This window comes from Pseudomonas sp. TYF_14, assembly GCF_043105275.1.
GTDB lineage: Bacteria > Pseudomonadota > Gammaproteobacteria > Pseudomonadales > Pseudomonadaceae > Aquipseudomonas > Aquipseudomonas alloputida.
On the sequence record NZ_JBICLK010000084.1, the window covers coordinates 1 to 57,671 of the forward strand.

General features: G+C 61.7%; 45 protein-coding genes (1 of these 45 running past the window's edge). 14 read left to right on the forward strand and 31 right to left on the reverse strand.

Annotation, left to right across the window (positions count from 1 at the left end; all coding sequences use genetic code 11):
• On the forward strand, positions 1-776 hold a 776-nt coding region (locus tag ACF8O8_RS22350; protein ID WP_392510499.1), incomplete at its 5' end, for an acyltransferase family protein.
• 97 nt (positions 777-873) lie between these two features.
• Here the strand turns inward: ACF8O8_RS22350 and ACF8O8_RS22355 are convergent.
• The 15 genes from ACF8O8_RS22355 to mtnA all read right to left on the reverse strand — a co-directional run bounded on the left by ACF8O8_RS22355 (position 874) and on the right by mtnA (position 24,984).
• Positions 874-5,685 carry a glycosyltransferase gene (locus ACF8O8_RS22355; protein WP_392510500.1) on the reverse strand — a complete coding sequence of 1,604 codons (4,812 nt, stop codon included), beginning with the start codon at positions 5,683-5,685 and terminating at the stop codon, positions 874-876.
• On the reverse strand, positions 5,682-6,899 hold the full coding sequence (locus ACF8O8_RS22360) for an ABC transporter ATP-binding protein (RefSeq protein WP_010952816.1): 1,218 nt from the start codon (positions 6,897-6,899) through the stop codon (positions 5,682-5,684). The genes ACF8O8_RS22355 and ACF8O8_RS22360 overlap by 4 nt, the downstream gene beginning before the upstream one ends.
• Positions 6,896-7,690: an ABC transporter permease gene (locus tag ACF8O8_RS22365; RefSeq protein ID WP_010952815.1), complete on the reverse strand. Its 795-nt coding sequence runs from the start codon at positions 7,688-7,690 to the stop codon at positions 6,896-6,898. Before ACF8O8_RS22365 ends, ACF8O8_RS22360 begins: the two co-directional genes overlap by 4 nt.
• A gap of 2 nt (positions 7,691-7,692) precedes the next feature.
• The gene (locus ACF8O8_RS22370; RefSeq protein ID WP_392510523.1) at positions 7,693-9,054 is read right to left on the reverse strand and encodes a phosphomannomutase; all 1,362 of its coding nucleotides are present in this window, start codon (positions 9,052-9,054) and stop codon (positions 7,693-7,695) included.
• A 130-nt stretch (positions 9,055-9,184) separates the two neighbouring features.
• Complete coding sequence (locus ACF8O8_RS22375; protein WP_020192382.1) at positions 9,185-10,627, reverse strand: mannose-1-phosphate guanylyltransferase/mannose-6-phosphate isomerase; 1,443 nt, start codon at positions 10,625-10,627, stop codon at positions 9,185-9,187.
• A gap of 327 nt (positions 10,628-10,954) precedes the next feature.
• A complete protein-coding gene (locus ACF8O8_RS22380) occupies positions 10,955-12,388 on the reverse strand; it encodes an MBL fold metallo-hydrolase RNA specificity domain-containing protein (RefSeq protein WP_392510524.1) in 1,434 nt (477 codons plus the stop codon).
• 102 nt (positions 12,389-12,490) lie between these two features.
• Positions 12,491-12,754, reverse strand: coding sequence for a lipopolysaccharide assembly protein LapA domain-containing protein (locus tag ACF8O8_RS22385; RefSeq protein ID WP_392510501.1), 264 nt, complete (start codon positions 12,752-12,754; stop codon positions 12,491-12,493).
• 19 nt (positions 12,755-12,773) lie between these two features.
• Positions 12,774-13,076 (reverse strand): integration host factor subunit beta, encoded by a 303-nt coding sequence (gene ihfB / locus ACF8O8_RS22390; RefSeq protein WP_010952810.1) that lies wholly within the window; start codon positions 13,074-13,076, stop codon positions 12,774-12,776.
• Positions 13,077-13,552: 476 nt separating this feature from the next.
• Positions 13,553-15,229 carry a 30S ribosomal protein S1 gene (rpsA, locus tag ACF8O8_RS22395; RefSeq protein WP_003252673.1) on the reverse strand — a complete coding sequence of 559 codons (1,677 nt, stop codon included), beginning with the start codon at positions 15,227-15,229 and terminating at the stop codon, positions 13,553-13,555.
• A gap of 124 nt (positions 15,230-15,353) precedes the next feature.
• A complete protein-coding gene (gene cmk, locus ACF8O8_RS22400) occupies positions 15,354-16,031 on the reverse strand; it encodes a (d)CMP kinase (protein ID WP_003252672.1) in 678 nt (225 codons plus the stop codon).
• Positions 16,032-16,036: 5 nt separating this feature from the next.
• Positions 16,037-18,244 carry a bifunctional prephenate dehydrogenase/3-phosphoshikimate 1-carboxyvinyltransferase gene (locus ACF8O8_RS22405; RefSeq protein WP_392510525.1) on the reverse strand — a complete coding sequence of 736 codons (2,208 nt, stop codon included), beginning with the start codon at positions 18,242-18,244 and terminating at the stop codon, positions 16,037-16,039.
• 197 nt (positions 18,245-18,441) lie between these two features.
• On the reverse strand, positions 18,442-19,536 hold the full coding sequence (gene pheA / locus ACF8O8_RS22410; protein ID WP_003252669.1) for a prephenate dehydratase: 1,095 nt from the start codon (positions 19,534-19,536) through the stop codon (positions 18,442-18,444).
• A gap of 1 nt (position 19,537) precedes the next feature.
• Complete coding sequence (gene serC / locus ACF8O8_RS22415) at positions 19,538-20,623, reverse strand: 3-phosphoserine/phosphohydroxythreonine transaminase (protein WP_010952806.1); 1,086 nt, start codon at positions 20,621-20,623, stop codon at positions 19,538-19,540.
• A gap of 147 nt (positions 20,624-20,770) precedes the next feature.
• Positions 20,771-23,542, reverse strand: a complete 2,772-nt coding sequence (gene gyrA / locus ACF8O8_RS22420; RefSeq protein WP_070094765.1) for a DNA gyrase subunit A — start codon at positions 23,540-23,542, stop codon at positions 20,771-20,773.
• A 365-nt stretch (positions 23,543-23,907) separates the two neighbouring features.
• On the reverse strand, positions 23,908-24,984 hold the full coding sequence (gene mtnA / locus ACF8O8_RS22425) for an S-methyl-5-thioribose-1-phosphate isomerase (RefSeq protein ID WP_392510502.1): 1,077 nt from the start codon (positions 24,982-24,984) through the stop codon (positions 23,908-23,910).
• A 110-nt stretch (positions 24,985-25,094) separates the two neighbouring features.
• Between mtnA and ubiG the strand changes: the two genes are divergently transcribed.
• The 3 genes from ubiG (at position 25,095) to ACF8O8_RS22440 (ending at position 27,365) form a co-directional block, all read left to right on the forward strand.
• Entirely contained in the window at positions 25,095-25,793 is a 699-nt protein-coding gene (gene ubiG, locus ACF8O8_RS22430) for a bifunctional 2-polyprenyl-6-hydroxyphenol methylase/3-demethylubiquinol 3-O-methyltransferase UbiG (protein ID WP_003252662.1), read from the forward strand.
• 2 nt (positions 25,794-25,795) lie between these two features.
• Positions 25,796-26,467: an N-acetylmuramic acid 6-phosphate phosphatase MupP gene (mupP, locus tag ACF8O8_RS22435; RefSeq protein ID WP_003252659.1), complete on the forward strand. Its 672-nt coding sequence runs from the start codon at positions 25,796-25,798 to the stop codon at positions 26,465-26,467.
• A 157-nt stretch (positions 26,468-26,624) separates the two neighbouring features.
• Positions 26,625-27,365, forward strand: coding sequence for a YciK family oxidoreductase (locus ACF8O8_RS22440; RefSeq protein WP_003252656.1), 741 nt, complete (start codon positions 26,625-26,627; stop codon positions 27,363-27,365).
• Between the two features lie 117 nt (positions 27,366-27,482).
• Here ACF8O8_RS22440 and ACF8O8_RS22445 read toward each other — a convergent pair whose 3' ends face one another.
• The 7 genes from ACF8O8_RS22445 to ACF8O8_RS22475 form a co-directional block, all read right to left on the reverse strand.
• Complete coding sequence (locus ACF8O8_RS22445) at positions 27,483-28,268, reverse strand: TenA family transcriptional regulator (protein WP_003252654.1); 786 nt, start codon at positions 28,266-28,268, stop codon at positions 27,483-27,485.
• Between the two features lie 30 nt (positions 28,269-28,298).
• Positions 28,299-30,755: an EAL domain-containing protein gene (locus ACF8O8_RS22450; RefSeq protein ID WP_392510503.1), complete on the reverse strand. Its 2,457-nt coding sequence runs from the start codon at positions 30,753-30,755 to the stop codon at positions 28,299-28,301.
• A 288-nt stretch (positions 30,756-31,043) separates the two neighbouring features.
• Positions 31,044-32,876 (reverse strand): ABC transporter ATP-binding protein, encoded by a 1,833-nt coding sequence (locus tag ACF8O8_RS22455; RefSeq protein WP_010952800.1) that lies wholly within the window; start codon positions 32,874-32,876, stop codon positions 31,044-31,046.
• Positions 32,869-33,501 carry a DsbA family protein gene (locus ACF8O8_RS22460; protein WP_049587258.1) on the reverse strand — a complete coding sequence of 211 codons (633 nt, stop codon included), beginning with the start codon at positions 33,499-33,501 and terminating at the stop codon, positions 32,869-32,871. Before ACF8O8_RS22460 ends, ACF8O8_RS22455 begins: the two co-directional genes overlap by 8 nt.
• A 3-nt stretch (positions 33,502-33,504) precedes the next feature.
• On the reverse strand, positions 33,505-34,437 hold the full coding sequence (locus tag ACF8O8_RS22465; RefSeq protein WP_392510504.1) for a rhodanese-related sulfurtransferase: 933 nt from the start codon (positions 34,435-34,437) through the stop codon (positions 33,505-33,507).
• Between the two features lie 127 nt (positions 34,438-34,564).
• A complete protein-coding gene (locus ACF8O8_RS22470) occupies positions 34,565-34,861 on the reverse strand; it encodes a BolA family transcriptional regulator (protein WP_010952797.1) in 297 nt (98 codons plus the stop codon).
• 10 nt (positions 34,862-34,871) lie between these two features.
• Positions 34,872-35,396 (reverse strand): DUF2059 domain-containing protein, encoded by a 525-nt coding sequence (locus tag ACF8O8_RS22475; protein WP_010952796.1) that lies wholly within the window; start codon positions 35,394-35,396, stop codon positions 34,872-34,874.
• A 154-nt stretch (positions 35,397-35,550) separates the two neighbouring features.
• On the opposite strand from ACF8O8_RS22475, the gene ACF8O8_RS22480 reads away from it, so the two are divergent.
• Complete coding sequence (locus ACF8O8_RS22480; RefSeq protein ID WP_392510505.1) at positions 35,551-36,945, forward strand: class II fumarate hydratase; 1,395 nt, start codon at positions 35,551-35,553, stop codon at positions 36,943-36,945.
• A 115-nt stretch (positions 36,946-37,060) separates the two neighbouring features.
• On the opposite strand, the gene ACF8O8_RS22485 is transcribed toward ACF8O8_RS22480, so the two are convergent.
• Together ACF8O8_RS22485 and pap are read right to left on the reverse strand one after the other, a co-directional pair.
• Positions 37,061-38,014 carry a DMT family transporter gene (locus ACF8O8_RS22485; protein WP_350298699.1) on the reverse strand — a complete coding sequence of 318 codons (954 nt, stop codon included), beginning with the start codon at positions 38,012-38,014 and terminating at the stop codon, positions 37,061-37,063.
• 192 nt (positions 38,015-38,206) lie between these two features.
• A complete protein-coding gene (pap, locus tag ACF8O8_RS22490; RefSeq protein WP_392510506.1) occupies positions 38,207-39,700 on the reverse strand; it encodes a polyphosphate:AMP phosphotransferase in 1,494 nt (497 codons plus the stop codon).
• Between the two features lie 136 nt (positions 39,701-39,836).
• Between pap and mnmC the strand changes: the two genes are divergently transcribed.
• The 5 genes from mnmC (at position 39,837) to ACF8O8_RS22515 (ending at position 47,375) form a co-directional block, all read left to right on the forward strand.
• The gene (gene mnmC / locus ACF8O8_RS22495) at positions 39,837-41,801 is read left to right on the forward strand and encodes a bifunctional tRNA (5-methylaminomethyl-2-thiouridine)(34)-methyltransferase MnmD/FAD-dependent 5-carboxymethylaminomethyl-2-thiouridine(34) oxidoreductase MnmC (protein ID WP_350298698.1); all 1,965 of its coding nucleotides are present in this window, start codon (positions 39,837-39,839) and stop codon (positions 41,799-41,801) included.
• A 411-nt stretch (positions 41,802-42,212) separates the two neighbouring features.
• Positions 42,213-44,000, forward strand: coding sequence for an N-acetylglutaminylglutamine amidotransferase (locus ACF8O8_RS22500; RefSeq protein ID WP_010952790.1), 1,788 nt, complete (start codon positions 42,213-42,215; stop codon positions 43,998-44,000).
• A gap of 3 nt (positions 44,001-44,003) precedes the next feature.
• On the forward strand, positions 44,004-45,749 hold the full coding sequence (gene ngg, locus ACF8O8_RS22505; RefSeq protein WP_003252632.1) for an N-acetylglutaminylglutamine synthetase: 1,746 nt from the start codon (positions 44,004-44,006) through the stop codon (positions 45,747-45,749).
• A gap of 130 nt (positions 45,750-45,879) precedes the next feature.
• Positions 45,880-47,064 (forward strand): osmoprotectant NAGGN system M42 family peptidase, encoded by a 1,185-nt coding sequence (locus tag ACF8O8_RS22510; RefSeq protein WP_020193055.1) that lies wholly within the window; start codon positions 45,880-45,882, stop codon positions 47,062-47,064.
• A gap of 83 nt (positions 47,065-47,147) precedes the next feature.
• Positions 47,148-47,375, forward strand: coding sequence for a YheU family protein (locus tag ACF8O8_RS22515; protein WP_004575803.1), 228 nt, complete (start codon positions 47,148-47,150; stop codon positions 47,373-47,375).
• 14 nt (positions 47,376-47,389) lie between these two features.
• On the opposite strand, the gene csrA is transcribed toward ACF8O8_RS22515, so the two are convergent.
• Positions 47,390-47,569: a carbon storage regulator CsrA gene (csrA, locus tag ACF8O8_RS22520; RefSeq protein ID WP_004575804.1), complete on the reverse strand. Its 180-nt coding sequence runs from the start codon at positions 47,567-47,569 to the stop codon at positions 47,390-47,392.
• Between the two features lie 120 nt (positions 47,570-47,689).
• On the reverse strand, positions 47,690-48,499 hold the full coding sequence (locus tag ACF8O8_RS22525; RefSeq protein WP_392510507.1) for an SDR family oxidoreductase: 810 nt from the start codon (positions 48,497-48,499) through the stop codon (positions 47,690-47,692).
• Between the two features lie 206 nt (positions 48,500-48,705).
• On the opposite strand from ACF8O8_RS22525, the gene ACF8O8_RS22530 reads away from it, so the two are divergent.
• Complete coding sequence (locus ACF8O8_RS22530) at positions 48,706-48,858, forward strand: DUF3309 family protein (RefSeq protein WP_003252624.1); 153 nt, start codon at positions 48,706-48,708, stop codon at positions 48,856-48,858.
• Between the two features lie 262 nt (positions 48,859-49,120).
• Here the strand turns inward: ACF8O8_RS22530 and ACF8O8_RS22535 are convergent, their stop codons facing one another.
• The 3 genes from ACF8O8_RS22535 to ACF8O8_RS22545 all read right to left on the reverse strand — a co-directional run bounded on the left by ACF8O8_RS22535 (position 49,121) and on the right by ACF8O8_RS22545 (position 52,158).
• Positions 49,121-50,785: a cation acetate symporter gene (locus ACF8O8_RS22535; RefSeq protein WP_392510508.1), complete on the reverse strand. Its 1,665-nt coding sequence runs from the start codon at positions 50,783-50,785 to the stop codon at positions 49,121-49,123.
• On the reverse strand, positions 50,782-51,093 hold the full coding sequence (locus ACF8O8_RS22540; protein WP_010952786.1) for a DUF485 domain-containing protein: 312 nt from the start codon (positions 51,091-51,093) through the stop codon (positions 50,782-50,784). Before ACF8O8_RS22540 ends, ACF8O8_RS22535 begins: the two co-directional genes overlap by 4 nt.
• A 204-nt stretch (positions 51,094-51,297) precedes the next feature.
• On the reverse strand, positions 51,298-52,158 hold the full coding sequence (locus ACF8O8_RS22545; RefSeq protein ID WP_014592048.1) for a glycine betaine ABC transporter substrate-binding protein: 861 nt from the start codon (positions 52,156-52,158) through the stop codon (positions 51,298-51,300).
• Between the two features lie 197 nt (positions 52,159-52,355).
• On the opposite strand from ACF8O8_RS22545, the gene ACF8O8_RS22550 reads away from it, so the two are divergent.
• Positions 52,356-53,921, forward strand: a complete 1,566-nt coding sequence (locus ACF8O8_RS22550) for a beta (1-6) glucans synthase (RefSeq protein ID WP_392510509.1) — start codon at positions 52,356-52,358, stop codon at positions 53,919-53,921.
• 87 nt (positions 53,922-54,008) lie between these two features.
• On the opposite strand, the gene ACF8O8_RS22555 is transcribed toward ACF8O8_RS22550, so the two are convergent.
• The gene (locus tag ACF8O8_RS22555; RefSeq protein ID WP_014592050.1) at positions 54,009-54,374 is read right to left on the reverse strand and encodes a hypothetical protein; all 366 of its coding nucleotides are present in this window, start codon (positions 54,372-54,374) and stop codon (positions 54,009-54,011) included.
• A 190-nt stretch (positions 54,375-54,564) separates the two neighbouring features.
• On the opposite strand from ACF8O8_RS22555, the gene ACF8O8_RS22560 reads away from it, so the two are divergent.
• Both ACF8O8_RS22560 and ACF8O8_RS22565 read left to right on the forward strand, forming a co-directional pair.
• Positions 54,565-55,863: a serine/threonine protein kinase gene (locus tag ACF8O8_RS22560; RefSeq protein ID WP_121783926.1), complete on the forward strand. Its 1,299-nt coding sequence runs from the start codon at positions 54,565-54,567 to the stop codon at positions 55,861-55,863.
• 73 nt (positions 55,864-55,936) lie between these two features.
• On the forward strand, positions 55,937-56,683 hold the full coding sequence (locus ACF8O8_RS22565) for a VacJ family lipoprotein (RefSeq protein WP_010952781.1): 747 nt from the start codon (positions 55,937-55,939) through the stop codon (positions 56,681-56,683).
• An 89-nt stretch (positions 56,684-56,772) separates the two neighbouring features.
• Here the strand turns inward: ACF8O8_RS22565 and ACF8O8_RS22570 are convergent, their stop codons facing one another.
• A protein-coding gene (locus tag ACF8O8_RS22570) for a patatin-like phospholipase family protein (protein ID WP_010952780.1) crosses the window boundary here: on the reverse strand, positions 56,773-57,671 show its 3' portion. Its footprint extends 250 nt past the window's final position; only the last 899 of its 1,149 coding nucleotides appear in the window; the start codon falls outside the window, past its right edge; its stop codon occupies positions 56,773-56,775.

Below are 57,671 nucleotides of genomic sequence, written 5' to 3' on the forward strand. Positions count from 1 at the left end.
TCGTTACCTTTATGGCCGTTGCCGGGCTGCAATGGGCGTATTCGGGTGGCCGCGACGGCTACTTCGTCTACCCATTCAACGACGCGTATCACGCACTCCTGAACCTGTTGATGGTACCTGCCTGGGGGCTGGAAAAAGGCTGGTCGTTCAATGCCCCGTTCTGGTCTGTGTCGGTGGAAGTATTGCTGTATGCGGCATTTTTCCTGATCTGTCTTTGCCGCCGCTGGAAATGGCCCTTGACCGTTATGGCCCTGGCGCTGGGCAGCTACCTGTACCCTGAGGTGTACAAGCTGGGCAGTGGCGTGCTGTGCTTCTTCATTGGCGGCGTCACCTATAGCGTGCTCAATCAGCTAAGGCGGTGGGCAGGTGATACCGGCACTGTCGTGGCCACTGTGCCGCTGTGTATTGCAAGCTGGGTTTGGTTGGTTCACAGGGCTGACGCGCTGAACGGTACCGTGCTGCTGTACGTGTGCTACCCGCTACTAGTGGCGGCGCTGGCTGCCCTGGGCTTCCGCTGGCATGGGCTGGCACGGCACTGGGGTTGGCTCGGGGACATCAGCTACGCATCCTACCTCACCCACTTCCCGCTGCAGATCCTCTTCGCCATAGGCTTCGACGCGCTGGCCTTGCCACGTACGGTGTTCTACCAGGGATGGGTCATGCTGCTGTTCTTTTCCATCCTTATCCCGCTAAGCCTGTTGACCCACAGCTGGCTGGAACGCCCGGCTCAACGCTATCTGCGCCAGCGTCGCCAGGCTGTGCCCGTAGCCGGATAAGCGCGTTTACTGCGTGCCTCATACAAGTCATATGGCAAAAGCCCTGCAGTGCGGCTGCGCCGCACTGCAGGGCTCATGGATGGCCAAGCGTACGCAATCAGTGCGCTTGAGCAGGCGCCTTATGCTTCAGCTGAGTATTTTCCGTAACATCCAACACCAGGCGTTTTAGTTCAGCTGCACTTTCACTCCAATGTAGCCAAGGCATCTCATCCGACAGCGGCTGGGCACCTTGCTCGAACAGCTCCAGCCACTGCTTCATGGCGTGAGCCAGCTCATCCGCGGACACGCCCTGAAAGTAATAGGCAAACTCCCCCGCTACTTCGCGGAACACAGGGATATCCCGCGCAATGATGGGCAGTTTGTGCTGCGCAGCTTCAATCAACGGTAAGCCAAAGCCTTCGGCCTCCGAGGCGGCGATCAACGCACAGCTGGCGCTATAGAGTTCGGTCAGGTCGGCATCGCTCAACCCTTGCAGCCAGAACAAGCGCTTGCCCAATTGTGGGTGCGCACGCAGGTGCTGGACCAACTGCTCGACGGCCCAGCCTTCCTTGCCAACCAGCACCAGGTTCACCTCTACACCCTGGGCCCACAGCACATCAAACGCAGCCAAAGTCTGTGCATGGCCTTTGCGTGGCTCAAGCGTACCCACCATAAGGAATGTGGGCACCGCTTTCAATTGGTCAATGAACGTATCTTCCAGCGTAGAGCTGCCTTGGCCTTGAACCTCTTCGATATCAGCCCCCAGGTGGAAATGACTGATGGACGGCATCACACGCCCGCCACCGTGCTGCTGCAACCAGACTTTAACGTCAGCAGCCACCGCAGACGAGATCGCCACAACCCCATCGGCATATTGGCTGATAGAACGCATCCAGTTGTTGAAGGCGCCATCAATACCGGGGTAGGCAAACCTTGAGTGCAACAACGGGATCAGGTCATAAACCACAAAGTGGATACCCACGCCTGCACGGCGCATGCGCTCGAGCTCGCCATCAAACTCGGGGAACAAATGCGCGCTCAGGTCCAACCCCAGGAACACATCCCCCGCCGAGTACTCAATCGGGCATTCGCTCAAGCTGGCCACATAGGCACTGGAGCCTGGATATCCACTTGCAACCCTATACCCTTTGCCGGTAACGCCAAATACCGGGATTACCTGGTAATCAACACCCTCACCGCGCTGAAATTCATTGATTACCCGCTTCACGACGCGCTGAATACCAGTCTTAGCATCGCGGAAGTACAGCTCGGACACATCCACCAGCAACTTCTTCGGTGCTGCCGGGCTGATTCCCGGGCTGAGTCGGCGGTGCTTTTCCACAATCGGGGCTAGGTGGTTGTTTTCGAACAACAGTGCCTGCACGGTAGCGCTCAGGCGGGCAGAAACCCGCTCCCAACTGCGGTCGTCAATCCATCGCTCCTGTCGCGCCACCAACGCCTGAGCCTTGTCCGGGTTGCGTTCAAGCTCTGCGATCGACGCCACGATGTCCGCAGCGTGGCTACCGGTCATCTGCAAGGTGGCTTCAGCCATGTCCGAGAAGATATGGATCGGGCTCACCAGCACCGGCTTGAGGGTGGTAATGCCGATCGTTACCGCACCGCTGGCGCTTTCTTGTGTTTCCTTGTAGGGGAAGATCACGTAATCCGCTGCGCTCATCAGGCGCAGGCACTCCTTGATGGGGCGGAAATCGGTAACCCAGGTGATCTTGTCATCCACACCAAGCTCAACCGCCCTGGCCCGGTAAGCATCCAGTGTCTGTTCGCTGCGCGCATCAAGGATGGAGTGCAAACCGAGCATGTGAACATTGCGGCCTGTTTCTTGCGCCAACGGCAGAATGGTCTCGATCAGCGTGTCGATACCCTTGTGGGCAAGAATGAAGCCGAAACACGAAATGACCAGGTCATCCTGAGCGATACCCAACTCATCGCGGACATCCGCCGGCTGCACGTCAGTGAGCGGAGAGATAACACCGTGCGCCATCATCATGACGTTGGCGGCCAGGCCCAGCACCAATAGGTTATTCAGGTCTTCAGGCTTGTGGACGATGATGCGGTCAAGCTTGTGCAGCGAACGTACGGCCCTCTCGGAAAGGCGGTGGTCGGTAATCAACGGCTGCGTAGAGTGCAGTTCAAGCACCACAACCTTGCCCTGATCGTGCAAGTGCGCCAGACGCTCGCAAACTTCATCATTGAGGGCGAAAAGGCTCGGCTGATGCTGCACCAAAACAACATCAGCATCGGCACAGCCCTCGTTGGCCAACACCTTGCACATCGATTTGGCGTCGGAAAGCCTCCAGGCAGGCTGATAGACATCGGAGGTTGTGTCTGTGGTGCGCTCATCGCAGTAGATGCGAACGTCGTAATCGTCCTGCTTGAACTCACTGAGCAATGCCTGAGTGTATTCAGCAATGCCGCATTTGGTTGCCCAAGGAGAAACCACCACCAGTTTGGTCTTGCTGGCGGCGGCCGCCGGCATTTCGTGTTTGAGCCAGTTGGCACTGGCTAAAACCGCCTGCGCACTCTGCTCCCAAGTGTAGATGCTGCGAACAAGTTCAATGCCTTGGCGCCGGCGCTGCTCGAGTGCATCGTCGCCTTCGACGATTTTGCCGCGCAGTTCGCCCATCTTGAGGGCCAAGGTATGCTTGTCCGGTTCGACCCAGCATGAATTGGCCGCACCCAAGTGGCTGCCCGACTTGGCAAACAAGAACGGCAGCAGCTCGGCAGTGCCAAGCGTGCAGAAATCAACATGCGCACCAAAGCCGGTGACGATTACCGGCAACCCCATTGCCAGCGCTTCAGCCGCTGGTAAGTTGAAGCCTTCACCACGCGTTGGCAGCACCAGCGTGTGGGCGGAACGATACAACGCGATAATGCCTTGGTCGTCCATAGGGCTTTCGTCAACCACGATCGATGGCATGTCTTGCCGATCAGCCGAGAGGTTGGCGATCAATTCATGTACGCGGTTATGTGGGTTGGGGAACGTCTTGATGTACAGCTCGACGTTATCGGCGCTGGAGAAAGCCTCGGCAAAGGCCTCAAGCAGCACGTCAGGGCCTTTGCGCTCAAACATCGACGATACATGCAAAAATCGGAACCGTTGCCCGGCAGCGGGACGAATATCGGTAATCGGTGCCACTTCATTGGTAATGATGTGATCTACCCCGACAGGGCAGATGACCACCGGTACTTCACAGCCAGAATCGTGCAACACTTTCTTTACGAAAGAAGCGGCCACGATAACAGCATCGAAGTTTTCGTTAATGAAGCTGATGGTCTCGTACGGGATTGCGGTTTCTTCCCAGAAGAAGATGACCAGGCGCATGCCAGCGCCTTTCAGGTCCTTGATCATGGGGTAGTGATGAACAATCGACAGCACTTCCCCTTCCAACGCTTCATCCAACGGTTGGCCTATTGCATTTGTCAGCCGCTGCTGGAAGGCTGGTATCTCGATGACATTGTCGTACGCCTTACCATGGTAGGGCTGGAACGCGAGCTTGCCCTCCAGCATGTCGAACAACGCCACACCCAGGCCGCGGTTGACGATGGCGAGGCTGTAATGGCCTTCGATATGCCCCGTGATCCGCACGGCATTAAACGCCGGTGCGACAGCCTCGTCCTTCAGGTAATAGCCTTCAGGCAGCAGCGGCGCTTTGGGATATACGGCAAAACTTACCCTCGAGTAATCTACTGCCTGGAACCCGACGTGGCCCATGGCCGCCGATGCGAACGCACCGCCACCAATAAGCCCGCGGTTCTGAGCGAACAGTTTCAACTGATGGTGCAGCTTGGGGAATTTGCGCAGCAACTGGTTGGCATTGTGTCGCAGCACCTGGTTGCCGAGTACCGACCGAATCATCCTGATGGCAAGCGGCCTGGCTGTGCGTTTGACGATAGCTACCAGCGATTTGGCCTGTTGCTTATCGATCCAGGCTTGCGTCGCCGCCATACGCTCATCAGCAAGAGCCAGCCGTTGCTGGGTATCGGACAGATGGTGGTTCAGGCCGTTCACCACTTGCTTGAGGCTCTCCAGTTCGGCGCGGTGACGCTCGACTTCCTGGCTCAAATCCACAAGGGCTGCCTGGTGCTGACCCAGCTCCAGGTTAACTTGCGACAATGCCGAATGGCAGCTTTCGACGCTTTCGCCCACTTGCTGGAAGTTGCTAGCCAGCCTTTCTTCATAGCGCTCAGCCAGGTCCTCAAGGGTCACCCCATACTCAGCATCGAAGGCGCTGGCGAAGGCCGAAAGTGTCGGCTCCGGGGCATCTTTCTGAGCAATTACCGCGTAGTCTGGGCTTACACCGCTGAGCACATTCAGCAGGCGCATGTCCTCGTGTGCGGGTAGTGGTGAGAGCTCTTGCAACCGCACGAGTTTGCTACGACCAAAGCCTTCGTATTCCGCCAAAAAGCTCAGTAGCAGGTTGGGGATAGGCTTTTCATGGCTGGGGTCGAGGTAAAAGCTGTTGGTCCCCACCATGAGGTTTTCGGCGTTGGGGGTTTCCAGTATCAGCAGCCCGCCGGGCTTGAGTACTCTAAGCGCCTGCCCTACCAGCTGTTGCAAAACCGGGAACGGGACATGTTCGGCAATGTGGAACCCGGACACCAGCACCTGGCTGGCGTCGGCCAACGATTTAAGCTTGGCAACGGCGTCGGCATTTTCAACGGCATAACCCTCGATCCGGCATTGCTCCAGCATGCCGTCATCCAGGTCTACGCCAACTGCATTGAAGCCCTCCCCGGCCAGTACACCCAACCACTCGCCACGGCCACAGCCCAAGTCAATCGCACGATGCTCGTCATCCAGTGCCAACAGCGGATGAAGGAACGGCATATACACCTGCAGCCGCTCGGTGATCAGTTTCGTGGAGCCACGGTAGCGATCCTCGAAAGCGCGATAGAAAGGTTTTTTCACCGGATGCACTCCACAGCTGTTGGAACCCAAGCCATGCCGACAAATTGGGGCTTTGAGGTATTGACCACGTTGAACACCAACGCCAGGTCTCGCCATTCGTAATTGCTGCCGATGTGCACCTCATTGGCATGCAAGGCAACCGCTACAGAATAGGAACCAGGCCCCAGATTCATCTCGAAGTCGAAGCGGTACTCCAGTTTTTCACCGGTTTCAAGCGCCTTCTGGGCTTTGCCCAAGTGGTGGGTATTGGTACCGAAAACATGTTGGCCTAAACGGTCCTTGATCACGTAGCCGACTACAAGCTCAGGGATCGGCGCGTGCACCTCTACTTGCACGCTCAGGGTCACTTTGTCACCCACAGCCACGAACTCGACAGGCGTGCCTTGCATGTCGTACAAAGCAACGGTACCGATAGTTGCCTCGCCGCTGCCCGACTGCGTCTGCACGGTGCCATCAGCCAGTTGCTTGACTTGCACGGTGCTGTTTTCTTTCTCGGCAATCAGGGCATTGTAATAATCCATGACCTGCTCTGGTGGCCCATCCTTGATGATGGAACCGTTTTCCAGAAGCAAGGCCCGGCTGCACAGCGATTGGATGGCGCCACGATCATGTGACACTATCAAAAGCGATGTTCCCAGCCGCTGGAACTCACGGATGCGCTCAAAACTCTTGTGCTGGAAATAGCTGTCCCCTACTGACAGCGCCTCATCGACGATAAGGATTTCTGGACGGAACGCAGTCGCCACGGCAAATGCGACGCGCATTTGCATACCGCTGGAATAGGTACGCACTGCCTCATCAAAGTACTCGCCAATCTCGGCAAAGGCTTCAATGTCATCAATGACATCATTGATCTGCTGTACATCGAAACCCATCAGACCCGCAGCGTGGTACACGTTCTGGCGGCCACTGAGCTCTGGATTGAAACCCATGCCCAGCTCCAGAATGGCTGCGATTCGGCCATTGACCTGCACTCGACCCTGGGTCGGCTGCAACGTCCCGGTGATCATCTTCAGCAAGGTGGACTTGCCGGCGCCATTTTGCCCGATAATGCCGATGGCTTCGCCGGGTTCAATTGCAAAGTTGATGTGTTTCAACACCCAGTGTTCACTGCTTGCCTTAGTGGGCAAAAAGAACCAGTGGGCGATTCGTTGCAGTTCCGAACGGTACGTTTTGTAGGCTTTGCCCACATCACTGACACTCAAAAGGCTCATAGTACATCCACCATTTCAGGCACAGACCGACGAAACAGGAACAGGCCAAGCAACAACAGACCAAAGGAAATCCCGGTCATGACAACCGCCTGACTCAAATCAGGCGCTTTAGCGTACAGGAGTACGTCGTGATAGGCAGTAACAATGGGATACATGGGGTTAAAACTAAGGGTGGCCCGAAGGTGTTCAGGTATCACATTGACCATGTAAACGATTGGGGTAAACCAGAACAACACCTGCAGCACGATGGGCACTACCTGACCGACATCCCGCAGAAAAACATTGAGAATACCCAACACTAGGCCAATGCCAACGCTTAATGCAACGACGATCATCACCAACGGGATTAGCCAAAGTATCTGCAGCGTCGGATAGTGGCCAAGTAATGAGAAAACCAGCATCACTGCTGCGAACAACAAGACATTGTTCAGCAAACACGAGCCCACCACGATAACCGGTAGCGTAATACGCGGAAAGCGCATCTTTTTCATAATATTGCCCTGCTCGATAAATAGCGTCAGGCACCGACTGACGATCTCGGCAAACAGGTTCCAGGCCAGAATGCCGGCCATCAGGTACAAGGCATAAGCGTATTTATTGTCAATGCCTGGCAGCTTCGCGGCCAGTACGTTGGACAGGATCAGCGCATAGATGGCGACCTGGGCCAGGGGATGAATAATCATCCACAGCCCGCCCAGTTTGCTTCGCGCAAAGCGTGAAATGAATTCGTTCTTGATTGAAGAGATAATGAAGCCTCGATAGCTCCATATACCTTTGATCATGCCAAACATAATTAACCTCTGATTAAGCCGGCGATTTGTGCAACCTGGCGCTCAACCAAAGCCTGATCGCCTCGGCTCTCGACATTGAGGCGCAGCAATGGCTCGGTGTTGGACCCACGCAGGCTGAAACGCCAGTCAGCGAACTCTACGCTGATACCGTCGGTGCGGTCGATGCTGGGGTTTCGCGGCAAGTAGTGAGCAAGAATCTTCTCGATAGTGTCTTTAACATCCTCCACTTCGTAGTTGATTTCGCCACTGCACGGGAACGCTGCAATACGTTCGTCCACCAGTTGCCCCAGGCTTTTGCCCGTTACGCTCATCAACTGAGCGACCAGGAGCCAAGGGATGTTACCGCTGTCGCAGTAGGCAAAGTCACGGAAGTAATGGTGGGCGCTCATTTCGCCGCCATATACAGCATCTTCGGCGCGCATACGCTCTTTTATGAAGGCATGGCCGGTCTTGCTCTGGATTGCCACTCCCCCTGCTTCTTCGACCTGTTTGATGGTGTTCCAGGTCAGGCGCGGGTCGTGAATGATTTTGCTGCATGGGTGCTTGGCCAGCAGCATTTCAGCCAACAGGCCAACTACATAGTAGCCCTCGATGAAACGCCCCTGATTGTCGAAGAAGAAGCAGCGATCGAAATCACCATCGAAGGCAATACCCATGTCTGCACCGGTATCCAGGACAGCTTGGCGTGTAAGGTCACGGTTTTCCGGTAGCAGCGGGTTGGGGATGCCATTAGGGAAGTTGCCATCTGGTTCCCCATTGATAACAGTGAGCTTCAGTGGCAGGCGCGCCTTCAACAACTCCAGCACCGGGCCGACAGCACCATTACCCGGATCCGCCAGCACTTTCAATGGCTTGAGGGTAGCCAGGTCCACATAGGTCAGCAGGTGGTCGATGTAAGCGCTTTTGTCGGACGCCAGGCGAACACTGCCTGCGGCCGGGGCTGCGGTCCCCAAATCACCGGATTCCACCCGCTGGCGAATATCCTTGAGGCCCGTGTCACCACTGATAGGTCGCGACTGCTCGCGCACCAGTTTCATGCCGTTATAGCCTTTGGGATTATGGCTGGCGGTTACCATAATGCCACCGTCGGCCTGATAGTGGCTGGTAGCGAAGTACACTTCCTCGGTGCCACAAAGGCCAATATCTATAACGTCGGCGCCGCCTTCAGTAAGGCCCCTCATCAATGCTTGGGAAAGAGTCGGACTTTCCAAGCGCATGTCACGACCTACCACGTAGCTGCGCCCACCCAGCTCAGCCACCAAGGCACGACCAATACGATAGGCAATATCCTCATTGAGATCAGCCGGCACTTGGCCGCGAATGTCATAGGCTTTGAAGCAGCGGGTCTGAATGGGTGGGTACATACATCTCACTTGTATACGGCGCCGCTTGAGCGAACACCATTCGAAAAAGGGGAAAGTCGGCGACAGGCTTGCCGAGCGAAATCGACCCCGCGCTTGGATCAGGCCCACGGGGTCGACTGGAGAGGCTGGATCAGGCGTCGCAACGACCGTAGTTATCCTCGAAGCGAACGATATCGTCTTCGCCCAGGTAGTCGCCGCTTTGAACTTCGATCAGCACTAGGTCGATTACACCCGGGTTCTGCAAACGGTGCTTGTGACCCGCCCGAATGAACGTGGATTCGTTCGTGTTGAGCATCAGTTCCTGATCATCATTGACCACCACGGCCATACCGCTCACCACAATCCAGTGCTCACTGCGGTGGTGATGCATCTGCAGGGACAGCGACGCCTTGGGCTTGACCACAATGCGTTTGATCTTGAAGCGCTCACCATCTTCCAAGGTGGTGTAAGTACCCCAGGGGCGGTGCACTGTTTGATGCAGTAAATGGGCGGTGTGACCATCATTCTTCAAGCGCTTGACGATATGTTTCACGTCCTGAGCGTGGTCTTTATGAGCAATCAGCAGTGCATCCGGCGTGTCTACCACCAGCAAGTCCTGAACACCTACCAGCGCAGCCAGGCGGTCTTCGGTGCTGACATAGTTGTTGCTCGCCCCGTAAGCCATCACTTCGCCGTCGAAGCGGTTGCCATGCTCATCCGGCAGGGTCAGTTCGCTGACAGCATTCCACGAGCCAATATCGCTCCACCCGATATCGCACGGAATGGTCGCCACTTTACTCGAGCGTTCCATCAAGGCGTAATCGATGGAGATGTCCGGCACGCTGGCGAAGCACTCTGCATCCAGAGCCAGGCAGCTATAGCCTTTGGAGGTAGAGCGGCGCGAGGCTTCGAGGGTACGCTCGACAGCTTCAAGCACATCAGGAGCGTAAGCCCTGAACTGCTCGATCACAGTGCCAACCTGGAAGCAGAACATGCCGGCGTTCCAGAAATAGTTGCCAGCAGCGACATAGGCCTCAGCGGTTTTGGCGTCGGGTTTTTCGACGAAACGCTCGACTCTTAGCCCACCTTCGAGCACACCGCCAGCCGCAGCCTCGATGTAGCCAAAGCCGGTTTCAGGGTATTGGGGTTTAATGCCGAATGTGACCAGCCAACCCTCGCCTGCCAGCTGAACGGCCTTGCTGACTGCTTCGGAAAAAGCCGCTTCGTTCTGGATCAGATGATCGGCCGCCAGCACGAGCATGTGCACTTGAGGGCCGTGGGACTGCAGAAGCTGCAATGCCGCAGCGGCCACGGCTGCGGCGGTATTGCGACCGAAGGGTTCGAGAATGTAACCCTGGCTGAGGTTCTGCTTGTTGATGGTGCGATATTCGTCCTCGGTCTTGAACAGCAATTCGCGGTTGGTGACCGTAAGGATTTCAACCACACCGTTCAGGTCGGCGGCTCGCAGGAAAGTCTTCTGGATGAGGTTCTGACCGTCTGGCAGGGTCATGAACGGCTTGGGATGAGCCTCACGTGATACTGGCCACAGACGGCTACCAACGCCACCGGATAAAATTACCGGGATCAATTCCATATTTGAGTCCTTAACGGCCACTTGAAGTTTCAAACCTCAGGAAACCTACATGTATCTTAATATCTGACAGCCGCTGCGGTCGGGTGCAGCAGCAATAAATATACGCGCCCAGCGAGGCAATTCCTGGCCATCCAGGCTCCAGACCCGAGCTGAGGCTCGTAGAATACCAGAGTTTTTTTCATGTAGCTTGTCCCCCGAGGAGCGCCAGAGAGCGCATCTTCAGTCGGCTGTTCAACCGCCGTTTTAGCAACTGCACCGTCGGGCGGCGAAACTCAAATGGCAGGTTTGAGACAACTGCGCGCGTGAACGTTCAATGGCCAACCCGCTTTATTCAGGAATAATTACCTCAAAGCATGGGTTATGCGTTTCTCGGCGAGCCCTGAGAACTTGCTGCAAAATCAGCTTCGCACGCTGCTCCCCGTGCACCAACACAACCCGCCCCGGCACGCGCGACATTGCGTTGACAAAACCGACCAACCCCGCCTGATCAGCATGCCCCGAAAACCCACCCACCGTGACCACCTTCGCCCGAATTTCGTACATCTGCCCATCCAGATCAATCTGCACAAACCCTTCTGCCCCTTCACTCGCCTGGATTACCGCCCCCGGCGTCCCCTTGGTCTGATAGCCGACAAACATCACCTCATGCCGAGGATCCCCCAGCATGGCCTTGAGGTAATTGACGATGCGCCCACCCGAACACATGCCATTGCCGGCAATCACGATCGCCGGTCGCCCGGTACTCTTGAGGTAATTGACCACCTGCTGGTGGCGGGCATGGGTGTCAACACTGATCAATTGGCTGAAGCCGAGTGGATCGCGCCCGGCTGCAACACGCGCCCTGGCTTCTGCATTCCAATATTCGTGCAGCTCCCGGTACACGCGGGTGATGCGCTGAGCCAAGGGCGAATCGAGGATGATGGGCAACTGTGACCAGTCGATTGGCTCACCGTCCGGAGCCGGGCCGGTAGTCTTCAGCAGGGCTTTGCGGTGCAGAATGTCTTCCAGCTCGTACAACAGCTCCTGCGTGCGACCAAGACTGAATGCAGGAATCAGGAGGGTGCCCTTGTCGGCGAGGGCTCGGTCGATGGCGTCTTCCAGCCGCTGACGGCGGTCGCCTGCCTGTGGGTGCAGGCGGTCGCCGTAGGTGCTTTCCAGCACCAGCACGTCAGCACGCTCCGGGGGCTGCACCGGGCGCAGCAGCGGGTTGCAAGAAGCGCCCAGATCGCCCGAAAACACATACCGGCTGTTGGTTTGCTCATGCTGCATATCGCACTCGACATAAGCGGAACCCAGTAGATGCCCTGCACGCTGCAGGCGAATACGACAGGCAAGTCCAGGGCGCTCGATCACCGTGTGCCACTGCTCGAAGGGCAGCGGCACGATAAGATCACGGATGAAATCGAGATAGCGCGCCACCTGCGCAGGCTCGCTGCTGATGCTCAGCTTGTAGGCGTCCTCCAGCACCAGCGGTAGCAGCCGGGCCGAGGGCTCGCTGCACAGGATAGGACCACGGTAACCCGCTGCCAGCAGCGCAGGGATGCGCCCAACATGGTCGAGATGGACATGGGTGATGACCAGAGCCTGAATACCCTGGATATCAAAACCGAGGGGGGCGGATGCTGCACCGGGCGGCGCATCACTTCCCTGTTCCAGCCCGCAGTCGACCAGCAAACTGGTGGATGGGCCGAGGTGCAGCTGGTGACAGGACCCGGTGACACCCCGGGTACCACCGTGATGGGAAAGGCTGGGATATTCCATGCTGCGCACACTCGCCTGGACCGAAAATGAAGTGGACTATTACTCCATGACGACCGACGCATGCATAGGCGAACCTTTCTTTAGTAGGTGTAGGAAATTTCCTTAGTTGCCGTTCAATGCCGCCTCACGCGCAGAAGCCCTGATCTTGCGCTTGCTGCGCTGCACGCCGTAAGCCCCCAGCAACGGCCCGACTGCCAGGCCAATGACCAAGGCAGCCAATACCAGGACAGCAACCGGCATGGCGGGCGCAGCCCAACCGAACAGGACCAATGACACGGCTTGCTGGTTCTCCAGCACGAAGAACAACACCACAGCCGCCAATAGCAGCACGAACACCGCCGCCAGGGCGCGCTTGAGGTTACGCATCAGATTGCTCCTTGTGGAATCAGGTGTGGGCCTCTTCATGCTCGTCTTCATTGACCCGGTCACGCAACTCTTTGCCGGGTTTGAAGTGCGGCACGAACTTGCCTTCGAGGCTGACCGACTGGCCGGTCTTCGGGTTACGGCCTACGCGGGGGGCGCGATAGTGCAGCGAGAAGCTGCCAAAACCGCGGATCTCGATGCGATCGCCGGTAGCCAGGCATTGCGACATCTGCTCAAGCATGGTCTTGATGGCCAGCTCCACATCCTTGGACGAGAGCAGCCCCTGATGGGTGACAATACGTTCGATCAGCTCCGACTTCGTCATATTTTTCCCTTCGTTATCAAGCAGCTAGATCATTGCTTAACCAGTTTGTAGCACGCCGGGAAGGATTTGAACAGGGTGGATCTTGACTTAATAAAAAAATTCAAGATTGAAGTAATTCAAGAATGGTCTACCACTCAGGCAGGCCAGCGCCGCCTGATTCGCGGGCAAGCCCGCTCCTACAACGGGGTACGTCAGCCTGAGGCGAGTGTGATCCAGCGCCATCGGTGTAGGAGCGGGTTTACCCGCGAACACCGGCGAAGCCGGTGCCATCCACCGCGCCGCCTGATTCGCGGGCAAGCCCGCTCCTACAACGGGGTGCGTCGGCCTGAGGCGAGTGTGATCCAGCGCCATCGGTGTAGGAGCGGGTTTACCCGCGAACACCGGCGAAGCCGGTGCCATCCGCCGCGCCGCCTGATTGCGGAGCACAAAAAAAGGGCGACCCGAGGGTCGCCCTTTTATTACCGATCAAACAGAACTCAGTTCTGCTTGGCCATTGCTTCGCGCAGCAGCGCAGCCATGGTGGTGTCGGCAGCAGCTTCCGGAGCGTTTTTCAGGCTCTGGATAGCTTCGCGCTCTTCAGCGTCGTCTTTCGATTTGATCGACAGGCTGATAACGCGGGACTTGCGGTCAACGCTGATGATCTTGGCTTCGATCTCTTCGCCTTCCTTCAGAACGTTACGCGCGTCTTCAACGCGGTCACGGCTGATTTCGGAAGCTTTCAGAGTGGCTTCGATGTCGTCGGCCAGGGTGACGATGGCGCCTTTGGCGTCAACTTCTTTCACGATGCCCTTGACGATAGCGCCCTTGTCATTGACAGCAACGAAGTTGGAGAACGGATCGTCTTCCAGCTGCTTGATGCCCAGGGAGATGCGCTCGCGCTCTGGGTCAACCGACAGGATGACGGTTTCCAGCTCGTCGCCCTTCTTGAAACGACGAACGGCTTCTTCGCCGGTTTCGTTCCAGGAGATGTCGGACAGGTGAACCAGACCGTCGATGCCGCCGTCCAGACCAATGAAGATACCGAAGTCGGTGATCGACTTGATGGTACCGGTGATCTTGTCACCCTTGTTGAACTGGCCGGAGAAGTCTTCCCATGGGTTGGACTTGCACTGCTTGATGCCCAGGGAGATACGACGACGCTCTTCGTCGATGTCCAGAACCATGACTTCCACTTCGTCGCCAACCTGAACGACTTTCGACGGGTGGATGTTCTTGTTGGTCCAGTCCATTTCGGAAACGTGTACCAGACCTTCAACGCCTTCTTCCAGCTCAGCGAAGCAGCCGTAGTCGGTCAGGTTGGTAACGCGAGCCTGTACGCGAGTACCTTCTGGGTAACGGGCAGTGATAGCTACCCACGGATCTTCGCCCATCTGCTTCAGACCCAGCGAAACGCGGTTGCGCTCACGGTCGAACTTCAGAACGCGTACGTCGACTTCGTCGCCAACGTTAACGATTTCCGATGGGTGCTTGATGCGCTTCCAGGCCATGTCGGTGATGTGCAGCAGGCCGTCGATACCGCCCAGGTCCACGAATGCGCCGTAGTCGGTGAGGTTCTTGACGATACCTTTGACTTGCTGGCCTTCCTGCAGGGTTTCCAGCAGGGCTTCGCGCTCGGCGCTGTTCTCGGCTTCCAGCACGCTGCGACGGGAAACGACAACGTTGTTGCGCTTCTGGTCCAGCTTGATGACCTTGAATTCCAGCTCTTTGCCTTCCAGGTGGGTGGTGTCGCGCACTGGGCGGACATCAACCAGGGAGCCCGGCAGGAACGCACGGATGCCGTTAACGTCGACAGTGAAGCCGCCCTTAACCTTACCGTTGATAACGCCCTTGACCACTTCTTCGGCGGCGAAAGCTGCTTCCAGAACAATCCAGCACTCGGCGCGCTTGGCTTTTTCACGGGACAGCTTGGTTTCGCCAAAGCCGTCTTCGACCGCGTCCAGCGCAACGTGAACTTCGTCACCGACCTTGATGGTCAGCTCGCCAGCTTCGTTGTAGAACTGCTCGAGCGGGATGACGCCCTCGGACTTCAGGCCAGCGTGTACGGTAACCCAGTCGCCGTCGATGTCGACAACGATACCGGTGATGATCGCACCCGGCTGAAGATTGAGGGTTTTCAGGCTTTCTTCAAAGAGTTCTGCAAAGCTTTCGCTCATTTTAATTCCTGTAGATTCGGGCGAAACAGACGCCCATAACCACATTCCAGACAATGTGGGTTCGTTTTAAGTAAAGGAAAGCCGGCAGGACGTTGACTGGTGCCCCTGCCTGCTTTCCTGGCTATCAGATAAGGTCGCGCTGGGCGATCTCGCTTCTGATACGTTGCAACACCTGCTCGATGGACAACTCGGTAGAGTCCAACTGAATGGCATCGGCCGCTGGTTTCAGCGGGGCCACTGCACGTTGGGTGTCGCGTTCATCACGCGCACGAATCTCATCCAGCAGACTCGACAGACTAACATCTTCACCCTTGCCCTTCAACTGCAGGTAGCGGCGACGTGCGCGCTCCTCCGCGCTGGCGGTGAGGAAGACCTTCAATGGCGCATCCGGGAACACCACGGTACCCATGTCGCGACCGTCAGCAATCAGCCCCGGCACTTCGCGGAACTCACGCTGACGCACCAGCAGCGCATCACGCACTGCCGGCAGCGAGGCCACCATCGATGCACCGGCACCGACGGTTTCGGTACGGATGACGTTGCTGACGTCCTCACCCTCAAGGATGATCTGTTGCAGCTTACCGGGCTCGGCAGCGATGAACTGCACATCCAGATGGGCGGCAAGCTTGGTCAACAGCTCTTCGTTGGTCAGGTCGACGCCGTGGTTGCTGGCATTGAATGCCAGCAAGCGATACAGCGCGCCGGAGTCCAGCAGCTTCCAGCCCAGCTCGCGGGCAATCAGCCCGGCGACCGTGCCCTTGCCCGAGCCGCTTGGCCCGTCGATGGTGATAACCGGTGCCATTGAATTCACGACTTGCCCTCTTCTGCCACGCGAATCCCCACTTCGGCGCACAGCGCCAGGAAGTTGGGGAACGAGGTGGCGACGTTGGCGCAGTCGTGAATGCGAATCGGCGCACTGGCGCGCAGCGAAGCCACGCTGAAGGCCATGGCGATGCGGTGGTCACCATGCCCATGCACTTCGCCGCCGCCCATCTGGCCACCGTCGATGATGATGCCGTCCGGGGTCGGCTCGCACTTGATGCCCAAGGTGGTGAGGCCATCGGCCATCACCTGGATGCGGTCGGACTCCTTCACCCGCAGCTCTTCGGCGCCACGCAGCACGGTACGCCCTTCAGCGCAGGCAGCGGCCACGAACAAGACCGGGAATTCGTCGATGGCCAGCGGCACCAACGCTTCAGGAATGTCGATACCCTTCAGCTTGGCACCGCACACACGCAGGTCGGCCACGGGTTCGCCACCCACTTCACGCTGGTTTTCCAGGGTGATGTCGCCGCCCATCAGGCGCAGGATGTCGATCACGCCAGTACGGGTCGGGTTGATGCCGACATGCTCCAGCACCAGCTCGGAGCCTTCAGCGATAGAGGCTGCGACCAGGAAGAACGCTGCCGAGGAAATGTCTGCCGGCACTTCGATCCGGGTAGCGGTCAGCTTGCCACCGGACTGCAGCGAGGCCACCGGGCCATTGCTGTCGACCGAATAGCCAAAACCGCGCAGCATGCGCTCGGTGTGGTCACGGGTAGGCGCAGGCTCGGTGACAGTGGTCTTGCCTTCGGCGTACAGGCCGGCCAGCAGCAGGCAGGATTTGACCTGGGCGCTAGCCATCGGCAGCGTGTAGGTCAAGCCTTTGAGCTTGTGGCCACCGCGGATGGTCAGCGGCGGGCGGCCGTACGGGCCGGTCTCGACCACAGCACCCATTTCGCGCAGCGGGTTGGCCACACGGTTCATCGGGCGCTTGGACAGCGAGGCGTCACCGGTCATGGTGACATCGAACGGCTGACCGGCCAACAGGCCCGACAGCAGGCGCATCGAAGTACCGGAGTTACCTACGTACAGCGGCCCTGGTGGCGGCTTCAGGCCATGCAGGCCCACGCCGTGAATGGTCACACGACCGTGGTTGGGGCCTTCGATGACCACACCCATGTCACGGAATGCCTGCAGGGTCGCCAGCGCATCTTCGCCTTCGAGGAAGCCTTCGACCTCGGTAGTACCTTCGGCCAGCGAGCCGAGCATGATCGAGCGATGGGAAATCGACTTGTCGCCCGGTACACGGATCCGCCCGTTCAGGCGGCCACCCGGTTGGGCCTGGAAAATCAGATCGTTGGCGTTCATAGCGTCCACATAGGCCCGGCGGGCCAGGATTTTACTGAAATGCTCGCGGGCAACCCGTGCGCGGGTGAATACACCCAGCAGCTGGTGCCCATCCCCTTCAGCGATCGCGTCGCGCAGGGCGTCGAGATCACTGCGAAATGTATCAAGCGTGCGCAGGACAGCGTCGCGGTTGGCGAGGAAGATGTCATGCCACATGGTCGGATCGCTGCCGGCGATTCTTGTGAAATCGCGGAACCCACCCGCAGCGTACCGGAAGATCTCGAGGTTTTCATTGCGTTTGGCCAGTGAGTCGACCAGGCCAAAGGCCAGCAGGTGTGGCAGATGGCTGGTGGCGGCCAGTACTTCGTCATGGCGCTCGACAGACATGTGCTCCACATCGGCATCCAGCGTACGCCACAGGCGGTCAACCAGGGCCAGTGCGGCGGGGTCGGTTTCGGCCAGCGGCGTGAGGATGACCTTGTGCCGGCGGAACAAGGTGGCATTGGAGGCTTCTACCCCGCTCTGCTCGGAACCGGCAATGGGGTGGCCCGGGACGAAGCGCGGCAGGCGATCACCGAAGACGGCACGCGCTTCCCGCACGACGTTGCCCTTGGCGCTGCCGACGTCGGTGATGATTGCATCACCCAGGTCGAGCAGGGCCAGGCGCGCGAGGACTTTTTCCATGGCCAGGATCGGTACGGCCAGCTGGATGACATCGGCGCCCACACAAGCGGCGGCAAGGTCTTCTTCGCAGCGGTCGACCACGCCCAGGGCCACGGCCTGCTTGCGCGAGGGGGCGTCCAGGTCGACACCGACCACTTCGCGGCACAGGCCGCTTTCACGCAGGCCCTTGGCGAACGAGCCGCCGATCAGGCCTAGACCGACCACGACCAGGCGGTCGATGATGGGCGCGGGTTTGGTTTTTGCTGCATTTACCACTGGTGCGAACCCTGTTCAGAAATCTAGGTAGCCTGTGAGGGCCATTGGGGCCGCGGCGCGGCCCTTCGCGGGCTAGCCCGCTCCCACAGAGATCGGCATCACATGCTCACTGTGGGAGCGGGCATGCCCGCGAAGGGCTGCAAGGCAGCCCCAAGGCCCCTGAATCAAAGCACCGCCTTCGGATAAGAGCCCAGCACCTTCAGCGCCACAGCCTCCTGGCTGATCTGCTCGAGCACCGCCTTGATCAGCGGGTCGCGGTGGTGGCCGACGAAGTCGATGAAGAACACGTAGGTCCACTTGCCGCTGCGCGACGGGCGGGTCTCGATGCGGGTCAGGTCGATGCCGTTCTGATAGAACGGCACCAGCAACTCATGCAAGGCACCTGGCTTGTTGCTCATCGAAACGATGATCGAGGTCTTGTCGTCGCCGGTCGGCGGTACTTCCTGGTTACCGATCATCAGGAAGCGCGTGGAGTTGTCCGGGCGGTCTTCGATCTTCTCGGCCAGACGGGTCAGGCCGTACAGGTTGGCCGCCATATCGCCGGCGATCGCCGCCGAGTTCCACTCACCCTTGACCCGCTTGGCCGCTTCGGCATTGCTCGAAACGGCCACGCGCTCCACGTTCGGGTAGTGAGCGTCCAGCCACTTTCGGCACTGGGCCAGCGACTGGGCGTGGGAGTAGATGCGGGTGATGCTGTCGGTCTTGGTGTTCTCGCCCACCAGCAGGTGGTGGTGGATACGCAGCTCGACCTCACCGCAAATCACCATGTCATGCTCGAGGAAGCTGTCCAGGGTGTGGCTGACCGCACCTTCAGTGGAGTTTTCCACCGGCACCACACCGAAGTTGACGGCACCGGCCGCCACTTCACGGAACACTTCGTCGATGGCCGCCATCGGCCGACTGATCACCGCGTGGCCGAAGTGTTTCATGGCCGCCGCCTGGGTGAAGGTACCTTCAGGGCCGAGGTAGGCGATTTTCAGCGGCTCTTCCAGGGCCAGGCACGACGACATGATTTCGCGGAACAGCCGCGCCATCTCTTCGTTGCCCAGCGGGCCCTTGTTGCGTTCCATCACGCGCTTGAGCACCGCAGCTTCACGCTCGGGACGGTAGAACACCGGCTTCTCGCCTTCTTTCAGCGAGGCAGTCTTGACCCGGGCCACTTCTTCGGCGCAGCGGGCGCGGTCGCTGATCAGCTCGAGAATTTTCTCGTCGAGGCTGTCGATGCGTACGCGCAGCGCCTTGAGCTCCTGTTCGGACATGTCAGCCATGCTCCTTCTCGAATTCAGCCATGTAGCCTACCAGCGCTTCTACCGCTTCCAGGCCCAGGGCGTTGTAGATGGAGGCGCGCATGCCGCCAACCGAACGGTGGCCCTTGAGGTTGAGCAGGCCACGCGCGTCGGCGCCAGCGAGGAAGGCCTTGTCCAGGCGCTCGTCAGCCAGGCGGAACGGCACGTTCATCCACGAACGGGCGTTGACGCTGATCGGGTTGGTGTAGAACTCGCTGCGATCGATGAAGCCGTAAAGGCGGTCTTTCTTGGCACGGTTGCGCTGCTCCATGGCCTCGACACCGCCCTGCTCTTTCAGCCACTCGAAGACCAGGCCCGAGAGGTACCAGGAGTAGGTGGCCGGGGTGTTGTACATCGAGCCGTTGTCAGCCGAAACCTTGTAGTCGAGCATGGTCGGGCAGCTGCTGCGGGCATGGCCCAACAGGTCTTCGCGCACGATCACCACCACCAGGCCGCTTGGGCCGATATTCTTCTGCGCGCCGGCGTAGATCAGGCCGAACTGCGACACATCGATCGGGCGCGAGAGGATGTCGGACGACATATCGACCACCAGCGGCACGTCACCAGTTTGCGGCACCCAGTCAAACTGCAGGCCACCGATGGTCTCGTTGGACGCATAGTGCACGTAGGCTGCGTTTTTGGTCAGGTTCCACTCGTTCTGACCGGGGATGGCCAGGTAGTCGTAAGGCTTGGCAGTGGCGGCGACGTTGACGTTGCCGAAACGGCGCGCTTCCTCGATGGCCTTTTTCGACCAGATGCCGGTTTCGATGTAGTCGGCCGTGCCGTTTTCCGGCAGCAGGTTCAGCGGGATTTCAGCGAACTGCTGGCTGGCGCCGCCTTGCAGGAACAGCACCTTGTAGTTGGAGGGGACGGACAGCAGGTCACGCAGGTCTTGCTCGGCCTTTTCGGCGATGGCCACGTAATCGTCGCTGCGATGGCTCATTTCCATCACCGACAACCCCTTGCCACGCCAGTCCAGCATCTCGGCCTGTGCGCGCTGCAGGACAGCGTCAGGAAGCGCGGCAGGGCCTGCGCAGAAGTTAAAGGCTCGTTTGCTCACATCCACTCTCGCTCTGCCAAATAGAACAAAATCGTAATTCGGTGGCCACATTCCATGCAGGATCGGTGGCGCCTGCATCGCGGGCAAGCCCGCTCCTACACAGTCAAACGGGGCGACCTTGGTCGCCCCGCTCGGGTTTACGCTTACTTACTCTTGCGGGGCCTCGTCGGCACCTGCAGCTTCTTCATTTTCATTGTCTGGCGCTACAGCCTCGACACCCTCCTCGTCCGTCTCGATCACTTCATCGAGTTCGTCCTCGGACGGCTCCTGGATACGCTCCAGGCCCACCAGTGTCTCATCGGCCGCCAGCTTGATCAGCGTAACGCCCTGGGTGTTGCGGCTGAGGCTGGACACCTCGCCAACCCGGGTGCGAACCAGCGTGCCCTGGTCGGAAATCAGCATGATCTCCTCGCCTTCCTGCACCTGGATAGCCCCGATCAGCAGGCCGTTGCGCCCTTTGGTACCCATGGCGATCACACCCTGGCCACCGCGGCCGCGACGCGGGAACTTGGACAGCGGGGTGCGCTTGCCAAAGCCACGCTCGGAGGCGGTGAGGATCTGCGAGCCGGACTCCGGGATCAGCATCGAAATGATCCGCTGGCCTTTGCCCAGCTTCATGCCGCGCACACCACGGGCGTTGCGGCCCATTTCACGCACGACGCTCTCGGCAAAGCGAATGACCTTGCCAGCGTCGGAGAACATCATGACTTCCTTGGCGCCATCGGTGATGGCCGCGGCAATCAGGGTGTCGCCTTCCTTCAGCTTCAGGGCAATCAGGCCGTTGGAGCGCGGACGGGCGAACTGCACCAGCGGGGTCTTCTTGACGGTACCGGAAGCGGTCGCCATGAAGATGTACGCGCCGGTCGGCTCTGCAACCCACTCCGGGGTGTCGCCGTCTTCTTCGTCGACTTCCTCGGCCTCTACCAGCTCACCCTCGAGCACGGTGTCTTCAGCCTCGTCCAGTTCTTCGTCGAGGTCGGCGTTCTGCTGCAGCGCTTCGAGGTCGATCTGCAGCATGGCGGTGATGCGCTCACCCTCCTCCAGCGGCAGCAGGTTGACCAGCGGACGACCGCGGGCAGCGCGGGACGCTTCGGGGATTTCGTAGGTCTTCTTCCAGTAAACCTTGCCCTTGCTGGAGAACAGCAACAGGGTGGCATGGCTGTTGGCGACCAGCAGGTGCTCGATGTAGTCCTCGTCCTTCACGCCGGTCGCCGACTTGCCTTTGCCGCCGCGGCGCTGGGCCTGGTAGGCGGACAATGGCTGGGTCTTGGCATAACCACCATGGGAGATGGTGACCACACGCTCTTCTTCCGGGATCATGTCGCCGTAGTTGAGGTCGTGGCTGGCATTGAGGATTTCGGTGCGGCGCACATCGCCGTACTCGGCACGAATGGCCTCCAGCTCCTCGCGAATCACTTCCATCAGGCGCTCGGCGCTGCTGAGGATGCGGATCAACTCGCCAATCTGCTCGAGGATTTCCTGGTACTCGGCCAGCAGCTTCTCGTGCTCCAGGCCGGTCAGGCGGTGCAGGCGCAGGTCGAGAATGGCCTGGGCCTGTTCCGGCGACAGGAAGTACTTGCCGTCGTGCAGGCCGTACTGCTCCGGCAGGTCCTCAGGGCGGCAGGAATCGGCGCCGGCGCGCTCGACCATGACCTGCACGGCACTGGATTCCCACGGCGTGGAGACCAGGGCTTCCTTGGCTTCGGACGGCGTCGGCGAGGCCTTGATCAGGGCAATGACCGGGTCGATGTTGGACAGCGCAACCGCCTGGCCTTCAAGGATATGGCCACGTTCACGGGCCTTGCGCAGCTCGAATACGGTACGACGGGTCACCACTTCACGGCGGTGGCGGACGAACGCTTCGAGCAGGTCCTTGAGGTTGAGCAGGCGCGGACGGCCGTCGACCAGGGCCACCACGTTGATGCCGAATACGCTCTGCAGCTGGGTTTGCTGGTAGAGGTTGTTCAGCACCACCTCCGGCACCTCGCCGCGACGCAGCTCGATGACGATGCGCATGCCGTCCTTGTCGGACTCGTCGCGCAGCTCGGTGATGCCTTCGATCTTCTTCTCTTTGACCAGCTCGGCGATCTTTTCGATCAGGCGCGCCTTGTTCAGCTGGTACGGCAGCTCGGTGATCACGATCTGCTGGCGGCCGCCAACCTTGTCGATGTCCTCGATCTCGGAGCGGGCGCGCATGTAGATGCGGCCACGGCCGGTGCGATAGGCCTCGATGATGCCCTGGCGACCGTTGATGATGCCGGCAGTCGGGAAGTCCGGGCCAGGGATGTGCTGCATCAGCTCATCGATGGTGACTTCCGGGTTGTCGATGAGCGCCAGGCAGCCATCGATGACCTCGCCGAGGTTATGCGGCGGAATGTTGGTCGCCATGCCCACGGCAATACCGCTGGAACCGTTGACCAGCAGGTTGGGAATACGCGTTGGCATGACCGCCGGGATCTGCTCGGTGCCGTCGTAGTTGGGCACCCAGTCGACGGTTTCCTTGTGCAGGTCGGCCAGCAGTTCGTGGGCCAGTTTGGTCATGCGCACTTCGGTGTATCGCATGGCAGCAGCGTTGTCGCCGTCCACCGAACCGAAGTTGCCCTGGCCGTCGACCAGCAGGTAGCGCAACGAGAACGGCTGGGCCATACGCACGATGGTGTCGTAGACCGCAATGTCGCCGTGCGGGTGGTACTTACCGATCACGTCACCGACCACACGGGCGGATTTCTTGTACGGCTTGTTCCAGTCGTTGCCCAGTTCGCTCATCGCATAGAGAACGCGGCGATGCACAGGCTTCAAGCCGTCACGCGCATCGGGCAGCGCTCGCCCGACAATCACGCTCATCGCGTAGTCGAGGTAAGACTGTCTCAGTTCGTCTTCGATATTGACCGGGAGGATTTCTTTGGCCAGTTCGCCCATGAGAAGCCTGATTCCTTTTTCTGGTGAAACTTCGCAGCTCCATCAAGGGCCGAACGAAGCTCGCCGCCGCAGCGCATAAGGGTGCGACGACTTACGACAAATCAATGAGTTGTGCCATGGATCTGCGCAATGAAGGCCGCCGTGATGGGCGGTCTTGGAAACTGCCGGATGTTATCACAAACGCGGGGGCGGTGGGGAGAGGTGGCAGTTGGTCTCAGCCGCGCTTGAAACCTGGTTTTTGTATTGCCTGCACCGGCCTCTTCGCGGGCTCGCCCGCCCCCACAGGTTCACCACGGCCCTAAGGCCATGCGATATCCCAGTGGGAGCGGGCAAGCCCGCGAAGAGGCCGGTGAGGCGATACAAAATCAGTGCAGGCGCTTGCGGCAAACCAGCTGAGCCAGCTTGGCAGCATCCGGGCGCTCGACGATGCCGCGTTCGGTCACGATCACATCGATCAGGTCGGCCGGCGTTACATCGAACACCGGGTTGAACACCTCGACACCCGGCGACACCGGGGTACCGCCGAAGTCCAGCCACTCGTCGGCGTCACGCTCCTCCAGCGGGATATCCTCACCCGTGGCCAGGTTCAGGTCGATGCTGGTGCTCGGCGCCACGACCATGAAGCGCACGCCATGGTGCATGGCACTGACGGCCAGCTGATAGGTGCCGATCTTGCCGGCCATGTCGCCATTGGCAGCGATGCAGTCCGCCCCCACCACCACCCAGGTGATGCCCTTGGTCTTCATGAGGTGGGCCAGCGCCGAGTCGGCACAAAGGGTCACCGGGATGCCCTCGTTGGCCAGCTCCCAGCCGGTCAGGCGCGAGCCCTGCAGCCAAGGGCGAGTCTCACCGGCATAAACCCGCTCGACCATGCCTTCCAGGTAGCCGGCACGGATCACCCCCAGTGCGGTGCCAAAGCCACCACTGGCAAGGGCGCCGGCGTTGCCGAAGGTGAGCAGGGCCTGGGCATTGCCCTGATGGCGACGGATCAGCTCGATACCCTGCTGGGCCATGGTCAGGTTGGCCTCTCGGTCGCTGTCGTGAATGGCCACCGCTTCAGCCTCCAGCACCGCCAGAACGTCTTCTTCCGGACGCAGGCGCAGCAGACGCTCGCGCATGCGGTTCAGCGCCCAGAACAAGTTGGCGGCGGTAGGGCGCGCCTCGGCGAGGGTGAGAAAGTCGTCTTCAAGGTCCATTTCCCAATCGCCGCCTTCGGCCAGCCGCTCTTCAAGGGCCAGAACCAGGCCGTAAGCTGCGGCAATACCGATCGCCGAGGCACCGCGCACTGCCATGTCACGGATGGCTGCGGCCACCTGCGCAACATTGTCGCAGGCCAGCCAACGCTCCTCCGACGGCAGCAGGCGCTGGTCGAGCAGGTGCAAGGCGCCGCCCTGCCAGCGGATCGCGGTCACCTTCTCCGCCGCCAAAAGTCGCTCGCGCATCGCCTCTCCCCGTCATTCGGATATCAAAAACCGGCGATTATAGCGACCCTCGCGGCCAAGCGCTCGGGTATACTCCGGCGCAATTTTGCGAAGTTTCAGAGGACTGTTCAATGAGCAACGTCGACCGCGCCGAAATCGCCAAGTTCGAAGCGCTGGCCCACCGCTGGTGGGACCGCGAAAGCGAGTTCAAGCCGCTGCACGAAATCAACCCGCTGCGCGTCAACTGGATCGACGAGCGCGTCAGCCTGGCCGGCAAGAAAGTGCTGGACGTGGGTTGCGGTGGCGGCATCCTCAGCGAAGCCATGGCCCTGCGCGGCGCCACGGTCACCGGTATCGACATGGGCGAGGCGCCACTGGCGGTGGCTCAGCTGCACCAGCTGGAGTCCGGCGTGCAGGTGGAATACCGGCAGATCACCGCCGAAGCCCTGGCCGAGGAAATGCCTGAACAGTTCGACGTGGTCACCTGCCTGGAAATGCTCGAGCACGTGCCCGACCCGTCTTCGGTGATTCGCGCCTGCTACCGCATGGTCAAGCCTGGCGGCCAGGTATTCTTCTCCACCATCAACCGCAACCCCAAGGCCTACCTGCTGGCCATCGTCGGCGCCGAGTACATCCTGAAGATGCTGCCGCGCGGCACCCATGACTTCAAGAAGTTCATCCGCCCGTCCGAGCTGGGCGCCTGGAGCCGCGATGCCGGCCTGCAGGTGAAAGACATCATCGGCCTCACCTACAACCCGCTGACCAAGCACTACAAGCTCAACAGTGACGTCGACGTCAACTACATGATCCAGACCCTGCGCGAGGAATAAGCATGCGTTTGCGAGCAGTACTCTTCGACATGGACGGCACCTTGCTGGACACGGCGCCGGACTTCATCGCCATTTGCCAGGCCATGCTCGCCGACCGCGGGCTGCCGGCCGTTGACGACAACCTGATCCGTGGCGTGATCTCGGGTGGCGCCCGCGCCATGGTTGCCACTGCGTTCGCCATGGACCCGGAGGCTGACGGCTTCGAGGCCCTGCGCCTGGAGTTCCTCGAGCGTTACCAGCGCGACTGCGCGGTGCACAGCAAGCTGTTCGAGGGCATGGCTGAGCTGCTGGCCGACATCGAGAAAGGGAACCTGCTGTGGGGCGTCGTCACCAACAAGCCGGTGCGCTTCGCCGAGCCGATCATGCAGCAACTGGGCCTGGCCGAGCGTTCGGCGTTGCTGATCTGCCCGGACCACGTGAAAAACAGCAAACCCGACCCCGAGCCGCTGATCCTGGCCTGCAAGACCCTGAACCTGGACCCGGCCAGTGTGCTGTTCGTTGGCGACGACCTGCGCGACATCGAGTCTGGCCGCGACGCAGGTACCCGCACGGCAGCAGTGCGCTACGGCTATATTCATCCAGAGGACAACCCCAACAACTGGGGTGCCGACGTGGTGGTGGACCACCCGCTGGAACTGCGCAAAGTGATCGACAGCGCGCTGTGCGGGTGCTGAACCCAGACCGATGACCGGGCACCGCCCTTTTGTAGGAACGGGTTCACCCGCGAATGCGCCAGCCCAGACAACACTGGTGCCTGATCGGACGCATTCGCGGGTAAACCCGCTCCTACGATAGCCCCAGGCCGCCCACACGAACTCGAAGGACAGAACCATGTTCGACTACACCGCCCGCCCCGACCTGCTGCAAGGCCGGGTCATCCTGGTTACCGGTGCCGGCCGTGGCATTGGTGCCGCGGCTGCCAAGGCCTATGCCGCACTGGGTGCCACCGTGCTGCTGCTGGGCAAGACCGAGGCCAACCTGAACGAAGTCTACGACCAGATCGAAGCCGCCGGCCATCCGCAGCCGGTGGTCATCCCGTTCAACCTGGAAACCGCCCTGCCACACCAGTACGACGAGCTGGCGGCCATGATCGAAGGCCAGTTCGGCCGCCTCGATGGCCTGCTCAACAATGCGTCGATCATCGGCCCGCGCACGCCGCTGGAGCAGTTGTCGGGCGACAACTTCATGCGCGTGATGCACATCAACGTCAATGCCACCTTCATGCTCACCAGCACCCTGCTGCCGCTGCTGAAGCTGTCGGAGGACGCTTCGGTGGTGTTCACCAGCAGCAGCGTCGGGCGCAAGGGCCGGGCTTACTGGGGCGCCTATGGCGTGTCGAAGTTCGCCACCGAAGGCCTGATGCAGACCTTGGCCGATGAACTGGAAGGTGTGGCGCCGGTGCGCGCCAACAGCATCAACCCAGGCGCCACGCGCACGGCGATGCGGGCCCAGGCCTACCCCGGCGAGAACCCGCAGAACAACCCGCTGCCCGAAGAGATCATGCCGGTGTACCTGTACCTGATGGGGCCGGACAGCACAGGGGTGAACGGGCAGGCGTTCAACGCCCAATAAACCTGCATCGGCCTCTTCGCGGGCTTGCCCGCTCCCACAGGTAGGCGCAGTCCTTGAGGGTTGCGGTGATCCTGTGGGAGCGGGCAAGCCCGCGAAGAGGCCGGTACAGGAAAGCGATCAGCCCGCAGCCAACGCCGGCCGCATACGGCCTTGCTGGCGCCCTTCCAGCTGCATGCAGCGTTCCAGGAACAGGAACATGCAGTCGTAGCTCTTGCAAATGGCCCTGCGCAGTTCGTTGCGCAGCCCAAGGGTGGGGTTCTCGCCGGCCAGGGTACAGATGATTTCCAGCGCCTCCCACGGGTGCGCATCGTCATACTGGGCATGCATCTTCAGCCACTTCATCGCCCGCTTGCGCCCTTCTTCAGGGAACCCCTGCGCATAGGTGTCGGTCGAGCACACCACCGCCGACCACTCACCGGTCGCGCCTTCGATGGCGTAGTTGGTCGCCGCCATGGAAATGGCCAGGTTCTCGGTGGCGCACACCCGCCAGCACCAGTCGTTCAGGCCGTTCAGCTCGGGCGGTACCTCTTGCGCCTGCAACTCGTGCAGGTGCACACCGTGCGCCTGGCACCAGTTCACCCAGTAGTCGGCATGGTTGAGCTCGACGCGGATGTTGCGCATCAGCCAGCGCCGCGCCATGTCCTCGCCCTGATGCCGGCCATAGCGGGTCTTGGTCAGGTTATGCGCCATGTACAACGAAAACTGCTCCACCACCGGCCAGCCACCGATCAGGTACTGACGGATGGTCGATTGCTTCAGCTGGCCATCGCGTAGTCGTGCATAAAACTCATGCTCAACCACCCGGCGCTTGCTCTCGCGGCAGTCTTCAATCAGTTGCTGGGCCCATTGGGGGTAACTGGCGGGGTCCATCAAAGGCCCGATACGAACGAATGCGTCAATCACTTTCAGCTCCTTGATCCTTGTGATTTCCAACTAGCGAAACGTGCCAGGTGCTCGCTGCAACAGAGGCCGGGCGGCGATCCGTTGGCGCTGCAAACTGTCACAGGTGAACACCTGGGGGCGTTCGATCAGGTAGCCCTGGGCGTAATCCACGCCTATTTCCTGCAAGGCCTGCTCGATCAAGGGTGTTTCGACGAACTCGGCGATCGTGCGCTTACCCATCACATGGCCGATATGGTTGATGACCTCGACCATGGCCCGGTTGACCGGGTCGTCGAGCATGTCCTTGACGAAACTGCCGTCAATCTTCAGGTAGTCCACGGGCAAATGCTTGAGATAGGCGAACGAGGACATGCCGGCGCAAAAATCATCGAGCGAGAAACGGCAACCCAGCCCTTTCAGCTCATTGATGAAGCGAATGGCGCTGCCCAGGTTGGCAATGGCGCTGGTTTCGGTAATTTCAAAGCAGATCATTCGCGGCGGAATGGCGTATTCGACGAACAACCGCTGGAGGTATTCAAGGAACTTGTCGTCGCCAATGCTGGACCCCGACAGGTTGATGGCACAGGTCGACAACGGCCCTTCACGCCCTTCTTCCAGGCACTGGCGTATGACCATGAACACATTGCGCACCACCCAGCGGTCCAGCGCGGTCATCAGGCCGTAGCGCTCGGCCGCCGGGATGAAGCTGCTGGGCAGGATGGTGCGGCCGCTTTCGTCGTGCAGGCGCAACAGAATTTCGATATGGCCCGGGCCCTCGAAGGTTTTGAGCGGGGCGATTTCCTGGGCGTAGAGGCAAAAGCGGTTTTCTTCCAGGGCCACATGCAAGCGCTGGATCCAGGCCATTTCGCCAAAACGCATGGACAGCTCGCTGTCGTCGGCGTGGTACACCTGCACACGGTTTCGGCCCTTTTCCTTGGCCATGTAGCAGGCCATGTCGGCGGCGCGCAGCGAAGCCTCCAGGGTACCGGGGGCCTGGGCCATGTGCACCAGGCCAATGCTGACCGTGGTCACGAACGGCCGCCCTTTCCATACGAAGTGCAGGCTCTGCACCATCTGGCGCAATTGTTCGCCAATGCGCTCGGCCTGGTCGGGCGGGCAGTTTTCCAGCAGCACGCCAAATTCATCGCCGCCCAGCCGCGCCAGCGTATCGCCCTCACGCAGGCCGGACTGCAGCACCGCGCAGATATGCCGCAGCAACTCATCGCCGGCAGCGTGGCCACAGGTGTCGTTGACCAGCTTGAACTGGTCGAGGTCGAGGAACATCAGCGAATGCCGCCCGGCCTGGCGCGCCAGGTCGTTGAGCGCCTGTTCCAGGCGATACTCGAACTCGCGGCGGTTGGCCAGCCCGGTCAGGGCGTCGTGGGTTGCCTGCCAGGACAGATTGGCAATGTACTGGCGTTCCTGGGTCATATCGTGCAGCACCAGCACGATGCCACTGACCTGGCCATCATTGACGATTGGCGAGCCTACCAGGTTGATCGACACGGTACTGCCGTCCAGGCGCTGGATCAGCCGGGCATGCTCGGAGCCGCCCTTGAGGCTGCCGCTGAGCACCTGCTCGACCAAGCTGCGACCGTCCTCCTCGGCGTGTTCATCCACCAGGCTGAACAGTGCCGACAGCGGCAGGCCCTGGGCCTGGCCGGATTGCCAGTGGGTCAACTGCTCGGCGGCCGGGTTCATGTAGCCGATATTGCCCTCGACATCGGTTGTAATCACCGCATCCCCGATGGCCTGCAGGGTAATCTGCGCACGCTCTTTTTCTTCCTGCAGGGCGCTGGCAAAGGCCTGGCGCTGGGCCAACAGCTTGCTGGAGCGGCGCCAGGCAATGGCGATCAGGAACATTGCGGTCAGCAGGTTGGTGATCAGCAGCACCCGCAGCAACATGCGCGAGCCTTCACCCAAGGCATCACTGAAGGCCTTGGCCGCCGGGGTCACGCCTTCGTTGATGGCGACAATGCGGGCCTTCCAATCGCTGACAGTGTCTGGATCCGCCGGGCCATTGGCAAAACGCTGGCGCATTTCACCGGCCAGTACATCCAGCTTGGCCAGATAGTCGTCACCGATGTCCCAGTAATCGATGGCTGTCTGCATGTAGCTGACATGGCGAAAGTTGCGGTAGAACCAGATGATCCGATCGACATCGTCAGGGTGGTTGCCACCTTGCAGAACCGCCTGTCGCGCGGCGTCCAGATCAGGGCTGGGGTGGTCGAGCACCTCGCGCAGACGATGGTCACCCTGGGGCACGGTAATGGCCTGGCGATAGCGCTGGTAGGTGCTGTCGTCCTGCGTCTCGCCGTACAGACTGAGGTAGTAGATGGCATCTTTCTGCGCCTTGGACCACAGGCTTTCGCCCGCGACATAGGCACGCACGGCCGAGAGCGTATAAAGGCTGAGGCTGCCCAGCGCCACCTGAAGGACCACGACGGCGATGAAAGGCCAGGTGATGCCGAGCAACTTTGGCGCTTCGAGTGTGCGATTTCCCTTCATGGAGTCCCTGTCACAGAGCAGATAAGGCGTAAATCGACCCAGACAAGCACAGCGTAGGCCATTTGCCATCGCTGTGGAGGGGATTTTTATGACAAGGAATCGGGGAATTTGTACAGCGTATGCGCTGGCTATTGTAGGAGCGGGTTTACCCGCGAAGAAGACACCGCGGTGGATGGCACGGGCTTCGCCCGTGTTCGCGGGCAAGCCCGCTCCCACAGGGATCGCGCCAGCTTTTAGAAATTGAGCAAGACAGTTGCTCCCAAAAGCCCGGTGAAGGCAGCCAGATAATCAGCTCTGCTGCAGATGCCCATACAGCTTGGCGTATAACCCACCCTCGGCAATCAGCTGCTGATGGTCGCCGTCTTCGGCCACGTGCCCGCCATCGAACACCAGCACCCGGTCGGCCTGTTTCACCGCCGACAAGCGGTGGGCGATGATCAGCGTGGTGCGGCCGCTGAGGAAGCACGCCAAGGCCTGATGCAGGTTGTACTCGGTGGCGGCATCCAGGGCTGAGGTGGCCTCGTCGAGGATCACCACCTTGGGCTCAGCCAGTACCATGCGGGCAATGGCCAGGCGCTGGCGCTGGCCACCGGACAAGCGCACGCCTGAACGCCCTACCACGCTGTCCAGGCCCTGCGGCAAGGCGGCGATGGTGGCATCCAGCTGGGCGATGCGCAGCGCCTGCCAGCACGCATCATCGCTGCAGTCGCGGCCCATGGTCAGGTTGGCCCGCACGCTGTCGTTGAACAGCGACGGGTGCTGCAACACTACCGCGACGTTCTCGCGCAGGGTTTCCAGGCCGATTTCCTGCAGGCTGGCCCCGCCAAAGCGGATGGTCCCGGCCTGGGCGCTGTAAAGGCCCAGCAGTAGCTGCACCAGCGTGCTCTTGCCGCCGCCGCTGGCACCGACAATCGCCACCTTCTCACCCGCAGCGATGGACAGGTCGAGGTGCTCGAGCACCGGCTCGTCGGCATAGGCAAAGCGCAGGTCGCGCACTTCAATGCCCACCGTTTCGCGCCCGGCGAACGGGTCGCTGGCGGCCGGGTATTGCGGCTCGTCGGCACGCGCCAGCAGCTCGTTGAGGCGGCTCAGCGCACCGCCTGCGGCGTAGTACGCATATTGCAGATTAAGCAGTTGCTCCACCGGACCGATCATGAACCACAGGTAGCTGAACACCGCCAGCATCTGGCCGATCGACAGGTCGGAAAACAGCACGGTCAGCATGGCCGCCGCGCGGAAGATGTCGATGCCGAACTGGAACAGCAGGCCACTGGCACGGCCACTGGCATCGCTTTTCCATTGCGAGTCCACGGCGTAATCGCGCACCTCGCGGGCACGCAAGCCCAGGCGGCCAAGGAAGTAGCCCTGGCGGTTGCCGGCGCGGATTTCCTGGATGGCATCGAGGGTTTCCGCCAGCGCCTGGGTAAAGCGCGCGGTGCTGTCGTTTTCGAGCTTTTTCAGGTGCTTGACGCGCTTGCCCAACTGCACGGTGAAGTAGATCACCAGCGGGTTGAACAGCAAGATCAGCAAGGCCAGCTGCCAGTGCATCCAGATCAGGATGGCCGCCGTGCCGGTCAGTGTCAGCATGGCCACCAGGAAGCGGCTGAGGGTTTCGCCAACGAACTTGTCGAGGGTGTCCAGGTCGGTGACCAGGTGGGTGGTCACCGTGCCGCTGCCCAGGCTTTCGTACTCTTTCAGCGAAATACGCTTGAGGCGCTCGATCAGGCGGATGCGCAGGCGGTAGACGATGTCCTTGGCCAGCCCGGCGAACAGCTTGGACTGGATAACGTTGAACGCCAGTGCAGCCAGGCGCAGGCACAGGGTGAGCGCCAGCATCAGGCCGATGTAGCCGGCTGCCACCTGCCAGCTGGACGGCAGCAGATGGTTCATCCACTTCAGCGCAGCATCGCCATGGCCGAGCAGAACTTCGTCCACCAACAGCGGCAGCAGCAGCGGAATGGGCACACTGCAACACGCCGCCAGTAACGCAATGAGGTTGGCGGACCAGAGGTTTTTCTTGTGATGCAAGGCCAGGCGGCGGATTTCCGCCCAGCTCAGTCGATCGCCCGCAGTGTATGGCTTGCCCGGTACCGGGTCGGGTGACCCTGGTACATCAAGCACAGGCGGCCTGCTGCAGCCAGCGGCCGAGCAAGGGTTGCAGGCGCTCCAGCGGCTGGTAGCCGTTGGTCAGCAAGGCCAGTTGGCCATTGCGCTCGGCCAGCAGGGTCGGGAACCCGGCAATACCCAGGTCCTGGGCCCAGGCGAAGTCGGCCGCGGTGGCGGCGCGGGTATCGGCACGGGCGAAGGCTTCGGCGAACGCGGCACGGTCGAAGCCACACTGCGAGGCCAGCTCGACCAGCTGCGGCGCGGTGGTCACATCGATGCCCTGTTCGTAGAACGAACGCTGGATCAACGCCAGCAGCGGCCAGACGCGCTCGGCATCCAGCTCGCGGGCCGTGACCAGGGCGCGGCAGGCCGGCTCGGTGTCGTAGACGAAGCCGTCCGGCATGGCCCCCTCGAAGCGGAACGGCTGGCCGGTAGCATCAGCCACCGCCTGCCAGTGTTCCAGGATGTACTTGCGAGTGGAGCTGTCCAGGGCGCTGCCGCCGGTACGCAGCCCGCCCGTTACCAAGCGGGCAGGCACGCCTGCCTCACGCGCCTGGGCGATCAGGGCCGCAGCCACTGGCGCAAAACCCCAGCACCAGGAGCACATCGGGTCCATCACATAGATCAGGCGTGCAGACATGCTTCAAGCCTCGGCTTTGTAGTTGTAACCGATCGGGTGCGGCAGGTTGCGGGCCTTGGCCAGCTCGATCTGCTTCTGCCGGTCGATGGCACTGCGCCGGGTCTTCTCGCTCAGGCTGTCCCAGCAATGCGGGCAGCTGACACCTGGCGAATAGTGCTCGGACGCGCGCTCCTGTGCATTGATCGGATGGCGGCAGGCGTGGCACTGGTCGTACTCGCCTTCGCTCAGGTCATGACGCACCGTGACCCGGTTGTCGAAGACGAAGCAGTCGCCGTCCCACAGGCTTTCTTCCTGAGGCACTTCCTCGAAGTATTTCAGGATGCCGCCCTTAAGATGATAGACCGACTCGAAGCCTTCACCGAGCATGTAGCTGGAGGCTTTTTCGCAACGGATGCCGCCGGTGCAGAACATGGCGACCTTCTTGTGCTTGCTCGGGTCGAAGTTGGCCTTGATGTACTCCGGGAACTCACGGAAGGTTTCGGTCTTCGGGTCGATGGCGCCCTTGAACGTACCGATGGCCACTTCGTAGTCGTTGCGGGTGTCGATCAACAGCACTTCCGGGTCGCTGATCAGGGCGTTCCAGTCCTTGGGCTCGACATAGGTGCCAACGGCCTGGTTGGGGTCCACGCCCGGCACGCCGAGGGTGACGATCTCTTTCTTGAGCTTGACCTTGGTGCGGTAGAACGGCTGTTCGTCGCAGTACGATTCTTTGTGGTCGATATCGACCAGACGCGGGTCGCTGCGCAACCAGGCCAGCAGGCCATCAATGCCTTCACGGGTGCCCGACACGGTGCCGTTGATGCCCTCCTGGGCCAGCAGCAGGGTGCCTTTGACGTTGTTGTCGAGCATGGTCTTGAGCAGCGGCTCGCGCAGCTCGACGTAGTCTTCCAGGGTGACGAACTTGTACAGCGCCGCGACGACGATGGCTTGAGACATGTAACGGAATCTCCAGGTGGTTGCCCTCGTAAGGGGCGGACCGGGTTTGACGTTTGCATAAAAAGCAAGGGGCCGCTAAGCGGCCCCCTTTGGGTGATGCGGATTCTACCAGAACAAAAGAACGGTTTCAGTGCCCGCCGCCCGCACACACGGGCGAGGCCGGTGCAACGCCGACCTTGGCCCACTCTTCGGCGGTGTAGGTGTGGATGGCCAGGGCATGGATCTCGCCCATCAGCTCACCCATGGTGGCGTACACCTTCTGGTGGCGCTTGACGCTGTTCAACCCGGCGAACTGCTCGCTGACGATCACCGCCTTGTAGTGGGTCTCCTGACCACGACTGTGCATGTGACTTTCGTTGAGCACTTCCAGGTGTTGCGGCGCCAGCGCGGCCAGTTGCTGTTCGATACGTTGTTGCATGGTCATTGCGGCGTACTCACTTCTTCGCTGGGGCGGCGGCCTTGCCTGCGTTCGGGTCCAGCTCTTTGGTCATGTCTTCCAGCAGCTTGTTCACCACCGGCACTGCTGGCTCCAGGCTCTGCTGGGTCAGCTGTGCCGACTGCTGGGTGACCTTGGGCATTTCACGCAGCACTTTCTTGCCCAGCGGCGATTCGTAGAACTTGACCAGGTCCTTCAGCTCCTGCTCGGTGAAGGTCCGGGTGTACAGGTCGACCATCTTCGGCTTCAGCTTGTTCCAGCCGATGGCGTTGTCCAGCGCGGCATTGGCCTTGGCCTGGTAGCTTTCCAGCACGGGCTGCTTGGCGGCCGGGGCCTTGGTCTGGGCGAAACGCTGGGCGAACATCTGCTGCACTTGCATGTACACCGGGGTGCCCAGCTTGTCGGCGTTGGCCAGGGTCAGGAATTTCTCGGCAGCAGCGTTGTGGCTGGCGGTGGCAGCGAGTACCTGGCCGCTGGCGCAAACCAGGGCAACGGCGGCACAAAGGACACGGAGACGGGTCATTGCATTTCCTTCAAAGAGGGGGAGGCGGGCACCTCAGAGTAGAGCATTCTGCGCCGTGGTGGCGATGTGCTCAAGTGGCACGACGAGCGACGGAACCGCTCGGTCGAATCAGGGCCTAAACTGCGATTTCGAACTACACAGGAGTGAGTACAGAATGAGCCGTATCGAGACAGACAGCCTGGGCCCGGTCGAAGTTCCGGAGGACGCCTACTGGGGTGCGCAGACCCAGCGTTCGCTGATCAACTTCGCCATTGGCAAGGAACGCATGCCCCTCGCGGTGTTGCACGCCCTGGCACTGATCAAGAAGGCCGCGGCGCGCGTCAACGACCGCAATGGCGACCTGCCGGCCGACATCGCTCGGCTGATCGAACAGGCCGCTGATGAAGTGCTGGCTGGCCAGCACGACGATCAGTTCCCGCTCGTCGTCTGGCAGACGGGCAGTGGCACCCAGAGCAACATGAACGTCAACGAGGTGATCGCCGGACGCGCCAACGAACTGGCCGGCAAAGGCCGTGGCGGCAAGGCGCCAGTACACCCCAATGACCACGTCAACCGCTCGCAGAGCTCCAACGACTGCTTCCCCACCGCCATGCACATTGCGGCAGCCCAGGCGGTGCATGAAAAGCTGCTGCCTGCCGTCACCGAACTGTCTTCGGGGCTGGCCGAGCTGTCGATGCGTCACCACAAGCTGGTAAAAACCGGCCGCACGCACATGATGGACGCCACGCCGATTACCTTCGGCCAGGAAGTGTCGGCTTTCGTCGCCCAGCTCGATTACGCCCAGCGCGCTATCCGCGCCACCCTGCCGGCGGTGTGCGAACTGGCCCAGGGCGGCACTGCCGTGGGTACCGGGCTGAACGCTCCGCAGGGTTTTGCCGAGGCCATCGCGGCCGAGCTGGCGGCGCTGTCCGGCCTGCCGTTCATCACTGCACCCAACAAGTTCGCCGCCCTCGCCGGCCACGAACCGCTGACCAGCCTGGCGGGAGCCCTGAAGACCCTGGCCGTGGCCCTGATGAAAATCGCCAACGACCTGCGCCTGCTGGGGTCCGGCCCTCGCGCCGGGCTTGCCGAGGTGCGCCTGCCAGCCAACGAGCCGGGCAGCTCGATCATGCCGGGCAAGGTCAACCCCACCCAGTGCGAGGCGCTGTCGATGCTGGCCTGCCAGGTACTGGGCAACGACGCGGCCATCGGCTTTGCCGCCAGCCAGGGGCATTTGCAGTTGAATGTGTTCAAGCCGGTGATCATTCATAACCTGCTGCAATCCATCGAGTTGCTGGCCGATGGTTGCCGCAACTTCCAGCAGCATTGCGTGGCAGGTATCGAGCCGGATGCCGAGCAGATGGCCGCGCACCTGGAGCGCGGGTTGATGCTGGTGACGGCGCTGAACCCGCATATTGGCTATGACAAGGCGGCAGAAATTGCCAAGAAGGCTTACAGCGAGGGCACGACCTTGCGCGAGGCGGCATTGGCGTTGAAGTACCTGACCAATGAACAGTTCGACCAGTGGGTGCGGCCGGAGAACATGCTGGCGCCGGGCGGCAAGGGCTGACTGCTCTGTAGCCTGTACCGGCCCTTTCGCGGGTGAACCCGCTCCTACGCCGAGAGGCGATCCATCGTAGGAGCGGGTTCACCCGCGAAAGGGCCGGTACAGGCAATCGACAGACCTAGGCCAACCGCGCCCTGCGGGCCCGCCAACCCGCAACCAGCGAGGGCCCCAGCGCTACCAGCGCCGAACCGAACACCACCGTGACCGCCCCCACATAGCCCAGGGCGTTGATGTCCTCGGCATGCACATACTCAGGCCAAACCAACGCCGCCAGCGCCACCGCAACGAAGGTCACCAGCGGGGTCAGCGCCAGCGTGGCACTTACCCGCGACGCCTCCCAGTGCGCCAGCGCTTCGGCGAACGCGCCGTAAGCCACCAGGGTGTTCAGACAACAGGCCAGCAGCAGCCAGCCTTGCACCGGGGTCAGTTGCAAGGCCTCCAGCGGGTGCACCCAAGGTGTCAGCAGCGCAGCGCAGCTGAGGTAGATCACCATCATTACCTGCTGCGAGTGCCACACGGTCAGCAACTGCTTCTGGCTCAGGGCGTAGAACACCCAGATGCTGGTCGCCAGCAAGATGGTCAACACGCCGGTGGTGTAGGTACCCAGTGAAGTCAGCAGCTCTTCCAGGCGCTGGTTGAAGAACAGGCCAAACCCTGCCAGCAGCACCAACAGGCCCATGCCCTGCCCCACACTGAAGCGCTCGCGGAACACGAACACGCTGGCCACCAGCAACAGCACCGGGCCGATCTGTACCACCAGTTGTGCAGTGCCCGGGCTAAGCAGTTTGAGACCGATCAGGTAGAGCACGTAGTTGCCCATCAGGCCGAGCACCGCAACCAGCACCAGGCCCTTGCCCCTGGGCGCCAGCTTGCGCATGGACGGCAAACGCCGCTGAGCCGCCAGCCAGGCGAACAACAGGCCGCCGGAGACCAGCAGGCGGTACCAGGTGACAGTGATCGGATCGACCACTTGCAGTACCTGCTTGAGCTTGATCGGCAGGATGCCCCAGAGCAGCGCTGTCAGAAGTGCCAGGAACAGCCCATAGCCCCAGCGGCCAGAAGTGGTGTGCATAAAATCCTCGATCAAGCCCGTGGTGGGGGTTGTTGAATTCTACGGGGTTGGAGGACAGAGACGGTGGAGAGTGCCGAGAAAAGAATTCATCAGGTCATTCTTTTGGGGCATGGCTGGGTGGAGGTGTTGCCTGTGCTGACCTTTTCGCGGGTAAACCCGCGAAGCGGCCAGAACAGGCAACCTCACCTTCGGCTATTTCTTGTGCTTGGCAAACGCCGCCTCAAGCGCCTGGTTGATTGTGCGCACCACCTTCACCCGCGCCCAGCGCTTGTCATTGGCCTCCACCAGCGTCCAAGGGGCAATCTCGCTGCTGGTGCGGTCGACCATGTCGCCCACCGCCTGGGAGTATTCGTCCCACTTGTCGCGGTTGCGCCAGTCATCCTCGGTGATCTTGTAGCGTTTGAACGGAATCTGCTCACGCTCTTCGAAGCGCTCCAGTTGGGTCTGCTGGTCGATCGCCAGCCAGAACTTGACCACCACCACGCCGGCATCCACCAACTGCTCTTCAAAGTCGTTGATCTCGCTATAGGCACGCATCCAGTCAGCGGGGCTGCAGAAGCCTTCCACCCGCTCCACCAGCACCCGGCCATACCAGGAACGGTCGAAGATGGTGAACTTGCCGCGTGCCGGGATGTGCCGCCAGAACCGCCACAGGTACGGCTGGGCGCGCTCTTCTTCGGTCGGCGCGGCAATCGGTACGATACGGTACTGACGCGGGTCCAGCGCCGCCGCCACGCGGCGGATGGCGCCCCCCTTGCCGGCGGCGTCGTTGCCTTCGAACACCGCCACCAGGGCGTGCCGGCGCATGCGCTTGTCACGCAGCAGGCCGGCCAGACGCGCCTGTTCGGTGATCAACTGTTCCTGATAGTCGGCCTTGTCCAGGCGCAAGGTCATGTCCAGGGCGCCGAGTAGGCTGCGGTCGTCGATGCTGTGGCCCAATGGAGCCACGTTGCCCTGGTGCTTGCCCTTGGGATTGTGGGCCAGCGCGGCTTGCAGGCTTTCCAGCAGAATGCGCCCCACCGCCAGGCTGCGGTAATTCGGGTCTACCCCTTCGATGATGTGCCATGGCGCATAGTCGCGGCTGGTGCGGCGCAGCACGCGCTCGCCAAAGCGCACGAAGCGGTCGTAGGTTTGCGACTGCTGCCAATCCAGCGGGCTGATCTTCCAGCTGTGCAGCGGATCGTCCTTGAGCGATTTCAGCCGTGCCTTCATCTGCTTCTTGGACAGGTGGAACCAGAACTTGATGATCAGCGCACCTTCATCGCACAGCATCTCCTCCAGGCGTTCGGCACCGGTAATGGCCTGATCGAGCACGGCATCCTTGAACACCCCGTGCACCCGCCCCTGCAGCATCTGGCTGTACCAGTTGCCAAAGAACACACCCATTCGCCCCTTGGGCGGCAAGGCCCGCCAATAGCGCCAGGCGGGCGGGCGGGCCAGCTCTTCGTCGGTCTGCTGGTCGAAGGTGAGCACATCGATCATGCGCGGGTCCATCCACTCGTTGAGCAGTTTTACCGTCTCACCCTTGCCGGCGCCTTCAATGCCGTTGATCAGCACGATCACCGGAAAACGCGCCTGCTGCTTGAGTTCGTACTGGGCTTCGAGCAGGGCCTCGCGTAAAGCGGGTACCTCGGCGTCGTAAGCCTCCTTGTCGATGCTGTGGCCGATTTCGGCAGATTCGAACATGCACTGGCTCCTTCAATGGATAAGCAAGACTAGCGGATTTCATTTCGGCCTGTATTGACCTCTTCACCAATGAACGCGCTCCCACAGCTCAGCCGGATGGCATAAAATCCCGCCATCCGCTGCAACCGAGCCCACCATGCCCACCCTCCTCCAGCACGCCCAGATCGACTGGGACGACCAGGGCCGCCCCCATTCGCGGCACTATGACGACGTCTATTTCGCAGTCAACGAAGGCATCGAAGAAACCAAGCACGTGTTCCTCGGCCAGACCCGCCTGGCCGAGCGTTTTGCCAACCTGGCGCCGCACGCCTGCACGGTGATCGGCGAAACCGGTTTTGGCACCGGCATGAATTTTTTCTGCGCCTGGCAGCTGTTCGACCAGCACGCACACAGCGACGCGCGCCTGCACTTCGTCAGCGTCGAGAAGTACCCCCTCGACCACGCCGACATGGCCCGCGCAGTGCGCCTGTGGCCTGAACTGGCCGCCTATACCGAGCCGCTGCTGGAGCAATACGTGGCGGTGCACCCGGGCTTTCAGCAGTTCACCTTCGCCGGTGGCAGGGTCACCCTGACCCTGTTGATAGGCGATGTGCTGGAACAGTTGCCGCAACTCGATGCGCAGATCGATGTGTGGTTCCTCGACGGCTTCGCCCCCGCCAAGAACCCCGACATGTGGACTCCGGAGCTGTTTGCACAACTGGCGCGGCTATCGCATCCGGGCACGGTGCTGGGTACCTTCACCACCACCGGCTGGGTACGTCGCAGCCTGGTCGAAGCCGGCTTCGCCATGAAGAAGGTGCCAGGCATCGGCAAGAAGTGGGAGGTGATGAGCGGCGCCTACGTCGGCCCCCTGCCCGGCCCATGCGCGCCTTGGTACGCGCGCCCCGCGGTGACACAGGGGCCGCGCGAGGCGCTGGTGATCGGTGCCGGACTTGCCGGCAGCAGCAGCGCCGCCAGCCTGGCCCGGCGCGGCTGGCAGGTAACCGTGCTGGAGCGCCACGAAGCCCCCGCCCAGGAGGCTTCGGGCAACCCACAAGGGGTGCTGTACCTCAAGCTGTCTGCCCATGGCACCGCGCTGTCGCAGATGATCCTGTCCGGGTTCGGCTACACACGGCGCCAGCTGCAGCGCTTGCAGCGTGGCCGTGACTGGGATGCCTGCGGGGTGCTGCAACTGGCTTTCGACAGCAAGGAGGCCGAGCGCCAGGGCAAGCTGGCTGCCGCCTTCGACCCCGGCTTGCTGCACTGCCTGGCGCGCGCCGAGGCCGAAGCCATCGCCGGCGTGGCGTTGCCTGGCGGCGGGTTGTTCTACCCCGAAGGTGGCTGGGTGCACCCGCCAGCGCTGTGCCAGCAGCAGTTGCAGCACCCTGGTATTCATTTGGTGACGCACCAGGAAGTGCTCGAACTGCGCAAAGTGGATGAACAGTGGCAAGCCTGGGCTGGCGACCAGCTGTTAGCCCGCGCTCCAGTGGTGGTCCTGGCCGGCGCGGCGGATGTGCTGCGCTTCGAACCTTGCGCGCAGTTACCACTCAAGCGCATCCGCGGGCAGATCACCCGCTTGCCGGCCACCGTCAGCAGCCAGGCACTGCGCACCGTGGTGTGCGCGGAAGGCTATGTGGCACCGCCGCGCGAGGGTGAACATACACTGGGCGCCAGTTTTGACTTCCATAGCGAAGACCTTGCGCCGACAGTGGCCGAGCACCAGGGCAACCTGGCGCTGCTGGACGAAATTTCCGTCGATCTGGCGCAACGGCTGGCCGTGGCTGAACTGGACCCCGAGCAATTGCAGGGACGTGCTGCGTTCCGTTGCACCAGCCCGGATTACCTGCCGATCGTCGGCCCCATCGCCGACGCGCAGGCGTTTGCCGAAGCCTATGCAGTACTGGGCCGGGATGCGCGGCAAGTACCGGATGTGCCCTGCCCTTGGCTGGGCGGGTTGTATGTGAACAGCGGGCATGGCTCACGCGGGTTGATCACGGCACCGTTGAGTGGCGAGCTGGTGGCGGCCTGGGTATGTGGGGAACCGCTGCCATTGCCGCGGGCAGTGGCGCAGGCTTGCCATCCAAACCGGTTTGGATTGCGCCGGTTGATTCGGGGGAAGTGATTGCTTCGGGCGTATGTCATTGCATTTGTTGCGCCTGGAAGATCGAGCGCCGCCCGCGCGGCGCATCGCGAGCAAGCTCGCTCCTACATTTGTTTCGGGCCAATTATGCCTGTGACAGGTGCGCGCGACCGCCTTGTTTGTACGATGGGATATCACGTCATGCGCCAAGGGGCCGCGCGCAACTCCCTCAGAAATAATTGGCCCGAAACAAATGTAGGAGCGAGCTTGCTCGCGATGCGCCGCCCGCGCGGCGCTCGATTTCTGCAACACCACAAAACCCCAGGCAATAACCTGCCACCTCCACCTCATATAACAGATTGTTCTAAAACTCTCACAAAGCACATAGGTCAGTTCCTTAAGGTGCCCTAATCCGGGGCATCACCTCCCCAACGGAAAAACCGGTAAGGACTTATGTGCGGATTAGCAGGAGAGTTACGTTTCACCCCCATCGACCAAGCCCCTCGCCCAGCCGACCTGGCTGCGGTAGAGCGCATTACCCATCACCTGGCCCCGCGAGGCCCGGATGCCTGGGGCTTCCATAGCCAGGGCCCGATCGCCCTGGGCCATCGGCGCCTGAAGATCATGGACCTGTCGGACGGCTCGGCGCAGCCGATGGTCGACAACACCCTAGGCCTGTCGCTGGCCTTCAACGGCGCCATCTACAACTTCCCCGAACTGCGCGAGGAATTGCAGGCGCTGGGCTACAGCTTCTGGTCCGACGGCGACACCGAGGTGCTGCTCAAGGGCTACCACGCCTGGGGCGCGGCGCTGCTGCCCAAGCTCAACGGCATGTTTGCCCTGGCCATCTGGGAGCGCGACAACCAGCGCCTGTTCCTGGCCCGCGACCGCCTGGGCGTCAAACCCCTGTACCTGTCACGCAACGGCGAGCGCCTGCGCTTTGCCTCGACCCTGCCGGCACTGCTCAAGGGCGGCGACATCGACCCGATGCTCGACCCGGTGGCCCTCAACCACTACCTGAATTTCCACGCCGTGGTACCCGCACCGCGCACTCTGCTGGCCAACGTGCAGAAGCTGGAGCCTGGCACCTGGATGCGCATCGACCGCCATGGCGAAGTGGAACGCCAGGTCTGGTGGCAACTGCACTACGGCCCCCACCCCGACGAGCGTGAACTGGACCTGGAAGGCTGGACCACCCGCGTGCTCGACGCCACCCGCGACGCCGTGGCAATCCGCCAACGGGCAGCCGTCGATGTGGGTGTGTTGCTGTCCGGCGGCGTCGACTCCAGCCTGCTGGTCGGCTTGCTGCGCGAAGTGGGCGTTGACGACCTGTCGACCTTCTCCATCGGCTTTGAAGATGCCGGCGGCGAGCGCGGCGACGAGTTCCAGTATTCGGACCTGATCGCCAAACACTACGGCACCCGTCACCACCAGTTGCGCATTGCCGAACACGAAATCATCGACCAACTGCCGGCCGCCTTCCGCGCCATGAGCGAGCCGATGGTCAGCCACGACTGCATCGCCTTCTACCTGCTGTCGCGGGAAGTGGCCAAGCACTGCAAGGGCGTACAGAGCGGCCAGGGTGCCGATGAGCTGTTCGCCGGTTACCACTGGTACCCGCAGGTGGACGGCGCCGACGACGCCTATGCGGCCTACCGTGAGGCGTTCTTCGACCGCAGCCACGCCGAATACCGCGACACCGTGCAGGCCCCCTGGCTGCTGGAAACCGACGCCGCCGGCGACTTCGTGCGCGAACACTTCGCGCGCCCCGGCGCACCGGCTGCCGTGGACAAGGCGCTGCGCCTGGACAGCACCGTGATGCTGGTCGACGACCCGGTCAAGCGGGTGGACAACATGACCATGGCCTGGGGCCTGGAGGCGCGTACGCCGTTCCTCGATTACCGCCTGGTGGAACTGTCGGCACGCATTCCCGCCCGCTTCAAGCTGCCCGACGGCGGCAAGCAGGTGCTCAAGCAGGCGGCGCGACGGGTGATCCCGCATGAGGTGATCGACCGCAAGAAGGGTTACTTCCCGGTACCGGGCCTGAAGCATCTGGAAGGTGCCACCCTGGGCTGGGTACGCGAACTGTTGACCGACCCCAGCCAGGACCGAGGGTTGTTCAACCCGACCATGCTCGACCGCCTGCTGAGCAACCCGCACGGCCAGCTGACGCCACTGCGCGGTTCCAAGCTGTGGCAACTGGCGGCGCTGAACCTGTGGCTGAGCGAACAAGGAATCTGACCGATGAAAGCCCATGAAATCGCTTATGGTCAGCGCCTGCTGCGCGGCCAGGCGCCGTCCTACGAGCGCCTGCAGGCGCGCCTGGCCGGCGACGGCAGCCAGCCACACGACCAGCCGCGTGCCGTGCACTGCGGCTGGGGCCGGCTGTTGATAGGCCACACCTACCCCGACCCGGCTTCCCTGGCCGAGGATCTGCTCGACGAGCACCCGGGCGAACGCGACATCGCCCTGTACGTGGCAGCACCGCAGCAGGTGTTGGCACAGGCCCCTCAGCAGCTGTTCCTCGACCCGTCCGACACCCTGCGCCTGTGGTTCACCGACTACCGCCCGGCGCAGCGGGTATTTCGCGGCTTCCGCGTGCGGCGGGCACAGAACCCCGCCGACTGGCAGGCGATCAACACGCTGTACCAGGCGCGCGGGATGCTCCCCGTCGACGCCGAGCTGCTTACCCCCCGGCACTTGGGTGGCCCGGTGTATTGGCTGGCAGAGGACGAAGACAGCGGCGCGATTATCGGCAGCGTCATGGGCCTGAACCACACCAAGGCGTTCGATGACCCCGAGCATGGCAGCAGCCTGTGGTGCCTGGCGGTGGACCCACACTGCACCCGCCCCGGCGTGGGTGAAGTGCTGGTGCGCCACCTGATCGAACACTTCATGAGCCGTGGCCTGGCCTACCTGGACCTGTCGGTGCTGCACGACAACCGCCAGGCCAAGCGCCTGTACCAGAAACTGGGTTTTCGCAACCTGCCCACCTTCGCAGTCAAGCGCAAGAACGGTATCAACGAGCAGCTGTTCCTCGGGCCTGGCCCGCAAGCCGACCTCAACCCCTACGCACGCATCATCGTCGACGAGGCGCTGCGTCGGGGCATCGAAGTGCAGGTGGACGACGCCGCTGGCGGCCTGTTCACCCTGAGCCTGGGCGGGCGGCGCATTCGCTGCCGGGAATCGCTCAGCGACCTGACCAGTGCCGTGACCATGACCCTGTGCCAGGACAAACGCCTGACCCAGCACGCCCTGCACAACGCCGGGCTGCAGGTGCCCGCGCAACAGCTGGCGGGCAATGCCGATGACAACCTGGCGTTTCTGGAAGAGCATGGCGCGGTGGTGGTCAAACCGGTCGATGGCGAGCAAGGCCAGGGCGTGGCGGTGAACCTGACCTGCATCGACGACATTACCCGTGCCGTGGCGCATGCCCGCCAGTTCGACAGCCGCGTGCTGCTGGAAAGCTTTCATGCCGGGTTCGACCTGCGCATCGTGGTGATCGGCTACGAGGTGGTGGCCGCGGCCATCCGCCACCCAGCGCAGGTGCTGGGCGACGGTAAGCACAGCGTGCGCCAGTTGATCGAAGCCCAGAGCCGTCGACGCCAGGCTGCCACCGGTGGCGAGAGCCGCATTCCGCTGGACGACGAAACCGAGCGCACCTTGCGCGCAGCGGGCGTTGGCTATGACGACGTGTTGCCGGCCGGCCAGCGCCTGGCCGTGCGGCGCACGGCCAACCTGCACACCGGCGGCACCCTGGAGGACGTCACCGAACGCCTGCACCCGGTGCTGGCCGATGCTGCCGTGCGGGCGGCACGGGCACTGGAAATTCCGGTGGTGGGGCTGGACTTCATGGTGCGTGATGCCGGGCAGCCGGAGTACGTGATCATCGAGGCCAACGAACGTGCTGGCCTGGCCAACCATGAACCGCAGCCCACCGCCGAGCGTTTTATCGACCTGCTGTTTCCCCATAGCCGGCCTTTGGCGTAAACCCGTGCCGGCCTCTTCGCGGGCAAGCCCGCTCCCACAGGGATATCACCGCCCTTGAAGGTGGCGCTGTACCTGTAGGAGCGGGTTTACCCGCGAAGAGGCCGGCACAGGAGTAAAGGAGTCCCCAACCATGTCCGAGCAACACCCCGAACCCGATCTCGACTACCTCAAACGCGTGCTGCTGGAAATGCTCGCCATCCCCAGCCCCACCGGCTTCACCGACACCATCGTGCGCTACGTTGCCGAACGCCTTGACGAACTGGGCATCCCCTTCGAGCTGACCCGCCGCGGCACCATTCGCGCCACCCTCAAAGGCCGGCAGGCCACCCCCGACCGCGCCGTTTCTGCCCACCTGGATACCATCGGCGCCAGCGTGCGCCAATTGCAGGACAATGGCCGCCTGGCCCTGGCGCCCGTCGGCTGCTGGTCCAGCCGTTTTGCCGAGGGCAGCCGGGTTAGCGTGTTTACCGATACCGGGGTATTCCGTGGCAGCGTGCTGCCGCTGATGGCCAGCGGGCATGCCTTCAACACGGCGATCGACCAGATGCCGATCAGCTGGGACCACGTGGAAGTGCGCCTGGATGCCTACTGCGCCACGCGCGCCGACTGTGAGGCACTGGGCGTGAGCATTGGTGATTTCGTGGCCTTCGACCCCTTGCCCGAGTTCACCGAAAGCGGCCACATCAGCGCCCGTCACCTGGACGACAAGGCTGGCGTAGCGGCATTGCTGGCGGCACTGAAGGCTGTGGTGGAAAGCGGCCGCCAGCCGCTGATCGACTGCCACCCGCTGTTCACCATCACCGAGGAGACCGGCTCGGGTGCAGCCGGCGCCCTGCCCTGGGACGTCAGCGAGTTCGTCGGCATCGACATCGCCCCGGTGGCGCCTGGGCAAGCTTCCAGCGAGCATGCGGTCAGTGTGGCCATGCAGGACTCGTCGGGGCCTTACGACTACCACCTGTCCCGGCACCTGCTGAAACTGGCCGGCGACCATGACTTGCCGGTGCGGCGCGACCTGTTCCGCTATTACTTCAGCGATGCCCATTCGGCGGTGACTGCCGGGCACGATATTCGTACCGCGCTGGTGGCCTTTGGTTGCGATGCCACCCATGGTTACGAGCGCACCCATATCGACAGCCTGGCAGCGCTGAGCCGGTTGTTGTCAGCCTACCTGCTGAGCCCGCCCGTATTTGCCAGCGATTCGCAGCCGGCCAATACGTCACTTGAGCGCTTCAGCCACCAGCTGGAGCACGATGCGCAGATGGAAAGCGACACGCGGGTACCGGCCGTGGACAGCCTGGTCGGAAACAAAGGCTAAACGCACTTGGGGCTGCAAAGCGGCCCCAACACCTCGAATGTTTCGCGTAGCATGCCCATACCTATTTCAGACACCGCCCGACCATGCTGATCCCCTACGACCAATTGCAAGCCGAAACCCTGACCCGCCTGATCGAGGACTTCGTCACCCGCGACGGCACTGACAACGGCGACGACACCCCGCTGGAAACCCGCGTGCTACGGGTACGCCAGGCATTGGCCAAAGGCCAGGCTTTCATCCTGTTCGACCTGGAAAGCCAGCAATGCCAGTTGCTGGCCAAGCATGATGTGCCCCGCGAGCTGCTCGAATAGCAGGCCAGGCCTCTTCAGGCCTTGCTCTGCTTGGACGCCTTGATGCGCTTGTAAACTTCGGCTCGATGCACCGGCACCTCACGCGGAGCAGCCACACCAAAGCGCACCACGCCGTCCCGGGTCTCTACCACCATGATCCGGATGTCATCGCCAATCACGATGACCTCCCCTACTTCGCGCCCTATTACCAGCATGTTCCGATCCTCCTGCGAAAGGGAAAACCGGAGCCTGCCCCGTAGGTATTCAGCTACTCAATAGCTCCACTTCGATTCAGAAGCCTCTTACACTTTTGAGTAACTTCTCCTACAGACCAATCATCGCGGCGGGGCTTTTGCCCGCATTTTCACCGCCATTTCGGCCATCTCGTCATACAGCCGCTCCGGGGCCTGGCGTTTCAGTTGCCAGGCCTGGCGCCCTGCCTCATGGGGCAGGATGAGGAACTCGCCTGCAGCGACCTGCTGATGGATATAGTCGGCAATGTCCGCCGCACTGATCGGCGAACCTTCGAGCAGCTTGCCCACCTGCGCCTTCATCGCCGGGTTCGGCCCGCGGAACGAGTCCAGCAGGTTGGTCTGGAAGAACGACGGGCACACCACGTGCACCGCCACCTCCACCTGACGCAACTCCACCAGCAGGCTTTCCGACAAGGCCAGCACACCGGCCTTGGCCACGTTGTAGTTGCTCATGCCCGGGCCCTGCATCAGTGCGGCCATCGAGGCGACGTTGATAATGCGCCCCTTGCTGCGCTCCAGCAGCGGCAGGAAGGCCTTGCAGCCCTTGACCACGCCCATCAGGTTGACCGCGATCTGCCAGTCCCAGTCCTCCAGCGTCAGTTCGGCGAAGAAACCGCCCGAAGCGACGCCGGCGTTGTTGACGATCACATCGACCCCACCGAACTTCGCTTCGCAGGCCTGGGCCAGGGCCGTCAGCTGGCTATAGTCGCGCACATCGCAGCGCTGGACGAAGCCGTCGCCACCGGCCTGGCGAACCTGCTCCAGCGTTTCGCGCAGGCCGGCTTCGTTGACATCGGCCAATGCCAGGCGCCAGCCCTCACGGGCCCAGCGCAGGGCGATCTCGCGGCCGAGGCCAGACCCGGCGCCGGTGATCATGATGCGTTTTTGCATGGTCGCAGGCCTTGTTCTGACAGGTAGTCCGGTGAGTCTAATCAAGGCGTCGCCATCCGGGAGGATTCATCAGGGCAGTGAATGGGCGGGCATGATTGGGTAGACGGCTGCACGGGGATGGAATCTTTACCAACCCGCACCGGTCCGAATTATCGAGAGGCCAGCAATCTCAGGCTCTTGCCCCCTAATCACGCAAGGACTTTGACATGACCACGATCCTTATCATCATCCTGATTCTGCTGCTGATCGGTGGCTTACCGGTCTTCCCCCACTCGCGCAGCTGGGGCTATGGCCCTTCCGGCATAATCGGCGTGGTGTTGGTGATTCTGTTGGTATTACTGTTGCTTGGGATGATATGACGCGCTGCGGATAGCCACTTCAAAAAGCCACGTGAGGTGAATGGCAAGCGGGTCGCAATACCCGGTTGCCATCCTGGATAGCGAAGGTGATTAAACAGTATGGCTTCATTGACCAGCCCCCAAATGTGCCGTCCTCCATGAAGGCGCTCACGACATGAGGGGAGCATGGGCAGAGCACCAACCTGTCTGGAGGCCATCGCCGACTGCATGAAATAAAAAACGCCCCGACAAGCGGGGCGTTTTTCAGTGCAGGGGATTGACGTTAGTGCGAGACCGCCCCGCTGGCACCCAGGCCAGTCTGCGAACGCACGAACTGCGGTAAGAACAGCGCGCGCTCATCCTCAGCCGCCTTGGACTTGTCGGTGACCGAGAAGAACCAGATGCTGACGAAGGCAATGGCCATCGAGAACAGCGCCGGGTACTCGTACGGGTAGATGGGCTTCTCGTGGCCGAGAATCTGTACCCAGATGGTCGGGCCAAGGATCATCAGCGTCACCGCACTCACCAGGCCCAGCCAGCCGCCGATCATGGCGCCGCGGGTGGTCAGCTTCTTCCAGTACATCGAAAGCAGCAGTACCGGGAAGTTGCAGCTGGCCGCAATGGAGAACGCCAGGCCGACCATGAAGGCGATGTTCTGCTTCTCGAACAGAATCCCCAGGCCGATCGCCAGTACACCCAGGGCGACAGTGGTGATCTTCGATACGCGGATCTCGTCCTTGTCGTTGGCTTTGCCCTTGCGCCAGACGCTGGCGTACAGGTCGTGGGACACTGCCGAGGCACCGGCCAGGGTCAGGCCAGCCACCACTGCCAGGATGGTGGCAAAGGCCACCGCCGAGATGAAGCCGAGGAACACACTGCCCCCCACCGCATTGGCCAGGTGCACCGCGGCCATGTTGTTGCCGCCCAGCAGAGCGCCTGCGGCGTCCTTGAATTCCGGGTTGGTGCTGACCAGCAGGATCGCGCCAAAGCCAATGATGAAGGTGAGGATGTAGAAGTAGCCGATGAAGCCGGTGGCGTACAGCACGCTCTTGCGCGCTTCCTTGGCGTCACTGACGGTGAAGAAGCGCATCAGGATGTGCGGCAGGCCGGCAGTACCGAACATCAGTGCCAGGCCCAGGGAGAATGCCGAGATCGGGTCCTTGACCAGGCCGCCGGGGCTCATGATCGCCTCGCCCTTGGCGTGTACCTTGATCGCTTCGGAGAACAGCGTGTTGAAGTCAAAGCCTACGTGCTTCATGACCATCAGCGCCATGAAACTGGCACCGGACAGCAGCAGCACAGCCTTGATGATCTGTACCCAGGTGGTGGCCAGCATGCCGCCGAACAGCACGTACAGGCACATCAGGATACCCACCAGGATCACCGCCACATGGTAGTCCAGGCCGAACAGCAGCTCGATCAGCTTGCCGGCGCCGACCATCTGCGCGATCAGGTAGAACGCCACCACCACCAGCGAACCGGAGGCCGACAGGGTGCGGATTTCCTTTTGCCCGAGGCGGTACGAGGCCACGTCGGCGAAGGTGTACTTGCCCAGGTTGCGCAAGCGTTCGGCAATCAGGAAAAGAATGATCGGCCAGCCAACCAGGAAGCCGATCGAGTAGATCAGGCCGTCGTAACCCGAGGTGAACACCAGCGCGGAAATACCCAGGAACGAGGCGGCCGACATGTAGTCGCCAGCAATCGCCAGGCCGTTCTGGAAGCCGGTGATCTTGCCCCCGGCAGCGTAGTAGTCCGATGCCGACTTGTTGCGTTTGGAGGCCCAGTAGGTGATGCCGAGGGTGAAGGCGACGAAGGCCACGAACATGGCGATGGCGGAAACGTTCAGCGGTTGTTTCTGCACCTCGCCGGTCAGGGCATCGGCGGCCCACACGGCGGGTGCGAAGGCTCCGCAGGCCAGTACGGCCAGGGCTTTGGCTTGGCGAATCATTGTTGCGCCTCCTTCAGGATTTCCTTGTTCAGCTCATCGAATTCGCCGTTGGCGCGGCGTACGTAGATGGCGGTCAGGACGAATGCCGAAACGATCAGGCCGACGCCCAGGGGAATGCCCCAGGTAATCGAAGACTCAGGACTGAGCTTGGCGCCCAGCACATGAGGACCGTAGGCGATCAGGAGGATGAAGGCGCAGTAGAGGCCGAGCATGATCGCCGAGAGAATCCAGGCGAACCGTTCGCGTTTGGTGACCAGCTCCTTGAAACGGGGGCTGTTTTGTATCGAGAGGTAAATGCTGTCGTTCATTGTTTTTGTCCTAGCAGCACAGATACGGGATGGAACCCACACCCTTACTTTATGCTGCCGATGGACGCCAACCAGACGACCTTAGTCTTAGATGCAACGGTGTTTTACCGATTGCGTAACAAAGTGATGAGCCGTTCGCAGGTAAACCCGCTCCTGCAGGAGCGGGTTTACCCGCGAAGAAACCCTATTGGCCCTGAAAGGTGATTACTTGCCAGTCCACTCCTTCACACGATCAGGGTGCTTGGCGACCCAGTCCTTGGCGGCCGCTTCAGGCTTGGCCCCTTCCTGGATCGCCAGCATCACCTCGCCAATCTCGTCCTTGGACTGCCAGTTGAACTTCTTCAGGAACTCCGCCACTTCCGGTGCCTTGGTGGCCAGTTCCTTGCTGCCGATGCTGTTCACGGTTTCTGCCGCGCCATATACGCCTTTCGGGTCTTCGAGGAACTTCAGCTTCCACTTGGCGAACATCCAGTGCGGAACCCAGCCGGTCACCGCAATCGACTGCTGCTTGGCATAGGCACGGCCCAGTTCCGCAGTCATCGCCGCACCCGAGCTGGCCTGCAACTTGTAACTGGTCAGGCCATAGTCCTTGATCGCCTGGTCGGTCTTGAGCATCACACCGGAGCCTGCGTCGATGCCAACAATCCTGTCCTTGAAGCTGTTATCGGTCTTGAGGTCGGCAATGCTCACTGCCTTGACGTACTCGGGGACGATCAGGCCGATCTTGGCGTCCTTGAAGTTCGGGCCGTAGTCGACCACGTTGTCCTTGTTCTTGGCCCAGTACTCACCGTGAGTCACCGGCAACCAGGCCGACAACATGGCATCGAGCTTGCCCGTTGCCACACCCTGCCACATGATTCCCGTGGCCACGGCCTGCAACTTCACGTCATAGCCGAGTTTTTGCTTGATTACTTCGGCAGCCACGTTGGTGGTCGCCACGCTGTCGGCCCAACCATCCACGTAACCAATGCTTACTTCTTTGGCCATAGCCTGTGCAGTGCTCATGGCCATTACCAGGGCGGTGCCCACACCCAGGAAACGTCGCATTTTCTTCAAAGTTGCCATCAAAGCATCCCCTCGTCAGGTCTTGGAGATTGCATCATCTTCCTGCAACACAAGTCGACCTGATCCAGCTGCGACCTGCACCCGCCCCATATGCGACAGCACTATGCCATTAGCGCCATCGGCCTGCCTCGGCCTGCGCGATCCTTGCATGCCAAAGGTTTGGCGCCGGGCTACTATCTAACCTTTTGTGCCAGACGATGGACCGCCACATGCCCAGTTGTAGCCGCCTGTTATTGCCGTTGTACCTGCTTGCCTGCCTGCTGGCCCTGGTCGGGTTGGGGGGGCTCTGGTACGGGCTGGGCAAGCCTGTGCACCTGCCCGATGCGGCCAGCCCTGCACACAAGCTGCAATGCGCTTCGTACACGCCGTTCGACAAAGACCAGTCGCCTTACGACCAGCCGTTTCGCCTGCGCCCAGCGCGGATGGACGCCGACCTGGCGTTACTGGCCGAGCGGTTTCAGTGCATCCGTACCTATTCCATGAGCGGTCTTGAGGCAATCCCGGCGCTGGCACGCAAGCATGGTCTGAAGGTGATGCTGGGCGCCTGGGTGAACGCCCACCCGGCCGACACCGAGAAGGAAATCAACCTGCTGATCGCTGCTGCCAACGCCAACCCGGACGTGGTCAGCGCGGTGATCGTCGGCAATGAGACACTGTTGCGCAAGGAGGTGACCGGTGCCCACCTGGCCAAATTGATCGCGCGGGTGAAGCGCCAGGTCAAGGTGCCCGTGACCTACGCCGATGTCTGGGAATTCTGGCTGCAGCACCCGCAGGTGGCCCCGGTAGTGGACTTCCTGACCATCCATCTGCTGCCCTACTGGGAGGACGACCCGCGTGGCATCGACGATGCCTTGGCCCACGTTGCCGATGTGCGCCGGGTGTTCGGCACACGCTTCGCGCCCAAGGACATACTGATTGGCGAAACCGGCTGGCCCAGCGAAGGCCGCCAACGCGAAACGGCGGTGCCCAGCCGGGTCAATGAGGCGCGCTTCATCCGTGGCTTCGTGGCCATGGCCGAGCGCAATGGCTGGCACTACAACCTGATCGAAGCCTTCGATCAGCCCTGGAAACGCGCCAATGAGGGCGCGGTGGGTGGTTACTGGGGGCTATACGACGCGGACCGACAGGACAAGGGCGTGCTCGAAGGGCCCGTGAGCAACCTGCATGACTGGCCGCAGTGGTTGCTGGCCAGCGCCGTGCTGACGGTGATCATGCTGGTGCTGGCCGGGCGCCCCTCTACACCGATGGCCGCCTTGCTGCTGCCACTGCTGGCAGCGTTTGGTGCCGCTTGCCTGGGCCTGTGGGGCGAGTTGATGCGCACCCATGCGCGCTTTGCCGGGGAATGGCTGTGGGCACTGATGCTGGCCGGGCTGAACCTGCTGGTATTGGCCCATGCGTTGTTGGCGCTGGCGCGGCGGGCCGGCTGGCGTGAACGCTTGTTCGCCTGGCTGCAGGTGCGAGCCGGCTGGCTGTTGCTGGCGGCGGGCTTCGCTGCGGCGGTGAGCATGCTGGCAATGGTGTTCGACCCGCGCTACCGCAGCTTCCCCAGCGCAGCGCTGGCGTTGCCGGCGCTGGTGTATGTGCTGTGGCCAGTGCGGGCGCGGCGGGCAGAGGTGGCGTTGCTGGCGTTCATCGTCGGCGCCGGGGTGGCGCCGCAGTTGTTCGTGGAAGGGCTGGAGAACCAGCAGGCCTGGGGCTGGGCGGTGGTGAGTGTGCTGATGACAGCGGCATTGTGGCGAAGCCTGCGGATGCGCCAGGCTTGATACTGCATATCCCTCGAGCCCGGCGCGGACCTTGTGGGAGCAACTGTCTTGCTCAATTTCTGAAAGCTGGCGCGATCCCGCAGCTGCTTACAATGGGGGTTGCCTGACCAGGCGCAACCCCGCCAGCACTAGCGCAAACACCGCAATGCTGGCGGTGTACAGCACCAGCGCCGGCACTGCGAACACCAGTGCCAACACTGCCAGCCACCAGCCGGCACGCGCGGAAACGAACTGGGCCAGTAGCGCAAGGCCCAATCCGCCCCAGGCCATGACTTGATGGTGAATGCCCAACCCCAGCAGCGAACGCACCTCGCACTGCCAATAGGCGGTCGGCACTGCGCACAGCCCTACCCACTGGCCGTCCTCCATCAGGCCGTAACGCACGCCATAACTGGCCGCGAGCCAACCCCCCAGGAACAGCAGCAACAGCGCCGTCGGCAGCGAACGAGACATCCTGTTCTCCAATAGCGGTAATCGAAAGCATCCATGATCGCTTATGCCCGTTTCTAAGGCAAAATCACACCCCGGCAGCTATGTTGCAGATAGCAAGTACGCCAAATGCCACCGCAGCGGGCAACTTTGCCCGCCTGGCTGTGGTCCTAGCCTGCACACTGCTCGACCTTGCGTTCTTTTGGGGGATTACATGCTTCGATCTTTGCGCCTCGCTGCCCTGCTCGGCAGCTTGCTCATGGCTGTGGCCGCTTCAGCGCGGGATATCGACGCTGCCAGCTATGGCTACCCTCTTACCAACCCGTTCGAGGCCACCATCGCCACCACGCCGCCGGACAAGCGCCCTGAGCTGCCCAGCGACGATGAAATCACTCAGTCCGACTACAGCCTGAACTTGCGCCCGGAGCGCGAGTTCACGTTGCCCGACAACTTCTGGGCAGTGAAGAAGCTCAAGTACCGCCTGGCCCGCCAGGATCGCGAAGCGCCGCTGATCTTCATCATCGCCGGCACCGGCGCGCCCTACAGCAGCAGCATCAATGAATACCTGAAAAAGCTGTTCTACCAGGCCGGCTTCCACGTGGTGCAACTGTCATCGCCCACCAGCTATGACTTCATGAGTGCGGCCTCGCGCTTTGCTACCCCCGGCATCAGCCAGGAAGACGCCGAAGACATGTACCGGGTCATGCAGGCCGTGCGCGCCCAGCATCCACGCCTGCCGGTCAGTGATTTCTACCTCACCGGTTACAGCCTGGGTGCGCTGGACGCCGCCTTCGTCAGCCACCTGGACGAAACCCGCCGCAGCTTCAACTTCAAGCGTGTGCTGCTGCTCAACCCACCGGTCAACCTCTACACCTCGATCAACAACCTCGACAAGCTGGTGCAGACCCAGGTCAAGGGCATCGACCGCAGCACCACGTTCTACGAGCTGATGCTGGAAAAACTCACCCGTTACTTCCAGGACAAGGGCTACATCGACCTGAACGACGCCCTGCTGTACGACTTCCAGCAGTCGCGCCAGCACCTGTCCAACGAACAGATGGCCATGCTGATCGGCACTTCGTTCCGCTTCTCGGCAGCGGACATCGCCTTCACTTCCGACCTGATCAACCGCCGCGGCCTGATCATTCCGCCGAAGTTCCCGATCACCGAAGGCAGCAGCCTCACGCCGTTCTTCAAGCGCGCCCTGCAGTGCGACTTCGACTGCTACATGACCGAACAGGTAATTCCGATGTGGCGCGCCCGCACCGACGGCAACAGCATCCTGCAGTTGGTCAACCAGGTCAGCCTGTATGCCCTGGAAGACTACCTGCGCAGCAGTGACAAGATCGCCGTGATGCACAACGCCGACGACGTCATTCTCGGCCCGGGCGACATTGGCTTCCTGCGCAAGGTGTTCGGCGAACGGCTGACCCTCTACCCCCATGGCGGCCATTGCGGCAACCTCAACTACCGCGTCAACAGTGACGCCATGCTGGAGTTCTTCCGTGGTTAACAAACTCCTCTTCGCCACTGCCCTGCTTGCCGCTGGCCACACCCTGGCCGCCGAAACCGCACCCCGAGCCAGTGTGGTCGAGGCCGACCCGCAGGTGATCGGCACCGCGCCACTGGTGCCCGAAGCCGATGGCTTCCTCGACCCGCTGCGTGAGCTGAAATTCAACCCGGGGCTGGACCAGCGCGAGTTCGAGCGCTCAACCCTGCAGGCGCTGAACGTGTACGACCCGCTGGAGTCGATCAACCGGCGCATCTACCACTTCAACTACCGATTGGACCAATGGGTGCTGCTGCCGCTGGTGAATGGCTATCAGTATGTCACCCCAAGCTTCGTGCGCACGGGGGTGAGCAACTTCTTCAACAACCTTGGCGATGTGCCGAACCTGTTCAACAGCGTGTTGCAGCTCAAAGCCAAGCGCTCGGCAGAAATCACCGCGCGACTGATGTTCAACACGATCATCGGCGTGGGTGGGCTGTGGGACCCGGCGACCAGCATGGGCCTGCCGCGCCAGAGCGAGGACTTTGGCCAGACCCTGGGCTTCTATGGCGTGCCGGATGGGCCGTACCTGATGCTGCCGGTGCTAGGCCCATCGAACCTGCGCGATACCACCGGGCTGGTGGTGGACTATGCGGGAGAGCAGGCGGTCAACTACCTGAACGTGGCCGAAGCCAGCACCGATCATCCGGAAATCTTCGCCCTGCGTGTGGTGGACAAGCGCTATACGACCAAATTCCGCTATGGCCAGCTGAATTCGCCGTTCGAGTATGAAAAGGTGCGGTATGTGTATACCCAGGCGCGCAAGTTGCAGATAGCCGAGTAAGCCTGCTGCGGCCCTTTCGCTCCTGCACAGGCATTACACAATCCCTCGCAGGAGCGGGTTCACCCGCGAAAGGGCCCGCAAAGGCAACCTCAAATCCCCAGGAATTCGCAAAGCTCGCGCTTCTTGGCCAAGGCATCCTTGCGCCCCAACTCGATCAGTTCACTGCAATAGCTGGCCTCAAACAGCAAATAGCTCAACACCCCCGCCCCGCTGGTGCGCGTTGCCCCCGGCCCACGTAAAAACAGGCGCAACGCCGCCGGCAACTCGCGCCGGTGCCGAGCGGCAATCTCATCCAGCGGCTGGCTGGGCGCCACCACCAGCACGTCGATCGGTGCCAGCCCCAGGCGCCGGGCATCCAGGTGCGCCGGCAACAGCCCGCTCAAGTGGTTGAGGCGCTGCAGCAGTTCGATATCGCCTTCCAGGCTGTCAATGAACGTACTGTTGAGCATGTGCCCGCCGATCTGCGCCAGGCTCGGCTGCTGCCCGCTGAACACACGCTGGGGCGGTACAGGTGGCGCTGGCCGCTGCGGGTTTCCGCTGACCCCGACCACCAGCACCCGGCTGGCGCCCAGGTGCAAGGCCGGGCTGATCGGCGCCGACTGGCGCACTGCACCGTCGCCGTAATACTCGCCGCCCAGTTGCACCGGGGCGAACAGCAGCGGGATCGCCGCACTGGCCAGCAGGTGGTCGATGGTCAACGGTGCGGGTACGCCGATACGCCGGTGGCGCAGCCAGGCCTCGATGGTGCCGCGGCCCTGGTAGAAGGTCACCGCCTGACCAGACTCGTAGCCAAAGGCGGTCACCGCCACGGCGCGCAGTTGCTCGGCGGCCAAGGCGTGGCCGATGCCATCCAGGTTCAGGTGCGTTTGCAGCAGGCTGCGCAACGGGCTGCTGTCGAGCAACGCCACGGGGGCCTGGCCACCCAGCCCCAGCAGGCTGTGGCCAACGAAACGGCTGGCCTGGCGCACGACCCCGGGCCAGTCGCTGC

Coding starts and splice junctions, on each gene's coding strand:
- ACF8O8_RS22500 (WP_010952790.1), top strand. CDS start 42,213: ATGTGCGGATTAGCAGGAGAGTTACGTTTCACCCCCATCGACCAAGCC.
- mupP (WP_003252659.1), top strand. CDS start 25,796: ATGCGTTTGCGAGCAGTACTCTTCGACATGGACGGCACCTTGCTGGAC.
- ACF8O8_RS22540 (WP_010952786.1), bottom strand. CDS start 51,093: ATGAACGACAGCATTTACCTCTCGATACAAAACAGCCCCCGTTTCAAG.
- ACF8O8_RS22545 (WP_014592048.1), bottom strand. CDS start 52,158: ATGGCAACTTTGAAGAAAATGCGACGTTTCCTGGGTGTGGGCACCGCC.
- ACF8O8_RS22450 (WP_392510503.1), bottom strand. CDS start 30,755: ATGAAGGGAAATCGCACACTCGAAGCGCCAAAGTTGCTCGGCATCACC.
- ACF8O8_RS22380 (WP_392510524.1), bottom strand. CDS start 12,388: ATGGAATATCCCAGCCTTTCCCATCACGGTGGTACCCGGGGTGTCACC.
- ACF8O8_RS22370 (WP_392510523.1), bottom strand. CDS start 9,054: ATGTACCCACCCATTCAGACCCGCTGCTTCAAAGCCTATGACATTCGC.
- pheA (WP_003252669.1), bottom strand. CDS start 19,536: ATGTCCGAACAGGAGCTCAAGGCGCTGCGCGTACGCATCGACAGCCTC.
- ACF8O8_RS22535 (WP_392510508.1), bottom strand. CDS start 50,785: ATGATTCGCCAAGCCAAAGCCCTGGCCGTACTGGCCTGCGGAGCCTTC.
- ACF8O8_RS22525 (WP_392510507.1), bottom strand. CDS start 48,499: ATGCAAAAACGCATCATGATCACCGGCGCCGGGTCTGGCCTCGGCCGC.
- ACF8O8_RS22385 (WP_392510501.1), bottom strand. CDS start 12,754: ATGCGTAACCTCAAGCGCGCCCTGGCGGCGGTGTTCGTGCTGCTATTG.
- csrA (WP_004575804.1), bottom strand. CDS start 47,569: ATGCTGGTAATAGGGCGCGAAGTAGGGGAGGTCATCGTGATTGGCGAT.
- ACF8O8_RS22460 (WP_049587258.1), bottom strand. CDS start 33,501: ATGTCTGCACGCCTGATCTATGTGATGGACCCGATGTGCTCCTGGTGC.
- ACF8O8_RS22365 (WP_010952815.1), bottom strand. CDS start 7,690: ATGTTTGGCATGATCAAAGGTATATGGAGCTATCGAGGCTTCATTATC.
- ngg (WP_003252632.1), top strand. CDS start 44,004: ATGAAAGCCCATGAAATCGCTTATGGTCAGCGCCTGCTGCGCGGCCAG.
- ACF8O8_RS22475 (WP_010952796.1), bottom strand. CDS start 35,396: ATGACCCGTCTCCGTGTCCTTTGTGCCGCCGTTGCCCTGGTTTGCGCC.
- rpsA (WP_003252673.1), bottom strand. CDS start 15,229: ATGAGCGAAAGCTTTGCAGAACTCTTTGAAGAAAGCCTGAAAACCCTC.
- ubiG (WP_003252662.1), top strand. CDS start 25,095: ATGAGCAACGTCGACCGCGCCGAAATCGCCAAGTTCGAAGCGCTGGCC.
- pap (WP_392510506.1), bottom strand. CDS start 39,700: ATGTTCGAATCTGCCGAAATCGGCCACAGCATCGACAAGGAGGCTTAC.
- ACF8O8_RS22480 (WP_392510505.1), top strand. CDS start 35,551: ATGAGCCGTATCGAGACAGACAGCCTGGGCCCGGTCGAAGTTCCGGAG.
- ACF8O8_RS22555 (WP_014592050.1), bottom strand. CDS start 54,374: ATGTCTCGTTCGCTGCCGACGGCGCTGTTGCTGCTGTTCCTGGGGGGT.
- ACF8O8_RS22465 (WP_392510504.1), bottom strand. CDS start 34,437: ATGTCTCAAGCCATCGTCGTCGCGGCGCTGTACAAGTTCGTCACCCTG.
- ACF8O8_RS22515 (WP_004575803.1), top strand. CDS start 47,148: ATGCTGATCCCCTACGACCAATTGCAAGCCGAAACCCTGACCCGCCTG.
- ACF8O8_RS22485 (WP_350298699.1), bottom strand. CDS start 38,014: ATGCACACCACTTCTGGCCGCTGGGGCTATGGGCTGTTCCTGGCACTT.
- ACF8O8_RS22440 (WP_003252656.1), top strand. CDS start 26,625: ATGTTCGACTACACCGCCCGCCCCGACCTGCTGCAAGGCCGGGTCATC.
- ACF8O8_RS22510 (WP_020193055.1), top strand. CDS start 45,880: ATGTCCGAGCAACACCCCGAACCCGATCTCGACTACCTCAAACGCGTG.
- cmk (WP_003252672.1), bottom strand. CDS start 16,031: ATGGCACCGGTTATCACCATCGACGGGCCAAGCGGCTCGGGCAAGGGC.
- ihfB (WP_010952810.1), bottom strand. CDS start 13,076: ATGACGAAGTCGGAGCTGATCGAACGTATTGTCACCCATCAGGGGCTG.
- ACF8O8_RS22530 (WP_003252624.1), top strand. CDS start 48,706: ATGACCACGATCCTTATCATCATCCTGATTCTGCTGCTGATCGGTGGC.
- ACF8O8_RS22560 (WP_121783926.1), top strand. CDS start 54,565: ATGCTTCGATCTTTGCGCCTCGCTGCCCTGCTCGGCAGCTTGCTCATG.
- ACF8O8_RS22375 (WP_020192382.1), bottom strand. CDS start 10,627: ATGGAATTGATCCCGGTAATTTTATCCGGTGGCGTTGGTAGCCGTCTG.
- ACF8O8_RS22470 (WP_010952797.1), bottom strand. CDS start 34,861: ATGACCATGCAACAACGTATCGAACAGCAACTGGCCGCGCTGGCGCCG.
- ACF8O8_RS22360 (WP_010952816.1), bottom strand. CDS start 6,899: ATGAGCCTTTTGAGTGTCAGTGATGTGGGCAAAGCCTACAAAACGTAC.
- mtnA (WP_392510502.1), bottom strand. CDS start 24,984: ATGCGCGAGCGACTTTTGGCGGCGGAGAAGGTGACCGCGATCCGCTGG.
- mnmC (WP_350298698.1), top strand. CDS start 39,837: ATGCCCACCCTCCTCCAGCACGCCCAGATCGACTGGGACGACCAGGGC.
- gyrA (WP_070094765.1), bottom strand. CDS start 23,542: ATGGGCGAACTGGCCAAAGAAATCCTCCCGGTCAATATCGAAGACGAA.
- ACF8O8_RS22550 (WP_392510509.1), top strand. CDS start 52,356: ATGGACCGCCACATGCCCAGTTGTAGCCGCCTGTTATTGCCGTTGTAC.